Raw genomic sequence first — 57671 nt, forward strand, 5'->3', positions numbered from 1 at the left:
TTTGGAAGCTTGCTTTCATCTACTGTTACAGTAGCATCATTATTTCCTGGTGTTACTACTACATTTGTAATTGGATTTCCTTCAACTACTGTTTGTGTTGGATTTGATACTGTTGTTGGAGCTATTGGTGTAATTACAGCTGCAGGTCTTGAATTTGCATCCTTAGGATTTGATCCCTTATTGTTTTCTTCAACATCTGTTACTCCGTCATTGTCATCATCTGGATCTGTTACATCTGGATCTCCATCTTTATCAGTATCTCTTTGAACAGTGATTTCAACAATCTTAGTTACTTTTGAACCATCTGGGTTTGTAACAACTACAGGAATGTCAAACTTTCTTGTTTCCTCAGTTGGACCCCAGTCATTTACATTCGGTGTTCCACTAATTGTCTTTGTTGTTGGATCATAAGTAACTCCGTTTGGAAGCTTGCTTTCATCTACTGTTACAGTAGCATCATTATTTCCTGGTGTTACTACTACATTTGTAATTGGATTTCCTTCAACTACTGTTTGTGTTGGATTTGATACTGTTGTTGGAGCTATTGGTGTAATTACAGCTGCAGGTCTTGAATTTGCATCCTTAGGATTTGATCCCTTATTGTTTTCTTCTACATCTGTATATCCATCATTGTCATCATCTGGATCTGTTACATCTGGGTCTCCATCTCTGTCTGTATCTCTTTGAACAGTGATTTCAACAATCTTAGTTACTTTTGAACCATCTGGGTTTGTAACAACTACAGGAATGTCAAACTTTCTTGTTTCTTCATTTGGACCCCAGTCATTTACATTCGGTGTTCCACTAATTGTCTTTGTTGTTGGATCATAAGTAACTCCATTTGGAAGCTTGCTTTCATCTACTGTTATAGTAGCATCATTATTTCCTGGTGTTACTACTACATTTGTAATTGGATTTCCTTCAATTACTGTTTGTGTTGGATTTGATACTGTTGTTGGAGCTATTGGTGTAATTACAGCTGCAGGTATTGAATTTGCATCCTTAGGATTTGAATCCTTTGCTCTTTCATCAATATCTGTGTATCCATCATTATCATCATCTGGATCTGTTACATCTGGATCTCCATCTCTGTCTGTATCTCTCTCTACTCTGATTTCAACAATCTTAGTTACTTTTGAACCATCTGGATTTGTAACAACTACAGGAATCTCGAAGTTTTTAAATTCTTCTCTAAGTCCCCAGTCATTTACAACTGGTGTTCCACTAATTGTCTTTGTTGTTGGATCGTAAGTAACTCCGTTTGGAAGCTTGCTTTCATCTACTGTTATTGTAGCATCATTATTTCCTGGTGTTACTACTACATTTGTAATTGGATTTCCTTCAATTACTGTTTGTGTTTGATTTGACACTGTTGTTGGAGCTATTGGTGTAATTACAGCTGCAGGTCTTGAATTTGCATCTTTCGGATTTGATCCCTTATTGTTTTCTTCAACATCTGTTACTCCATCATTATCATCATCTGGATCTGTTACATCTGGATCTCCATCTCTGTCTGTATCTCTTTGAACCGTTATCTTAAATGTCTTTGTTGTTGTTTTTCCAGTAGCATCCTTAGCTTCAACAGTTACTGTGAACTCTCTTGTTTCCTCAGTTGGGCCCCAATCAGTTACGCTTGGTGTTCCACTAATCTTTCCATTGTTATATGTTACACCGTTAGGAAGATCCTTAACTGTTACTGTTGCATTTGGTGTATCTGTTGTTACTTCAATTTCATCAATAGGATTACCTTCTACTACAGTCTGATCTGCAATTGGATTGATTACTATAGAAGGAACTGAATTTGCATCCTTAGGATTTGATCCCTTATTGTTTTCTTCTACATCTGTATATCCGTCATTATCATCATCTGTATCTGTTACATCTGGATCTCCATCACCATCAGTATCTCTCAGTACTGTTATTATTACCTTCTTAGTTACCTTAGAACCATTAGAGTTTGTTACTGTTACTGGTATTTCAAACTTTCTTGATTCTTCATTTGGACCCCAATTTGTAATATTTGGGCTACCAGAGATTATTGCAGTTCCTGGATCAGAATCGTCTATAGTAAGTCCAAATGGCACCTTTGTTCTATCAATTTTCGCATTTGAGTCAATATTATCTGGATATATATTTACTCTCTTTATTGGCTTTTTGTCAACAACAGTTTGCTCCTGATTTTCTATTGACATAGACTCTATTAAACCAATATAAGTAGCTGGAATTGAGCCAGCATTTTTAGGGTCTGAGCCCCTTGCATTTTCATCATCATCTGAATATCCATCGCCATCATCATCTGAATCTGTTACGTCTGGATTTCCATCTTTATCTGTATCTCTTTGAACCGTTATCTTAAATGTCTTTGTAGTTGTATTATCTAAAGGATCCTTAGCTTCAACAGTTACTGTGAACTCTCTTGTTTCCTCAGTTGGACCCCAATCAGTTACAGAAGGTGTTCCACTAATCTTTCCATTGTTATAAGTAACTCCATTTGGAAGACCAGAAACTGTTACTGTAGCTGTTGGATCGTCAGTAGTTACAGTAATTTCAGAAATTGCATTACCCTCAACTACTGTTTGATCAGCAATTTCATTGATTTCAGGAGCCTTAACATCTTTCCAAACTGCATAAACTTCTTTAGCAGAAGTAATATTTGTTAGGATATTTGCATCAGCTTCTGTTGCATCTGCAGTTGCAGCCCAACCCATGAATTGATATCCATCTCTTGTAGGTTCTTCTGGCTGTGTTGCAGTACCAGCTACTGCATTAACAACTTTATCTGTATTTGTTCCGTCAGCCCATTTACCACCATTTGTGTCAAATGTAACCTTAATAGCACCAACGTTAACTTTTTCGCTTGAAACCATTGGATTATTTCCGTCTGGTGAATAAGCAACTAAAATAACCTTATCGCCATCCTGGAAAGTTCCAGCAGGTACATTAACCTTAAACTTCCCTTCTTTTAAGTCAGAGAAAGGAATTGTTGTCTGAGCCTTAACTGGCTGTGCTGTATAATCTGTATCATCCGCAACATATTTATATGCCTTTACTATAACATTACCTGCATTTTGATTTGTAGCTTCTAGCTTCTTTGTAGTATCTGCAGGATTATCATATATAGTCTTAGGTACTGTTCCCTCAATTATCTCAGCCTTATTTGCCTCTATATCTGTTGTTGTCACATTTGGCTTTACAACTAGATAAGACTTTGGATCTAGGATGTCTGTCTTATCTGTTAGAAATTCTTGACCATCAGGAACTCCATCACCATCGGTATCAACATTAAACTTATCTGATTCAATTTCATCCTCTAGGAAGTCATATAGACCGTCCTTATCAGTATCTAGTACCTCTAGGAATGCATTAGAATATGTGTTCTGAACAATCTTATTTGGCTTTCCACCATCAGGCTTTCTGATTCCCAGAAAAGCATTTGTAGAATCTACAAAGTCAGCTGTTAACCATGACTCAAAGTTTAGCTGCTTGTTATTCGCTTCGATGTAGTCATTAAGAGCCTTTGCAAATTCTTGATTTGAAACATTGCTCTTAAGCTTATATTCAATAGTATAAGATCTTCTTTGACCAAGTGCTCCATAAAATACCTGTGAATCTAAAGTATTTCTTACCTTAGTAACCTTATTCCAATCTCCACCTTCTATACTTAGCTCTGGAGTATCTTTAGTTGAAATAACGCCATTTCCGTTAGGGTCAACTGTAAGTTTGATAGGATTTGATGCTGTTATTTTTCCTGTAGGCGTAGATACACCAAGTCTAACATTATCAGTATCAATATACTTTAGAAGTTCTTTAGGTATAACTTCGTTTATATATAGAACCCATCCGCTATTTGCCTGAAGGAAGTTTTGATCAGGCTTAAATGAAACAGTTGATTTGATAAGCTTATTCTTTGCATCATAGCTTACTGCCTTACCTGTATGCCCACCAGAGAAATTACCATCCTTAGACTTTGTTCCATCACCTGTTAATCCATTTAGGCCTGTTCCTAAGTAGTATTCATTTCCATTTTTTGGATTACTTGGAAGTTCTGGTACATTAGCATTGTTCTTTAGTATAAATCCATTGTCATATCCTGCTTTATCAGCTTTACCGTCTGATCTAACCCAAACAGTTGTAAAGTCAATTCTCTTTGATGCCATTCCTAGACTATCTAGAGTAGCACCATTCTTAAGCTTAATAACAACATCTGTATTTGTAATAACACCAATTAGACCTGACTGTACAGTCTGGTTGTTGATTGGAACCTTCCAAAGCGCTCCATTAGCTTCTTTCTCGAATTGAACACCATTAATAGTTATAGAATCTATCTGTGAGTAGAATTCATCATCAAAGAAATTTAATAAATATCTTCCATTATAAGGACCTTTATCTGTACCACCCCATGAACCCGCAAGCTTAGCCCACTTTGTTATAGTAAGGTGTATTCCATTACTGTCTTCCTTTGTGTAATCTGTTCTAGCATAATCTAAAACACCATCAGTTTCTCCACTGATTGTGTATTTTGTTTCGTTAACGACTGATCTTGGTTGACCACCCTCAGCAATTGCTGTTATAGGTGTCAAAAACATCATAAATCCTAGTACACATGATACTAGTCCTACTGATAACTTTCTCGTTCCATAGATTGGCTTTTTCTCTTCGCCTTTTCGTTTCTTGTGATCAATTAACTGTCTTAAAATCTCAAAACGATCCATTTAACCCTCCTCAAAAAATTTTCTTTATCCCACATCTAACATCATAATATATATGAGAAAACTAAAAAAACATTCCTTTTTATTCAATACAATTATACAACCATATTTAATTAATTATACAATATTATATTGATATTTGCAAGTGCTAGTCATGTTTACTAGAATAATTCTATCTGCATAATAAGCCTTTAAATTCAACAAATGTATAGTCATAACAAAGTCCATATTTTTAAGACATTTATAAGATATATATTTCAATTTTAATACAAAAAAACTTACTTCATATTACCAAAATTTATAATAACTAAGTAAGTTTTAAAAAAATATTATTTTTTACATAAATACTAAAATTTATGTCTAACACAGTCAACCATAAAACACGAATACTCCGGATATAACCTCAATTTTATCTTAGGTATTGAAGCTCCACTCTTTATACTAAAAATCATTTCTTCAAAGTTTCTTTTATCCTCTTCCCAACTAGCAATAGTTTCTTGTTTCTCTTTTTCACTGTCATAATCTTCATCAGCAATAGCTTCTTCTATAGCCTCTTCAAAATATTTTCGATTCTTTTCTTCAAGGCTAAAAAATTTTTCCTTTTGATTTTTTAACCATAAAACATAAAAATATTCTTCCCATTCTGCAGTATAATAGTACTCAACACAATCTCCACAAAGATTTAAAAACATATCATACTCTTCAAGTGCATAATAGACATCAATAATTTGGTCTTCTGAAATATCATCTGTATTAAAATCATAATTAACATCTTGACCGGGCTTTACTTTCTCTACATAAGAAATTGCTTTTGTTTTGTTTCCAAGATACACTTCACAATAAGCTAAACATAGTAATAGACGCATTCTATCAGGATAAATTTCAAGTAAGCCTAAGAATATTTCATTTGCTTTTTCATATTCCTTAAGTTCAAATAAAGATACAGCAAAATTAAAAGAAGTTACATAACTTTCTTCAATTTCTCTTGCTGTTTTAAAATAATTATAACTAATTTTTAAATTTTTTTCATCTTTAGAAAATTCAAACTCACTAAAATAATAAAGACCAAGACCTGTATAAGTTTCCACAAATGGAGAATTTAAGTCTTTAGCTTTATTAAAATACATTAAACTATCCTTAGAAAAATCCTCCCAAAAAGCAAGATTAGTGTAGACTCTTGCTTTATCATTATCACTTAAAGAACTTTCAAACTCATTTAAAAAGTCTTGTAGAAATTCAACATAATCAAATTCCTCATCTCTAAGTTCCACACAAACAGAAGCAAGAGTGCAAACAACATCAACATTTGATGGACATTCACTTTGCTTTTCTAAAAGATAACTTTTCATTTTTTCGAGATATTCTTTTGAAGTTTCAAAATCTTTTAAAAATGGTTTATTATATCTATTTTCATATTCTGTTTTTAATTCGTGCCAGTGTGATTTGATTTTATTTAACATTTTAATTACCTTTTTGATTCAAGGTTTAAGTACAAAAATATACAACCCTAATATTTACTTCTTAACTTTTTGTGCCTCTTTTTCTGCTTCATTTAACCAATTTTTAAACTCCCAAAGAAGTGGTGGTACATCTATATTACTATCTTTTTCTATTCTTTCTCTAATATCTTTTTGATACTTAAGATACTCTGTTTTATCTAATTTACTCCAAGCATCCACTGGTCTTTTTATCCCAAGTTTTTTTTCAACTGCAACAAAAATATAATTGTCAATAGGTATATGTAAACAATTAATAACTCTATCAAAAGAATACACCTGAAGCATATATAAATACTTTATAGTCATATTAAGCCATTTCTGTGCTTGACCATAAGTAAGCTTTATTCCATGTTCCTCATATTTCTTAATAATTAAATAACATACTTTTTCATGCCATGAATTAAATTCTTCCGGACTTGTAATATTACCTTCATTAATTATTGGAATTTCTTTTTTAAAAATAACATTAACAGATTCTTTTAAATCCGATATAATATTATCCTTAGTATCTATTGGTAAAACACCAAATCTTAATGTACGACACATATCACGATATGCTCTCTTACTAGCTACCTCTATTGAAATATTTAAATCTCCAAAGTAGGAAAATTTTAAAAATTTAAGAAGTTCTTCATCTTTATCTTTATTTTTTCCATTACACATTTCAGCGTCTCCTTTTTCTATAAATATTTTTGTATAGTTAAGCTTTATAATTTTATTATCAATAAAGTAATAAATTTTAGGAAATCTAATTACATAGATTATATTAAAAATTTATAAAATTTATTTTATTATATGGTTTTTTCTATGAATTTTCGATAATACATCAAAAATTATATTTTAAAACTAACAATAAAGGATATCTATTACACTAATTTTTTATAAAACCTAACAATAAAACACTAAATATAATTGACTATTTTGCGGTAATTTTTTTAATTCTTTTTTCGTACTCACATATCATCACAACCGACCTATTATAAATCATTTTTGAAAGTTGAGAAGCCGTACCATCAAAACATATAATGTTAAAAAATTCATCTACAAATGATTCCATTAAATAATTACTTTTTACAAATATTTCCCAAGATATCTTTTTATTTTCATCTACAAATAGATTTAACCATTCTATAAAGTCATTTGTAAAAGATTTGTAAAGTTTATTATCTATATTGTTTTCTTTATAATATTTTTTTATTTCTTGCAAAAGTTTATCAAATCTTTCCACAAAATATGTACTCAAAATTTTTTGTTCACAAGATGGCACTGGCATAAAATTTCCTATCATACCAACACTATGAGATAATCTATCTAGGTCACAATTTTTGTTACAACGAAATTTGTCCTAATCTACAGTTTGTCTACCTCTCTGCTTTTTTCTTAGTTCAGGAAAAATTTTTACAACATTCTGTTTAGTAGAAATAAGTGTTTCAGCAGAATTAATTTTTTCTAATTTATTATCCCATAAAACAGAATATAAATCTTCCATAATTTTAAAAGAATATTTTTTACGCATACTTTTACAATAATCTAAATCGAGACCTTTTATATTTGCATTATAATATCGATACGTTCTTTCAATAAAAGAAATATTATTGATAGCAAAATCAATATCATTACTTAATCCAATCTTACTAGTATCAAATTTTGTACGCAAATCACAAAAAACATACCGTCCTCCAACTTTTTCTCCATATACCGAAGATTTACAGAACTTTTTTTCTCCAAAAGCAAAAGATGTAACTAACTCATTTTCATTTAAACTTGATACTTCAATAATTTTCTTTAATGATTTTCTCAACTATTTTCCCTCCACTTAAAAAATTATCTGAAACTACTATGAATATTTAAAAAATAAAAATTTATTTTTCTGTAGGATACTTTAAACAAAATTCTTCATTTATTTTTATAACTATGAGAATTAAAATTCTAAGAAAAATATAATAGTCTTGATTATTACTATATTCATCTGATTTTTGAGTTCCGTGCAAGTATTTGTTACGAAGATCTAAACCATTATCAAATACAGATTTATTAAGAAGATAATTATAATAATCCTGTTCTGGTTTTGAAAAAAGTGAAGATGAAAATTCTATCATTCCTAAACTTTTAAATTCTTTAAGTATATACTTATATTTTTTTAAATATGAAAAACTCGCTACATTGTGGTTATATAAATCTTTTAATATCTTTACCTTTTTATTATATGGTATTATTTTTTTATTATCATCAATTTTTATAATATTTTGTTCAATTAACCAGTCAATTTCAGTTTTTTGATGATTATTAAACATATCATAATATATAGTTTCTTTATTTAATAAATCATAAAAAGAATTATATTTCCCTGATAACTCAGGGATAAAATAAATTGGTGATTGATCAGAAAATAATAAATGACTTATTTTTTTGTAATTGTCTCCACGTGGATAAATGTACTTGTTATGTATCATACTTGGTATATTTTTAATAAATATATGTTCTGATGACATATGTAATAGATCTTTATCAATTTCTCCATCTTCACAAAAAAATTTAAATTGTTTTAAAATGCTATCAATTTCAGCGGCAATATTCCTACACTTTTCAAGATATGAAGCTGTTTTTGAAGATACATTAAAAATAAATCCATCAGCATTAAATTCCTGTTTTAAATAAGTGCAAAAAAACCATTTAATAATCTCCTCTAAATAAATATTGTTTTTTTCTAATTCTCTACAATATCCAATAATTTGAAGTTGAGCTAGCATTTGATTAATATTAAATGTTGTTCCAGTGATATATTCGTTTATCCCTTTAACTCCTAGAGTTCTTTCGAAAATTCCCAATTGAGATTCAATATTAACATGAGAAGATCTACACTGCAAATCTATATAACCAAATAAATGTATAAAATTATTCAACAATGTTGGATAATCCAAATTGTCTTCTATCCATTTTGAACTATATGAAAATGATAACAATCTATTATTTCCTTTTTCAAATATTATTTCTTCATCTAAACTATCAGAAAAAGAAATATTTACACCATATTCTACTCCTCCTTCACCTTTAAATAGCTCTTCCATTTGTTCTTCATATTTTCGTTTCGCCTTTAATTTTAATTTATCTGGCAAAAACAATTCATTCTTACTATTAGATTTAAGAATTAATTCTAAATAGTTAGGGTTTAAAACATTACTTGATATATAGTTATCCAATATTAACACTCTCTTTTCACTTGATAAATCAGATGGAAAGTATAATTTTTCTGTATATCTACCTTGTTTTTCTAAATAATATCTTAATAATATTTCTGCACAAAATGGATTTTCTTCCATATACATAACTATTTCCTTTGAAAAATAATTTACAATTTTATCACACTTTAAAATATAGTTTAATATATATTGATTGTTTTTAAGTATTTTTATAAATATTTCTGCAGGTATTTTTTCGTAAACTTTATATTCATTTATAATCTTCCAAAAATCATCTCTGTAATTATAATTTATAGTCTCTATTATCTTTTTCAATTTATTTATATTAATCTCTGAAAAATACTTACCAATCACACTTTTAAAACTATTTACAACTTTAATATAATCCTCTAGTTTATTCTTATCCCAATATTCAGAATAAATTTTATTTTTAAAAAATTGTTGTATATTATAAAGTTCAATTATTTCGTTAATATCTGTTCTTTTTGCTTCTAGCACAAAGTTGTTAATTAGAGTTTCTATTCTCTCCGTATCAAATCCTAGACTTAAATCTTTTACAGAATAAAATTTTACTCTTAAAATATCATTTGAATCCATAGTTATAATATGCCTTTCTTAAATTAAAATCCTTATAGTTAATATACATATGACAATTAATTTTAAATTATTTAAATTCATTATTTATTTATCATTTTTTGTTTTGTAAAAATTTTTTCTTTACGCCTCTTCTCCAACAATGCAAAAGAATCATAAAAACTCAGTTCTCCAACAAGTAACATAATTAACAACTATATACGGGAATATTGAAAAACCTATTTTCGCCTTAAAACGTATATGTCAAACCAATACAAATGTTAAGTTGCCCCAATCATCTAACAGAACAATATCTTCGAAACATTTTTATCAATTGTCATTATAACCATTCTTAATCGTATCAAAGTAACGTTTCCAATATTGCTCTCTTTCAATAATCTTCACAGAATCATACGACAAACCAAAACTCTCTAACAATGTATATGTAAAATACTTCTCAAAATACTCTGCACCATTCTGTTCATAGAGTGCAATAAGTTTTTTATTTCCACCATGCTTAGAATCTAAATAATTACCCCATCTTTGAGCCACCCCATATTCTCCTGTGGCTGAGCCAATATATAGTTTTCCAGTATGAGCATCCGTAAGACAATACACACCTGTAGTCTTTTTCAAAGCTTCATAATAAGTTGGGAGAATCCGACCATTGAAAATGTCAGATAATCTATGATACTGTAGATGCACACGGTCGTATCCTTCAAACTTCTCACCACTATAAACACAGGGAAGAACCTCTAGTACAATTCCTTCATCAAGATATATATTTAATCAAATTAAATATATATCTTGAAAAGGTGTTACCTTTTTTGTATTTGATGATGAGCCTTCCGAATAATGGAACAAATCTATCAAGCGCTTGAGCATCAGCCCAATCATTGGCTGGAGTATCTATTATCTGTGCAACCGAAATAAGTAACCATTCATCTTCTAGCATTCTTGCAAAACTAAAAACCCATTGTTCTGGATAAAAGTTTCTCTGCTTTCCATACACCCTTAATATGAACAGTCCTTGCAAATACCGTTTGCTTTATCTCCTTCAGAATGTTTTAACTATCTATCAAGAAATGGTTGTCCTCCACTTCCAGCTTGCATATTAAATTCTATTTTACTATTATTAATCTCTTCTTGTGACAAATGAAGAATGTCATTTAATAATAAATCCATGTAGACACCACCATTAATATTATTTCTTTATCACTTTTATAAATACCTTTGCTACCTTGTGTCCATACTTTTTTAAGCCTATTCTAATAACAGCAATAGCGCTTATTCCAATTATATTATTACCTTGTTTTTGATGTTTGGGACATAATCCCATTTTGTTTTTTGGATCTGTAATGATTCTTCCACACACCATACAAGTTTTTTCTTTATTGCTCATAATCATCATTCTCCACAGTTATAACATATATTTCTTGATTTTGTGTTTCATCCATACCAACGGAAAATGCACTCTTGCTTTTTTCAAGAGCTGGTTGTATTTCTTTCGAGAAATAATGCCAACAGTTCAAATTATCCTTGGTATATGGGAAGTAATCATGCATCAAATTCACAGCTGTTATCCCTTTAATTGTCACTGGCTTTGTCAAAAAATCATAAATAACGTGTTGGTATGATTGTAACACTTCTTTTGCTATATTTGATTCTCCCAAATATTCCAAAAGTTGTATTCTAACTCCAACATACTTTGTTGCTATTTGTAAGTCACTAGTAAGAAAGCTCATATATGAATTCAACGAATTTCCAAACCCTAAAAATATTCTATTAGTTCTTTTAGCAAGTGAACGTGTAGTTGTTTCAATATCAGCATAAATAGCATTCAAGGCAGTTCTAATTTTATCGTCTGCAGCTTTCAACGAAGCAATTTTTTCCTCTACTGTTTGTTTATGCTCTGCTTCCAAAATAAGTGATCTTGCATCTAAAAAAGGGACAATTATATCTCGGTCTCTATCCTTCTCTAATTGATATGTTTGAAGCTCTTGAATATCGGCTAATTTCGCATATATTTGACGCATTTGTATTTGATTTCCAATACTACGAATAGTTTCAATATTTCCAGTATTACTCATTACTTTTTTTAAAGTAATATCCTTTACACGCACACCCTCTTCATCAAGGATAACAGCTCGTAGATTACCATCAATTTGTTTTGATTCACCTACAGTATAAATACCTTTATTTAGTTTATCCTTGATATTCATAGGAAGGGAATCAAAATCTGGCAATAAAGTCACATTTCCCTTCAATATTACACCAGCTTGATGTATAGCATCGTTTATTATTCCTATACTTGCAAAAGGAATATCCTGAATGACTTCAAGGTTAGATTGTTCTCTGATTGATAATGCCATTTGTTGAACATACCCATCAAAGAAATCACTCATCAACGTTATATCACGACCATATTTATCAGCATCTGTTTTAAATATAACGAGAGGCCTTTTTACAGTTTCAACAATTTTTACATCTTCAATTGTATTATTAGTATCTGAATCCACTATAACCACCTCACTAATTACTTATTTTTATCTGTTTTCATACAAAAAGATAAATGAATACACGAAAAGCAACTTCCATAATATTTAGTTATATGCTTAAGTTCATACACGGAAACTTTATCTCATTTCAGGTTTTTACTAAAGTTATATGGAGTCTGCCCTATTCGTCTCTTACTAGTTCTTAAACACTAATATTCTTTTTATTACATACTTATATAATAACATCAGATGTTTTAATCTTAATACTCAATGTCTATAATACACTAACTCGAATAAATTTTAAATTCATAAAATTATTTTAAAAAATTACTATCCTCTTTTTACTATTAAATCTTTAAATTTCACTGTATTTACTATGATATTTAATAAATAGTAGTTTTACACATTTATTCAGCTATATATTTTTTCTCAAATATAGTTTAAGTTATATTTTTATTTTTTCAAATCCTCTACTATTTCCTTAACATATCCCTCTAAACCTTCTATATCTAGAAATTCTGGGTCTAAGTGGCAGAGGAAGTGCCAGTCTGTTGTTTCTTTTTTTCTGTATAGAATTGCTTCGCCATCTTCACTTCCTAAAAAGCTTCTATCTACTTCATAGCCATTTGTTTCTAAGAAATCTTTTATCTTATTGTATTTATTTTCTCTTTCTTCAATATAATCTTTTACTTCTTCGTTGTTAATTACATAGGCATCTATTTTTGAATATCCATCTATAATTTTTTCTTTTGTGATTGATAGATTAGAAATTTCTTTCCAAATAATTTCAACATTTTCTTCAGGGTCAAACATAAATCTGGATAGTGGTACAATATTTTCATTATAGACAATTTCCATATAATCAGGTATGTTTTTAGGATTAAAATATTCATATTCTATATTATCTTCTTTTTCTCTGGTATATCCGGGTATTTTGGATACAAATTCTTTTCCTTCTTCTAAAGAATCAAATACTACTAAATCTTTTGAATAATTATTTTGATATAATTCCAATATATACATCTATTAACCTCCGACCCCTAATAAATATTTTATTAGATATTAACTTTTTCCTTTAATTCTGATAATTTCTTTTATAACAAAATAAGTTTGGCTTACTTTATTCACTGTATGATATATATCTATCCAATGCAGTAAACACTTCTTCAAGGCTGAAATATCCAATTTTTCGTATTGCTTCTTTTCCCTCAACGAAAACAAGTATTGCTGGTGCTCCTAGAATGTTTTCTTGTGCTGCAAGTGAGATATTATTATCTATTGATATATAGCCAGTGAATACTTGCGGATGTGTTCCACTCCAAACTGTAATTTTCTCTTTAAGTGCTTTGCACGGAGCACAAGCCTGTGAACCAAACAAAAACAAACTAAACTTTTCTTGTTCTTTCAGTGTTTGATACTCTGTCAATGTTTCGATAATTCTTATTTCTTGCATAATTTCCCTCTTTTCAAAATTTTAACAATAGATTTATTTAAATCCATCCTTAGCTTAAACATCTTATCATCAAAATATACTATTTCTATTAATTAAGTTTTTCCAACAAAGCTATACTCTCCACATGGATTGAGTGAACACCAAGTATGTCAAGCAGTTACGTTCGTATGTGGGAACATATCCATGAACTTTTTAACGATAGCATAAGGTTATCGTTAAAAGGTAGTACCTAGACAAACTGAGATTTGTAGGGCTATATTAACAGACTAAGTTGATTTAAAACAGCCCTACAAATTAGAACTTACTGACATTATAACTCATCAAACAACCAGTCCTCAATGTCAACGAGCTAAATCAATCTTGTAAAACACAGTAAACATTTCATTTACGGACAAATTATCTCTTCCCTGATTTTCTTTGGTTTTAACGTTTACTAAATTGTGATGCTTTACAAGCTTTCTTAAGACCTGGTTTTTATAACCGATGCTAGTTAGGCATTATTTTTAGTCTTTTTCAAGATTTGTTGCTTAAAAAACCATAGATAACATTAATAATCATCAGTAGTGGAGCAAAAGGAGTGAAATTTGGAAAAAGATAACCAACTAATAATATGAGCACTAGCTGCAATCCATATAATAGTGCCCAACGATAAGGCATCTTTTTTTCTTCAGCTGATAACTGTCTTTGACTCGTCTTAATCACCGTTGCTGTCATGATTATCCAAGCTACATCCCAAAGGGCAAGAACGATGAGGTAAAACAGGAGAAATTCAAAATTAGCGGAATTCTGTCCAACCCCTCGAGTCGCTAAGGGAACAAAACTAGCTGCTAAAAGCCATAAACTATTGGCTCCAAATAAATGAAAGCTGACATGATCTACTAATTTGTAGAGTTCATGATAATATATCCAGACTGCCATGATTTGCAAAAAACTAGTAATGTAAATAAAAATCATGGGTAGTATGCTGCTAAGTCCTGCTACGGTCAATTCATTAGGTAACTGTAACTCCAAGGCCATAATTGTGACAATAATAGCCAATATAGCATCTGACAAGGCTTCTACTCTTTCTTTTTTCATTCTGCTCTCCTAATAACTTCTTTTTTGCTTTTTTCTAATGGTTGAGAGGTAGTTTCTAACGGCTGTGTTGAGGACTCTATGCTGCAGCCATCAATCCCACAAACTAAACCTGTATCTTCTGAATTGCTATCTAGTAGTTGAAAAGGGGTATCTATCATTTTATTGTTCTCCTTCCTCTGCTTGAATTTGTTTTAATACCTCTAACATGTATTCATAAGGCTGAGCACCTGAAATGCCATACTTATTGTTCAGAACAAAGAAAGGTGCACCTTGAACGCCTGACTTATGAGCTTCTAAGATATCGCGTTTGACTTCGTCAGCAAACGCATCTCCAGCAAGTACCTGCGCTGCCTCTTCTTGTGGTAGAGCGAACTCACTGATAACATCTAGTAACACAGAATGATCCGCAATATTGGCATGTTCTTCAAAGTAAAGATGGTACAAGGCCGTAATGAAATTTTGATGATCCTTTTTTTCTAAATACTTCTGCGACCATTTAATAAGACGGTGAGCTGAAAAGGTATTGGTTGGGATAATCCCCGCTATATCAATATGAAGCCCTTCTTCATTTCCCATGCTTTCCATGTGTGCAAACTGAGCTTTAGCTTGCTCAGTGGTCATACCGTGACTGGAAGCAAACTCTGTGAGCATGGTTTCACTTGTTTCTAAAGGCGCATTGGGATTTAGCTGGTAAGCTTTCATTGTCAAATCTTCCGGGTGTAAACCAACAGCTGCCATAGCACGCTTCATCCGACTAGCACCAATGTAACAAAATGGACAGGCAATATCTGACCAGTAACTAATTTTCATATTTCTTTCTTCCTTCCTTTCTTTCCACTACCAAGAAGCTTTTTTCAACCCAGGAATGACACCTTGGTAAGCTTGCTGGCGTAAACAAATCCGACAAAGTTTAAACTTGCGGTAGACCGAATGCGGGCGGCCGCATGCCAAACAGCGTGAGTATTCTTGAACCGGGTAGGCCTTCTTTTCCCTTTGTATCAAAGCTTTTCTTGCCAATTAAACCTCTTTCTTATCAACCAATTTACCCTTTTTAAAGACTAATAAACTCATCAGAGTAGGCTGAATACCAACTAAAGAAATGAGACGGGTCACTTGAAAAATATCTGCTTGGTAAAGCATCAAATGCTCTAGTTCAGCCGTGTCTATGAGTTCTTTTTGCCCAAGAAACGATAGACTGCATTGATTTTCTGAAACAAGAAGAGCTAGATTTTAATATAATTTTTTCTTCTTAATTTTTCTCTAGACTATCCTCATTTTTTATTCGAGAATTAATGCTTCTTGAAATTTTCTCATATGAAGAAGCTGTAAATTCGGTCAAAATTTCTTCAATTGCTATGCACTTTTCATTAATCAATTTATGAAATAATTCATCAGAGAATGCCTCTATCAAATTTTCTATCCTATTCACATAATTCATACTCTACTTACTCCTTAATTATATCTACAGATAGTTGCAAGTGGGCGAAATTTTGGACAATAAAGCTACAGTCTCGCAATGTACTGTTCTTGGAAATTGATTAAAGATTTTTAATGTTTTTAGTTCGTAGCCGTTTTCGATTAGCACTTGTACGTCTCTTTTTTGTGTTTTTGGATTGCAAGAGATGTAGACCATTGTTTTTGCACCACAGGAGATTATTTTTTCCAAGGCTTTTTGGTTTATTCCGTCTCTTGGTGGATCAACGATGATTACATCTACCATTTCTTTTCTGTTTTCAATTTCTTCTAAGACGTCTCCGGCAATAAAGGTACAATTTGTTAGTCCGTTTTCTTTTGCAGACTTGTTTGCACTTTCAACTGCTTCTTCTACGATTTCAATTCCATATACCGCTTTTGCTTTTCTTGCTACAATTTGACCTATTGTTCCCGTTCCTGAATATAGGTCAAAGACTACTTTATTTTCTATGTCTCCACAAAGTTCAATTGCTTTTGAGTATAGATTTATTGCTCCAAATACATTTGGATGGAGTTACTTTAAATTCCAAGTCAAATATTTTTTCCGTTATATATTCTTTTCCAAAAATTATATTTATTTTTTACGGAACAACTGCATCTGCTAGTTAGTCGTTTTCTGTATGCACGATTGACTTTATTTTCCATTCAAATTTCATTCCTAGAAGCATATCTACAAAACTTTTTTTGTCAAATTCACTTTGTGTTGTTGTTACGATATTAACCATTATTTCGCCAGTTGTTAGTGCATAACGAATGATTAAATGTCTTAAAAGTCCTTCATGATTTCTCTTTTTTACAAATGGAAGATTTTTTTGTCTTACAAAGTTGATAATTCCGTTTCTTATTATTTCAAAATCTCTATGTACTAGGTTACATTCCTTTGTATCTACAACTTCGTAAAATCTATTCTTCTTATGCATTCCAAGCATTACTGGGCTATCTTTATACATATCAGCAAATGTATATTCCATTTTATTTCTATATGCAGTTTTTAATGGACTTTCAAATATTTCAGGTTCTTCTGAATATAAGCCTGGAAAGGACAACGATAGCCCTCTCCAGGAGTTAGCTTTTATTCAACCCACTACAGTTGACAAAGAGCCAAAAAAAAAGCCTTGGTTTCCAAAGCTTTTTTTATGTTATAATCTCATTAAAATAACCCCCAGTTAGATTTGGAATATTTTTTATTCTGTGTCACATAAAAATAAATAAAATGAGTGGCTATAGCTAGAGCTAAAATGGTTGTTATACTCACTACTATTATAGGATTAGAAGCAAAGATTAAAGAGAGAATCAATGCAGCCAGATAGAGTGTCGCTTGTACACAGTAGTAACTTTTCGAATAGCTAAGATAGTGTTTGTTATAGGGCCCATTTGCTAGGACAGCAGCTTGAAATAGGCCAAATCCGATATAATAGAAACTGGTTGCAAAGAGACGATTAACTTCAGGATTCAGAAGAAAACTCATCGAAACAGTCATCATAATAAGTCCAATGAAAATAGGATAGTGACTGTAAACTAGAAATAGTCCCTTTTTATCAGAATTTTCATCAATAGCATGGTCGAATTGACCAAAATAAAACAAGAACAGAGAAAGCGTAATAATGAAATAGAGAACCGAATAAATCGAGAAATTCTCGATTGTAAAGAAGTCAGTTAGCTCCATAATCATCTCTCCAAACGTAATAATGACAAGAAGGGAGAAGCGCTCGATTAAATGGGGGAAATTTACCTGGTAATGCTCATCTTTACTAAGCAAGATAATTGGCATAATAAATGTTAGCAGAATACTAGCAAATAAGGTATAGACTCCAACGTAAATAGGAAGAAGAGCTGCTAGATAGACTCCTAAACTTCCTAGACCTGTTATCCATAGAAAATCTTTGATACTTTCCCGATTAACATCATCGGTTGATTTTCTAAAAAACTCAACCAAATATTGAAAAAATAAGGTAAGGGTTAATGTACCAATAGCCCAACAGAGATAATTAAAATATTGTTGCCAATCAGGTCCCATCATATTGGCTATAAAAAGTAAAAGTCCCATTTTGATAAACATGATTACTATGTTAAATAAAGAGTTCTTTCCATAGCGATTGGTATAAACGGTTTGAATCATCCAGGAATCGGTGAGAACCAAGACAGCCATGAAAAAATCAAGGAAAGAATTCCAAGTCAAAATACCGTTATGAAGATGGTCAATTAAAGTAGTTACTTTTGAAATTGCAAAAACAAAAACTAGGTCATAAAAAAGTTCTGAAAATTCTACACGTTTATGTTTAATAAGAGTTGTCATCTTAAGTCCTTTCTATTTTAGATAGTATAATTTATTATAACAGAAATGGCAATGAAATACAAGGAGATTCTTAAATAACTTAATATGGCGCGAATTGTCAACACCTTGACTTCTTTTGTCATTTACTTGTCGGTTTCTGTTTTGTAAAATAGTCTCATAAATACCTTCCATTCCTACTAAATCATTTTAAAATGCCTTAAAGCCTCCATGATAGCTTCCTCTTTTTCCGGTGTGCATTGTGGAATAACCTGTTTCTCTTTTTTGGATTTATTATAATGCTCCCTTAATTCAATACCACATTTCCTTTTAATCTGTGTAATATAGAGTGTCGAAACCTTTAAATCAAATTTTTTCTAATATATATTCCTTAATTTGTGCATAAGACGCTTTACTTTCAGCACTTGTCAAATCAAGCTCATCAAGCTTAATTTCAACATCTATATGCTTATCGACATCAAGTTTGGACAATAGTGCTACCGTCTCAACATGAACAGAATGAACGCTAAGTATGTCAGGTAGTCCTGTATGTATGTGGAAACATATCTATAAACCTTTTAACGATAGCGTAAGGTTATCGTTAAAATGTATCAGAACGATAAATTTAGATTTATCATAATCATAACCATTTTTATTACAACAACTTAGCCAAGTAATAACCATTAATTCGTAGTCTCAACTACATTTATTAATCCAAGACCATCAAAGTAATCATAAAGTTCACTATTATATTTTTTTACAATTTCACTAGCCCTTTTATTCCAAAAACTATATATACGTTGTATTTCATCAATACAACCTTTCTTATCTTTTGATGTATATATTTCTAATGGATTATCTGATATTTTGTACCCTGACATACCATGAATTTCTAAAAAAGATTCATATGTAAACTTCTGAAAATACTCATCTGTATTTTTCATAACCCCTGAATATACTTTGTTTAAATACGAATCTAGAGAATCATAGCGATTGAGTTTTGCACTCGTTCTTCCATGACACATAGGAATAACCCAAAAATTAGCTAAACAATGATACTTAGACCGATAGTCAATTAATTCTTTAGGCCACTCTTCTTTTGGACTTCGTTCTTTTTGCGATCTATTACCCAAAATCACATTCGCAAGTGAATTAAATGAATGAATAGTATCTCCCATATAATTCTCATTTTTATATGTCCCATCTTCATTTAAAATTTCTACATTATTTCCTCCTAAAATGTCTTTATATACTATTTTATAGAAACCCACACTAAAATCTGACATGTCTTCATCTGGAGCACTTTTATATAGCTGTGGGCTATATATAACATTATCTTTCAAACAAATTTTATGGACATTTTTATCACATTTGATAGGAGTAAGTAATATTTTATAAACTGTATTTTCTTTTTCTGTCACTTTATTCCCCCCATGTAAATTCTTATTATATCTTACATTTTTAATTCTTGTTGACTATATTATATTATACCATATTTCGTATACTTCATAAATCACAAAAGGCAGAACCGGAGTCCTGCCTCAAATCAACATTATTTATCTTATCACTTCAATCTCCACCTTTGCTTTAAATCGAATCGTAAACTTATCCTCGTATACCTTTATTTCCTCGATGTATCTTCTAACCAATTTATCATCATACTCTACTATCTGAGTATCTTGAGTTTTAACATATGTTGAAAGCTCATTGATTCGTTGTCTAGTGCCTTCTGTCTGAGCATGCTTTACCATGAGCATATGTTTGTTCTGTCTTAGTCTTTCCATTTCATCAGCACATTTTGAATAGTCTTTTTTAGCTTGTACCAATTCCAAGAGTTCCTTCTGCTTTTCCGCAATGGTCTTGTTTATGTCCTCGATTTCATCAGAAGTGTCTTGACTGATAACTTCTAAAATATTTTCTTCCAAAATATCTATCACATCCTTAGAACTCTCCAAGACAGCGTTCATGGCATCTATAACAGCCTGTTGAAGTTCTTCCTCCGGCACTGTCGGCGCTGTGCAACCCGATGGTCCATTTTCCACTCTTGTGCAGCATCGCCATACTATTGATTTTTTACCCCTGTTATTCCATGCAATTCTCCTGTAAATATCTCCACATTTCATGCAGGTGCAAATACTGGATAGTGCATATTTGCTGGAATATATCCTACGTTTTTGCCCATCTCTACCACTTGTCATATGTGCTCTTCTTAACATTTCTTCTTGAACCTGTGTAAAAATATCTCTCGGTATAATTGCTTCCTGACTATCCTTTACATAATACTGTGGAACTGTTCCATCATTTTTTATCCTAGTTTTTTCTATGAAATCTGTTGTTATTGTCTTCTGTAAAAGCGCATCACCAATGTACTTTTCGTTTCTAAGTATCCCTCGAATTGTGCTTATATGCCATTTATATCTTTTTCCACCGGTTTTAATCTTATCATGTTCTAGCCCCATAGCTATATCCCTAAAACTTGCACCCTCTAGGTACTCTCTGAAAATTCGTTTTACAATCTTCGCCTCACTTTCATTAACGATAAGCTTTCCACCCTCATCCTTTGTATAACCAAGGAAATGCTCATGATTGACCTGTACCTTTCCTTGTTGGTATCTAAACTGTAGTCCTAACTTTATATTCTGCGAAAGAGAGGCTGACTCTTGTTGTGCAAGAGAAGCCATGATAGTAAGGAGCAGTTCGCCAGATGCTTCTAGGGTATTGATGTTTTCTTTTTCAAATATGATGGCGATATTATTTTCCTTTAGCTTTCTAACATATTTCAGGCAGTCAATGGTATTTCTGGCAAACCTGCTGATGGACTTGGTAATGATCATGTCGACTTTCCCTTCCATACAATCATCAATCATCTCTATGAATCCTTCTCTTTTTTTAATGTTAGTTCCGGAAATTCCATCGTCAGTATATATCCCGGCAAGTTCCCATTCTTTATTCCTTCCAATATATTCTGTGTAATGGTTCACCTGCATTTCATAACTTCCGGCCTGTTCATCGCTGTCAGTACTAACTCGGCAGTACGCTGCGACTCTTAATTTAGGCTTATTTTCTTGCCTTGTTATTCGATTACCAGCTCGTATTCTAGCAGGTATCAATGTTACGTTCTCATTCATTTTCTACCTCCACAATTTGACCATATGCATACTCTGCCTGCTTATATGGATCCTTATATTTTTCTTCTATCTTTTTAATCTTAAAAGCTCCGATTTCTTCTTTTGGGTGAGGTCTATAAATTCCTATACGATTTTGACTTCTCACATTATGTTCTCTGATTTCCTGTACCTTTGCAAAAATATCTTTATCAATAATCTGTGGATAATACACTGTCCCAAGATATACTTTATTCTTCAGAATTCTACCTACAACTGAATGAGTCTTATCAATTCCAGCTTTCTTAGCAGCCGCTATTATGGATTTACAATCAATGTATTCTTGGTAAAGAGCCTTGATTCTTTCTGCATCAACTTCATCAACTACCGCTATTCCATTTTCGATGCGGTATCCATATGGTGTATGTGTCATATCTTTACCAACCTTTCTGTTAAATTCAGCCCGCATTTTAAAGCGAAAGTTATTTCATTTCTGTTATTAACTTTAATCGTATCAATATATTCTAGAAATAAGACATCATTAAATTCTGTGATATCTTCTTTTTTAGATGCAAGTCTAAGAAGTTTCTGCGCCTCATCTAAATGGCTTAAATCTCCGTTAATGCTTTTTACAATAAGTTGTTTTTCTCTCGCCAGTCTTTCCGCTTCTAAGGTCAACCGATTATTTTCTGTGTGAAAAATCTCTGGCTCGATATAACCAGAACTCATCAGGTTTGTTAGAACTGTTGCCTGCTCCGCATTTTTTTCAATCTGCTCTTCCAATGTTAGTACCTGTTTTAGTCTTTGCTTATTATTTGTTCCCTTAAGACCCATAACAAAAGGTTTCAGAACTTGGTCATGTACAGTCTGCAGTTTACGAATCATTCTAAGAAATGCAATCTTTATATCCTCATCACGAATGTACATCATTGAACAAGCATTTTTATCTGTAATATGTCTATTACAGCACCAAGCCACATAATCTCCACTTGGTTTGTAGTGCTGTCTTCTCTTAAAGGTTGCTCCACATTCACCACAGTAGATTTTTCCTGAAAATACATATCTACTCTGGTATTTCCCAGTACCTTTTTCAATGCTTTTTTCTTTTCCTCTTTGCTTGATTACTTCTGCTGCCTTATCAAACATCTCATGACTAACAATCGGCTCGTGATGGTTTTTATAAAGGTACATATTTTCTTCACCATAATTGATATGGCGGTTATAATTATCGTCTGTATATGTCTTTTGAAATATCGCATCGCCTGTGTACTTCTCATTTTGTAAAATCCCTCTTACAGTAGTACCATGCCATTTGGCTCCCTTCTTGCTTGGAATACTTCTATTATTTAGCTCTCTAGCTATAAGATGGGTTCCCATTCCATTAATTGTCATAGTAAAAATTTCTTTAACAATATCTGCTTCCTTTGGGACAATATTCATTTTTCCATCCTTGTTTTCATAGCCATATGGTGGATAGCTGATGATAAAGGTTCCTGCCTTAAAACGGTTTTTTATAGACCACTTACTGTTTTGTGAAATTGATTTTGACTCACTTTCAGCAATGGAGCTTAAAATAGAAAGCATAAGCTCTGAACTCATATGTTCAGTATCTATATTCTCCTTCTCAAAAAATAAGAAAACCTTTAAACTTGTAAGTTTTCTTACCATTTCAAGACAGTCCGTTGTGTTTCGTGAAAACCTACTGATGGACTTTGTAATCACACGATCAATCTTTCCATCTTCACAGTCTTTTAATAAAGCAAGCAACCCCTCTCGCTTTTCTATCTTCGTTCCAGATATTCCTTCATCATAATAAAGACCTGCATATTCCCAGCTAGTATTTGCATTAATATAAGATTCATAATGTTCTTTTTGTATTTCTAAACTAAGTAGCTGTTCTTCGGATTTGGTTGATACTCTGGTATAGGCAGCGACACGTATTTTTCTTTCTTTCACGAAGCTTTTTGTAGCTTCAATTTTTGTTATCCTTGCCATTGTCTCACCTCCTTATTTTATCAGTACTATATATCACTCTACTTGCTGTAATTATCAAGTCATATATCCATCAAATCCTTATAAAAAGGAGAAAATTTTTCTATGTTCAATACCTTGATTTTGTTGTACTCTTCTGTGGAAATAAGTCCTTGCTCAAGCAAAGATTGTGTTAGTTTTTGGGCTATTTCATATTCAAAATCCTTACGCATGACTTCCTTTGTCATCTTGCGGGCGGATACATCAATGGAAGAAGGTATGCTATTAGTTACATGCATTCTCCTCACCTCCAAATCTGTCATTGATATAACATTGATGACTGCAGTATTTTCGATTCTTATTTCCATAGGAAAAAAATGTCTTATCGCAATATCTACAGACGCACTCATAGCTTGCCTTTCTATCTACCTCATCCATATGGCTATTCCACCATTTGTTTCTACAGCTATCTGAGCAAAATCTTTTTTTCTTTCTTCCAACAGGCTGAGAAATTGGCTTCCGGCAAAATTCACAAACGCCCAAATCTCCCTTATCTTTTTTTGTTTCAGTGATACCATTGCGTCTGCAAAAACTTTTAATAGTATTTTTAGAAATATCCATTCTCTTGGCTATTTCTGTATAGCTTAGCCCTCCTTCTCTTAATTTTATAATTTTTGCCTTTTCATCTTGGTTCATAGTTTCTGCTCCCTTCTAAGTATCTAAGGGAGTTTTAAAGATGATTTTCCGGATAAAAATCAAAATATTTTCTCCCTGCATATCACAGGCAAAGAAAAATAGCTAATTTTTAACCTCAAATAAAAAAAAGCCTGAAGATCATTCCATTTAAGGAACAACCTTCAGGCAATTTTTCATTATTTAGTTATAAGAGTTCATTTACTCTTTTTTGTACGGCATTATAATCATATCCTGCTGCTTTAAGTCGGTTTACTCTGTCTTGTCCATTACCCCAATCACCTCTAATCACTTCTCTTGCGATAGTATCAATAGACTTTGTTTTTGATGAGCCACTTAGGATTTCATTCACTCTGTTTTGCACAGCATCATAATCATATCCTGCTGCTCTAAGTCGGTTTGCTCTGTCACTTCCATTTCCCCAATTTCCTGCTAGAACTTCGTGTGCTAAGGTATCTACACTCTTTGATTGAGTAACCTTATTTGGATATACTTCATTTCCACTTGCATCAAACACCTTATATCCCGCATTGGCATTAGCACACTTCTTTGCATTATCGAAATCTCTAAAGGCTCCTTTTTGACTCTTTGCATCAGACCATGATTTTCTAACCCTATACAAAGAAGAAGTGCTCGCTCCACCAGAAGATGAGCTATTTCCAGAAAGTTTTTTATTTACCTCACTTGCAATATATGAGAATTTACTGCCTAGATATGGCCCCGGACAATTTGTATTGGCATACCACTCATGCTTTTGAAGCACTCCATCTTTTCCACCTGTATAGGTACAGTTTCTAATACCATTTCTTCTGCAAATATCTGTAACTAAATCAATCAGTGTGGCAAGAGTCCTATCACTTACTGGCCAATTTCCGCCATTTGCTGAATTTGCCACCTCGATTGTAACTGCTCTATTATCACACCATGAACTCGATGTACACCAAGAGCGATTAGCCTCATCAACACATAAGACAATCTTATTATCATTTCCTATACCGTAGTTACAAGATGCCTGTCTTGATGTCGGTCTAAAAATCTGACCGATTGTAGCTGCACTAATCGCACCGGCTGTATGGTGAATTGCTATCTTTGTAATAGGCTGATTTCTATGTCCACTATGATTTGGACTAAGCATTGTCATATTTACTAAACTACTGTTACTCATGGTCTTTTCCTCCTCTTTCCTTATCATGTAACTGTTCTAAAACCGCTTTTAATTTATCCGGTACCGGAAGTCCGAGATGTGCAGCATTTTCAATAAGGGAAAGTCCCTCATTTGATAGATAAAAGAAAACAACTGCTGTTCTTAGCACACTTCCCGACTTAATAATCTGAACATCAATAATGTTTGCTATTCCTACGAGCATAAAAATAAGCACCTTTCTACAGATGCCCTTAAACCCGACAGAACTAGATAACTTCTTATCAGTTATCGCACACATCACTCCCGTTATGTAATCAATGACTACAAATAAAAGAAGTGCGAGTATTAGTCCATCGCACCCTCCTAAAAAATATCCTAGCCATCCTCCAACTCCAGCAAATGTAAGCTGAATCATACTCCAAAATTCTTTCATATTAATTTCCTCCTAACCACATTGTCATATCCATAGATGCAAATAAATCAACTATAATCGGTAATTCATAAGTCGGTGCCAATGTTGTATAAATTACTAGCTCATTTGTTATACCTAGTGGATATTTTTGAATACCTGCTAATTTCTTTGGCTCAAGCCTTAAAGTATCTATACGAACAAATATAGATATCTTATCAAGCTCGACATTTTGCATTTTTTCTTTTAATCTCCTACACTTAAATACACCTTCTGATTTCTCCCATTCGTTCGGCTTTATATTTAACTGTATATGAAATGCCGGCTTTTCCGATTCGATATACTGTACGATAATGTCATACATCTTTGATATATACTCTTTATTCACAACAACCTTACTTTCCGTTGTTCTTTCAAACTCCGGAGTTTCTACAGTAGGTCTTCCTTTGAATACCGGACTATCAAGTAGTGCAAATTTAGACTTTATCTTTTCATAAAATCTATCCAGCCCTTCTTTACTTAAAAACTTTTTAGCCATACAGAACACCTACACAAAAAGAGCATCAATCTCTTCATTTGTAATACTACTAATATCCACCGCTTTAAGATAACCGCTAAGATCTACTGATGTTGTACCAATCTTTTCAAACTTATCATTCAGCCAGATAAATTCATCATAGGCATCATTATCCCCTTTAGCATTTGAAACAAGATAAATAGTTGCCTTTTCACCACTAGCTGGAAGTTCTTCTACCACAGAAAACTCAATAGATTTTACATTACCAATAAGACCTTTGACTTCTTCAGTAAGCTCTGCTTTTTTTACAAAGTCTGCATAGTCCTCAAGCTCTACTACTTTCTTGGGAATAGACGCTACTTTAGCATAAGCCTCAATACCTTCCATCCCATCAATTCTATGTGGAATTTCTGATTTCTTAGCATAATCACCTGCATCTTCTAGGTTCTCTACCTTAGTTGGAACACTTGATCTAAGTGCATAGTTTTCAGCATCCAAAAGATCTGTTACATTCTTTGGAATAGCCGTCTTTACTTCATCAAGTTCTGTTTTTTTTATAAAGGTATCCTTTAGTTTCTTCCATACATATAAAAGTCCGTTGTTGTCTAAATATTTTGTTGCCATTTTTCTTCCTCCTGTTATTTAAGTAATTCTTCAAGTTCAATATTTGTAATTGAATTAAGTCCGAGTTCTTCAAGACTTCTGTTTCCAATCAGCTTTACTTCATTTATCTTTGGCTGATTGACTAAGCTATTGTAGTCAGATGAACCAGAGTCTGTGACCCTGATAATCGTTTCAAAAGATGTATCCATCGGTGCATCTCTTTTAAAGCTTGCATTAATTTCTGCCATTAAATCTCACCATCCTTTAAAATTTCATATGTGCTAATTCGTATTAAAGATGATGCTATTGCACTTCCATCAGAAAACTTTGCTCTTATTTGGATTGTCACAATTCCCTCCATAAAAAGCAGCGTGTCTTTCTGAGATAGATAAACAGATACAATATTATTTTGTATTTTCACTTCATCAATACTCTTTTCTAATATGACCTTGCCATTTTGTTTGTAGGTAATAAAAAGGACAGATGCATTTGTCAAATCCACATCTGTCCGAAATATATTGATCGGTGTTGTTCCTCGGTGCATTGGTCACCCTCCTATGCTTTTTCTTCATCTCTTGCTTTTAGTTTTAGAATTTCATCATTAAGCTCTTTTTCTCTATCTTCATAGTATTTATCTAGGTTTTCTCTAAACGCATCAACTTCAAGTGAGTTTTCACTTATCACAGCTGACCTTACATCAGCAAGTATTCCAGCAAGTATTCCTTCTACCATATAGGTTGGAATAGGTATTCTTTGCTGCATAGCTGCTATATGTGAGTTTAACTCTCCTCTAAATTTTTGATAGGCAAGAGCGTAATTAATAGTTGGTTTCTCCATGTACTTCCTCCTTATCTCTTAGTAGTAAATCCAGCTTTCGATTGATTTCTTCAAGAAGAAGTATATTTTTATCTTCTTTTACTTCCTGCTTTTTTACTACATCTTTTTTTAGTGTTCCTTCATTTATCACTACTTCATTTGTATTAATAATCAGTTCTGGCATCTTTACCTCCTATTCATAATAATTCAAATCCATTAGAATCCCGTCTTTAAATACCATGCGTCCATTTGGCCCCCAGCTTGCTACTGTCCCATTTGAGTTCATACTAAGTATCTGTACAAAATTAATTGTTGCATTAACCCCAAAGCCATCTCTCCACTGTGGATCAACGATTTTAAACCCATGAGCATAAAAATTACAGCCGAGATGAATACCATAATCACTATAGATACTTCCTGAACGTGAGAAACACAACATAGTAGTGTAACTTCCTGAATTTGTGTATTCTTGTTGGGAAAAAGCCATATATTTACCTTCACTGTCAAGATCAAAAACTAGACCTTTATGTGAACTGTTTGCACTCCATACATTTGTACCAATTTTACCTATATACTTCCCATCACGATAAAAATGGTTTCCGTTTTCGTCAAAGGAAGCTCTCTTATGACTAGAGTCAATCATACCGTTATATAGACCAATCTCTCCTGCCGTTATCTGAACATAACTGCTTGCACTATTAAACCCAAGTAAGAAACTGTTATAATTTTGTCTCATAAATGTTCCAAACTCACCTTTTTGAACCATTGAGGAAATAGAGCCTTCTACCACAGATATTTTTGAAATTGCAGTTTCTGCCTTTTCTTTAGCTGCCTGTATGTCCTTATCCTTTACTCTCACCCATTCAAATGATATAGAAGAACTGATACTCTCAGATGACGAATATTTCCATAGCATTCTCGTACCATCTTTGTATGGTGAGTGTTCTGATTCAGGATAATTACTACCAGAAAGGTTGATTATCTCTCCTGCATCAGTTGGTAAGCTAGAAACACCCCCTATAAGTTCCCTATAAGTATCCATTTTTTTAATGTAGTCAATCTTAAATCCATAATAGTCATGCCCCGAACCGTCACACCTCCAGTAGAGCAAAAACTTATCAGATGGAATGAAAACTATTTGACCTGCTATACTTGTTCCACCATACCTTGGGAGTGCATAAATCTTACCGTCAAATTCATAGAAGATTTCTACCCAGTCATAATGCTCACTTTCTGTTCTTGAGCTTGCATTAAATTTAAGCTCAAGTCCCTGCTTTTTCATAATATATCTATATGCATATCCAGTGGTTGTATCATAGAAAAAATCTCCTACATGGCTTTTTCTGACTACATCTGAATTCCAGCTATTTGTTGGAGCTCTTGAGTTATTTGGTTCATACGTTCCATAGTAGTTTCCATTCTTTTGTTCTAACCTCTGATTTACAGTTTCTACGCTTGCTTCAATTTTTCTATCTGTAGCTGAGAGCCTAGTATTAACCTCATTTATGGTGTAGTAGCTTTTAAGTTTCCTATCTGTATCAGATATTGCCTCCGTCTTTGAATCAAGGATTTGTTTTTCTACCTGTGATGTATATGAAACAGATAGTTTTTCAGCATCAATAGAGTGGCTCATGATTCTATTACCATAAATCATCCCATCAAGCGTCATACCAACAGCATATGGTCCTTCATATCCGTTATGACTTCCTCCGATACCATTCATATTAACTTGAAGCACCTTAGTAGCAGTTTTTTTATCCGGCGTATCCATATATAAATCTCTTAACCATCTGCCGGAGGAATCATATTCTGTTAGTTTATATCCACCTTCAGATATATTCATCTGAGCCTTTAGATTATCTATGGCACTCTTCACTCTTTCATTGTCAATCTTTCTTGTAACAAGGCTTTCTTCTTTTAGCTGCCTTACTACATCTACTGAACTTTGGATGTAACCTTTAGCTTGATTACTTCCTAGAACCACCTTTATTTCTCCAGGCTTTTGAAGTGGAATAGTCTGTTTCATTACTGGAAATACTCGATCCATTCCAAAAGGATAAGCTATACACCTTACTCTATCACCACATTCAATGGTTTCTGTAGGTATTCCAAACTCCGATAAGTCAACTGCAGATAAAGCTAGTTCTACCACCTCAAACTGATTATCCTTAAGCCACGCTGCTCCTTTTCTTAAAAGATTTGCAGGAACTGTTACATCATCCCATCTGATTACTCTGCATACCCAGCCAAATTCATCTTTTGCCTCTTTTGAAACAAGATAGTTTTTCCCGTCGTTTACAGATTGAATATCCGTATATTTTTTAAGAATATCCTTTTCATCTCCATCTATTTCTTTGCCAAGAGGTATAATCGCTGTAGTGATATCTTCAGCAGATAAATCTTCCGTATAATCAAGAAGATTTACCCCAAATTCAATAGACTGCTCTGTGGCTTTTCCCATTTCTTCAAGTCTTAGGTAATCAAGATATAGATGCTCTTCTTCCCTTCTTAACTTCAAATATCCACCTAGCTTATCTACCATTTTTGTCATGATGACTTCCATTGTAGTTTCATAATTAGTAAATCTATATAGAGAGTTATTTGAATCGGTTACAGTTACTCTTCCAAGCATTATCTTTTTCTTTTCATCCACCTGTTCATTATGGATTTTAAGAAATTTAGAAAGTAACTGATAGGGCGTTTGGTCATGGTATTCCATCTGAGGCTGAATGCTGTCAGCTAGATATGATAAAAGACCTACGCACTGGACTTTCTTATTTCCACGCAGGTCTTTTGTTTGTTCTCTAACTTCCCCTATAAATATTTCTTTTTCGTCTCTGTACACACTGACAATAGACTTTCTATTATAGATTTTTTCATAATAAGGATTTTCAGGCGGACATATAAAGCTAAGTGAACCTGCCGTATTTAATTCAAGATTCAGTGTAGAACTAATCAGAACTGCCTTCCCATCACTTGGATAATATATGGTATTTCCATCCATTATGATTTTATACATCTATAACCACCCCCTTTTATATGAAATATCTATGGTGCTGTTACCTGTTAAAGAAAGCACTAAATCTTTTCTTTCTCTTACTTCCGGAAATCTATTTATTCCTTTTTTGATACTGAACTTCTTTCCTTTAAAATTTAATGTCACAATATTTTCTGTTTTATTATTAAACTCAGGAACTATAGTCATATCTGAATCAAATGGAATTATCACAGTCTTGCTATTTGTAATAACAACGCCCTCAAGTTTATGAATAATCTCTCCACCATTTACCAAATCAGAAATCTTATATTTGTATGGCTCAAGCTTATAGTCTAAAGTAATAAGTGAATAGTTTTTATCAGATTTAAATTCACTCACCCACATTCTACCTTGATAGATATAGTCTTTTTCCGTATCAAGCACAATATTGGTCTTTTTCCCATGAACAGTGCTTAAAAGTTTCCCATAAACCTCTTGCCATTTTTCAGGATCTGATACAAGAAATTCAAATGAGCCTGTTCTCATATCATATAAAACCTCTCCTCCAAGGCTTTCTGTAATATCTATTTCCCCTTGTATGCTGGGTATATCAAGATATTCTAATTTTGGAAATGGTAGGTTAATAATAGGCTTGCTGGTCGGAACAAGTCCAAAGTCTTTATAACTATGAAACTCTCCAATTTTCATCCCATACACACTTACCACCCCCTTGCCTTTCTATTTTGTAATTTATAAAGTTCCATATCTATCTTTGGTGCAATGCCTCCAACCAGTTCTCCTGAATCAAGAACGATGCTTGTTTCTGCAAACTGAGGGAAGTATCTATCCATAATAGCAAGAACTCTCGTCATTACACTAAGAAGTTCTCCATTTGCTCCTGCCGTCATATTTGAAAGTGTGTCAAGTCCCATAATCACTTCAGGCCCTGCCTCCCCTCCTCCAAGAAGATGACCCCCTTTACTACCGAAGATAGTAGCACCATTTAAGAGCATAGGTTTATTCATAGCCTTCTTATACCAGTCAATTGATAGATGTGGTACAGATGGCGGGGCTAAAGAAAAATGACCCTTGATGCTAAAATGTGGTAGTTTGATGTGAGGAAGTTTTAGCCTAATACTTGAAAAGAACCCTTTAATCGCATCAACTACAGACTTTACTTTATTTTTAGCCTCCTCAATCGGAGTAACAATAGCACTCTTTATTCCATTCCAAATAGAAACTGCTGTATTTTTGATTCCATTAAATATGGAACTTACTGTGCTTGATACTGCATCAAAGACTGTGCTAATCTTATTTTTTATTCCATCTACCACAGTTGATATGACTGATTTAATAGCATTCCAAACACTTGTTACTACATTTTTTATGCTGTTAAAAATTGTAGTAATCACAGATAAAATAGCGTTTATAACTGTTGTAATGACTTCTTTTATGGCGTTCCAAACAGTTGTTATCACAGTTTTTATGGCATTCATAATGCTTGTAATAACCTGTGAGATGGTGTTTAGCACAGTGCTTACAACAGTCTTAATTGCCTCCCACACCGTCATAATAGTTTCTTTACAGTTTTCCCAAATAAACCTAAATGGCAGAGTAATCAGTTCAAAGTATCCTTTAATTAGCTCTACGATAAACATGAGTGCTACAGTCAATACATTCATAATAGTTTCCCATACCGTAGTAAAAATGCTGACTAGGCCTTCCCATATTCCCTTAAAGAAATCTGAGATGCCTTGCCATATACTCATGATGGCAGTTGACACCTTTTCCCATAAGCCTTTAAACCATTCAGTAATTGCTCCCCAATTTTTAATAATAGCTATGATAGCCACAACGGCTGCAATAATAGCTGCGATAATAGCTATGATTGGAAGAAGGGAAACATTAAGAGCTCCAAAACCTACAGCTGCACCACCTGCTGCTGTTCCTGCGGCTGCTGTTCCTGCTGCACTTGCTCCTCCTGCTACACCTACTGCAGTAGTTGCTGTAGCTGTTCCTCCAAGTAATCCAATAAGACCCCCAAGAGCAGATGTAATTGTTCCAACTGCAGTAATAACTTTTCCTATAACAACAAGTACCGGTCCTACCGTTGCCGCAATAAGTGCTATCTTTACAATAGCCTGCTGCATACCGGGAGATAGACTATTCCACTTTTCATTTAAAGACTTCATTATTTCAGCAAATTTTTCTAGCATTGGCTGAAGGACTGTCATCAGAGAATTTCCTACATCAGCACCTACAATCTTTAGACTGTTCATAGAGGTCTTAAACTTATCTATAGGGTCTAAGGTTTCATTAAAGGTAGAATCCACATTTCCTAAATTATCTTTTAGGGATGTACCTAGCTCTTCAAAGGAAAGAGAACCATTTTTACAAGCCTGATAGATTGCTGGACCTGCCTTTTTTCCAAATAGGTCAATTGCTGCATCGAGTCCTTCCGTATCTGATTTTGCATTAACCATGCTATCTTGTATATCTTTCAAAGCCTCTTTCATAGGCTTTCCGTTTGCCGTTGCATTAGAAAGTGCCTTAGATAAACCTGTCATAACCTGTGATGTGTCTGCTCCTGACATTTCAACATTTCCTAGAAAATTAGCTGCATCTGATGCTGAAAAACCAAGTTGCTGAAGTGCTGCAGAATTAGTTACCATGCTCTTTGCAAGTGTATCCATACTGATACCTGTTCTTTGTCCAACAGCATTCATAGTATCAAGTAAGGCTCCTGCATCTTCAGCTTTAAGTCCAAAGGCAGATATTACCTTCTGTGTATTATCAATAGCAGTAGATACATCTATATTATTTAGCTGTGCAAACTTAATAAACTTTCCAGATAGCTCCTCTAACTTTTGACCTGTAAGTCCAAATCTAGTGTTTACCTCTCCTATAGCTGCACCTGCTGTTTCAAAGTCTGTTGGAATGGAAGTGGCAAGGTTTTTCATGCTATCTTGCATTTCTTTTAAAGCCTTACCGGATGCTCCTGTTTTCTGAACAATGATATCCATTCCTCTGTCAACTTCATTAAAGGCAGATAAAGATGCAGCACCTATCGCTACAATAGGTGCTGTTACATGAGTTGATAGACCTTTACCAACTTCAGTGGTCTTATCTCCAACTTCTTTAATTTTATCGCCTGCTTCTTTCATAGAAGCAGATAGTGCTGATGGTACTTTTTTTGCTTCTTCCTGCAGTTCCTTTAGGTTGTTTTCTGTTTCAATAATTTCTCTTTGCAGAGCATCGTATTTGTCTTGTCCTAGTTCCCCTTTTTCCAGTTGTACTTTTGCCTGCTTATCTGCTTCTTTTAAGGCATTTAGCTTTTCGCTAGTTTCAGCAATTTCCTTTTGTAGTAACTGCTGTTTTTGAGCAAGAAGTTTAGCGTGGGAAGGATCAAGTTTTAATAGCCTATTCACATCACGAAGCTGCGACTGTGTGTTTTTAATTGTAGAGTTTACACCTTTTAAAGCTTTATCAAGACCTGTTGTATCTCCACCAATCTCAACAGTAATTCCCTTTATTCTATTGGCCACTTGACCACCTCCTTTTTGTAAAATATCAATCAAAAAGAGCAAAAGAAAGACACCAACCGCCATAATACGATTGATGCCCTCTTCGTTCATAAATAATGATCAGTCAAAATCATATGGATTGCTATAGCACATCCAATCAAGTGGATACATTACGCCACATTCAGCTTCAATTTGTGCTTGACGCTTCATCCAGCGCTTTGCATCCTTCTTACGAGTTAGCTTTTTTGTCATCACATCATTTGACATTCTAGCCCTGTAAGCTTTGTTGTTCGGATTATTCTGATTTGCATAATCATTCAGTTGTTGTTTTGTGTGAGTTTTTGAAGACACACCTTTTTGCTTAGCCATGAACATTTCTCCTTTCTCCCTGATTCCGTATAAATGATTACGCACAAGATAGCGGACACTAAGTCACCTTCTAAGCTGAATCCGAAAAGACGACGCTAATCGAATTATCCCTGCATTTAATCATGCCTCAAGGTTGGAGAATAATTTTAATGTAACACATAAAAATTATCTAGTATATTATACCATTGTTTTTAAAATTCAAAAACCCTAAAATTTATCAAACTCAGCTTGACCTGCAACTTTGCTGTATTTTACTCCATCATTTGATTTTTCAGTCCAAATATCAAGTACCATACCGATGGTTAGTAAATCAAGTTCAGAGATACTTATCCCTATTTCCACACATCTTAGTATAAATAGGGCTGTTGTCATTTCCCTGCTACTCTTTGGAAGTTTTTTTTAGACTGAACTTCCGTCTCAAGGTTTGCTCCCCAAAGTTCAAGTATTTCAGGTAGAATCTCATAAATGGAAAACATCTCAAACTGATCAAGCCAATCATCAATATTTCCAGCAATACTCCTATCTGCATGGTAAGCCATAATATAGGCTACATTTTCAAATATCTCAAGGTCATCTATTTCAAATGAACTCTCACTTGCCTTAAATGTCTTTTCTAATTTTGACAGGTCCTTGAAAATATCTCTCTTAAATTTAATTCTGTATAGTCTTGGTATTGTAGCTGACGAACGAAACTTTACATCAACCTCTCCTACTCTTACTGTTTTTTCTAGCATAAAAATCCTCCTTAATGTCCTGTAGGTTTTGGTGCTTCACCTTTAGCCTGTGGAACATACACATTCTTATACCAATTAGCATAAGTATCTGCTGATGTAGTATCTCCAGTTCTTGATTTTACAAGACCGTCCTCTCTTGGATCTGCTGTAAGTGATAGTGTTTCTGTTCCAGGTTCAATCGTATCTTCTTTAGTTTCTGATTCAATAGATGGTCTTGATGCTGAGCAGTTATATAGAACGTGTCTAATTGCATTTATATCACCATCAAATTCGAATAACAGTGCAAACTTTTCTGTTTCAGATACATTTGCCTTTTCTACAAGTACACCATTTCTATCAAGTTCTTCTTTTAGAATTTCTGTTCTAAACCACTCTGGGATAAGTGCAATCTCTAAATCCCCGCTATATCCGTTATTAGCAGTCGATCTAAAATACACAATACCATCTGCATAAAAAGGGCTAGACTCCCCTTCAGCATCAAGACTGATACTGACAGCTCCAGGAATTGCCTTTGGATTTTCGTAAGTAAATGCACCACTTGTATCTTTTTTCAGCTTTGCAGCATGAACATTTTTAAGGTTATACTTTACCTTATTTCCCATTTGTCTTTACCTCCATTTCAAAAATATATAGGACTTCATAGAGTTTTTCAGACTCTATAAAGACTTCTGATTTGTTATAAAAAATGTCGTACTCCTCTAGTACGACCTCTACCTTCTTTTCTATATCTAGATTTTTGTAATCTGTATAAACTTCAATATGAACTTCATTTGCTTTAAAATACACCCTTCCATCCGCTGAAAAGTTATCGCTTACTGGCAAGATGTAAATAAGAAAAGGTGGATTAGGTGATTCACCTTCTGCAAAGTGGTGATAAGCACTCGGAAGTCCAATTTTCTTTATAATTTCTAGTAGCTTATCCATTTGAAATCGCCTCCATTATCTCTTCTTCAAATACCTTTATAGCTTTTTCCTCAGCGTTTGCAATGTGAGGCCTAGCGGATACCCTACCTCCACCACGCTTTGCATGACCAAACTCAAGAAGATGGGTAAGCTGATATCTATTTTTAGAATGAACGACAAGTTCCAGACTGCTTGATGTTTCTCTCACAGTTTTTACCGTCCAGCTTTTAGAATACTTACCTGTACCACTTGGAGCATTGCTACTTATTTCATCACGCACGGTCTTTCCTGCATTTTGAACTGCCTTTTTTACTTTTTCAGTTGTAACATCAGCATATTTTTCAAGTCCCTTCATCACTTCAGATGAGAGACTATCTATTTTTACATTACTCATCTTTCCACTCTCCTACAGTGCAGTTTCATACTTTTCTTCTTGTAATTCATATGGTCAATCCCCTTTATTTCATAAATAGAATTATGAAAGATTACTCTAAAACCTATTGATGAAATATCAGCTACCTCTCTACTGTAGCGAATGGTAAAATCAATCTTGCTTTCATCCCATATAGCACCGCTACTTGTTTCCTCATGCGGGCTTTCACTGCTGATAGTTGCATAGCAAGAATAGTATTTACTCCACACATTTTTATGGTTTCCTATTTTATCCACTTCAATTTTGCTTTTTTCTATAGTAATGCGTTCATTTAATAGTGAAACTTTCATTAAAATCCCGCCTTTCTTGCTCCAAATAGCATAGATCTAAGCGTAATTGTTAACTCATGGTGGTCTGCTTCTTCTCTATGTTCATAAAGATAGGCAGCCCCATATAGAACTGCTACCTTGTATTCTTCAAAGTTTTCTCTGATGATTTCTTCTTCATTTTTTCTTGCAATAGCAAGGCACATCTTCTCTGCAGACTGGATAAGGGTGCTAATAAGATTATCATCTTCACTGGTATCCACCCTAAGATAGTTTTTCATTTCTTCTAGACTTACAACCATAACTAGCACCCCTTTCCATGAATTATGTTGTAGCCTTAATTGGAAGAATCTGAACAGCCTCTTTTAATACAAGCTTTCCATCGACTCTCTCCTTAGCCACAAAACCAATCATTCCATTACCTGCGAATAGTTCAGTAAGTTCTTTGAAAGAACGAGCTCCTCTATCACCAATGTTGTAATAGCTAAAGTCGCCAAATGCGATGGCATTTTCTGGTGCAAAAGCTGAAGTCTTAACTGGATAACCAAGAATTCTATCAGGCTCACCATCCTGATAAGATGGCTGCCAAATATATGCACCATTGTTATCTTTAAGCTTTCTCACCTGTGCGATTGCCTTATCGTTCATGATAAATGTAGCATTCTTTCTATATGGACGTTTTAATGCATGGATAAGGTCAATCAAATCATCAGATTTTACTGCTGTGACGTCCTTTAGATAAGTTCCTCCATTCGTTTTATTAAAAATACCAGTTGGTTTGCCAGTACCATCACCGTTTAGAAAAGCATCTTCCTCTGCGTTTGCCAGTGCTTTACCAAAAGCAGTCAAGATATGGTCTTCTAGTTTAAATGCATTATCGTATAATAGTTCTTCTGTTACTTTGATTGCGACATGAAGTTTATGTGCATCAAGAAGCACCTGTGCAAACTTAGAATCGCCAAAGTTAAGTGCTCCACCTTCTTCAATCCAGGCTGCTGCAGGATCTGACATAGCAATATTGATTTTATGCTGACCACTTGTTGTGATAGTTGTTCCAAGAGAGCGCATAATATTTTCTTCTTCAAGCGTCTCAATCAATCTGTCATCGTACTCGTCCGGAACCAAATACCCACCATCTGCATCAACACCTTCTTGAAGAACATTTTCTACTCTCTTAAAGTTCGTACGCAGAGCATTTAACATCGCATTTTTATACTCATCTCTTGCTCTACCTTTCTTTTCTTGTCTTTCTTCAACCTTCATCGGTCTATTTACAATCGCATCAGACATAGGCTTGGATAGTTCTTTATCTAGCTCTTCCATCTTCTGTAGACGCTCAATCTCTAGGCTGAAATTATGGACCTTCTTTTCCATTTCGTCATAGACCAAAGCATCTTCTTCAGAAATAAGGCCGTCCTTATCTCTCTTACTATCAAGGAATGCCTTAGCACCTTCCCAAGCTTTATTACGTTTTTCAATCATCTCTAAAATCTTACTCATTTTTCTACCTCCAATTTTTCATTAAAAAAAGACGGTCCATTAATTCGTCCGCCTTAATTCCTATATTTGTTTCTTTATTTTCTATCTTGCATTTAGTAGCTAACTTATCCATCAGTGAATTTACTACTTGTGCCTCCTGATACATCATAGAAACCTGTGGAATTTCCATGTCATTAACTTCACTTCTTTTTAAGATGTCATCTGCAAAACCAAGCTCTACCGCTTTATTAGCATCCATCCATGTTTCTGAATCCATTAGATGAGATAGTTTTGCTCTGGACAGTCCGGTCTTAATTTCATAAGCATTGATGATTGACTCTTTCACTTCATCTAGCATTGAGATTACTTTTTCCATCTCGCCCTTATTTCCAAAAGCAATAGTCATAGGATTGTGGATCATAAGCATGGATACAGGACTCATTAAAACCTTTGTTCCTGCCATTGCAATAACAGATGCAGCACTTGCTGCTATGCCATCAATCTTGACTGTGACATCACCCTTATAGTCGATTAGCATATTGTAGATTTGAGCTGCTGCTACACAGTCGCCTCCTGGAGAGTTAATCCAAACAGTAATGTTTCCATTCCCTTTATTTAACTCATCTTTGAAAATCTGTGGTGTTACATCATCATCAAACCAAGATTCTTCAGCTATCGTTCCATTAAGGAATAGGATGCGTTCTATCACTTCCTCTTCGTTTTGGTTTTTCATTACTTGATTCTTCCACTTCCAAAACTTTTTCATTAGGTTCTTCCTCCTCTCCTTCATCACCTGCAAATGCTCCTGCACGATTTAGTGGGAGCATATTTCCATTTATGAGATACAAATCACCACCATCTTCACTTGGAATACGATCTAGGTTTTCTAATTCTCTAATATCATTGGCAGACATCCATCCGTTTTGTCTTCCGATAGCATAGCCATTCATTCTTGATTGGTAATCTCCACGAAGGAGTCCATCAACATTGAATTTGACATAGTACTTTTTCTTTTCCTCCTCAGTAAAAAGCCTTCGAACAATGGATTGCTCCCATCTTGCTACCCAAGGATCAAGAGTGTACTTCACAAACTCAAGTGACTGCTGCTCGATATTAGAAAAGCTAGACTTCTCAAGGTCACCTACCATATGAGGTGGTACTCTGAAAATCCTAGCTATCTCATTGATTTGAAATTTTCTTGTTTCTAAAAACTGTGCTTCATTTGGAGAAATGGAAATCGGCGTGTACTTCATTCCTTCTTCCAAAATCGCTATCTTATGGCTGTTTCCTCCAGAAAAACCCTTAGACCAGCTTTCCCTCATAGCCTCAGGATCTTTTACTGTTCCAGGATATTCTAAAATTCCACTTGGTGTTGCCCCATTAGCAAAAAACTTAGCTCCATATTCTTCTGTTGCAATTGCCATGCCTATAGCATTTTTAGCCATTGCAATAGGTGAATAGCCAACAAGCCCATCAAAACCAAGTCCAGGAATATGAAGAACATCTGACTCATTTAACTTAACAATCCCTTGTTTTTCCGTTCCTGCATCTGAATCACTTACAAAATATTCATAGCATATTTTGCCCTTATCATCTCTATCCACTTTCATCCTATCAGGCATAAGTGGATAAAGACCTAAAACCTCACCCTTACCATTTCTGATAATCTGGGCATAGGCATTACCCCAAAGGAGTAAATGTGTCATCATAGTTTCTCTAAAAACGAAACTTGTCATTTCAGGATTTGGTTCATCGTGCAGCACCTTATATAACGGGTGCTCGATTGCTTTTTCAGTTCCTGTGTCGGTCCTAAGGTACACATGAAGTGGCAAACTTGCAACTGCTTCAGATAAAATACGAACGCAACTATATACTGCAGTCATCTGCATAGCCGAGCGTTCATTAACTCTTCTACCAGATGAAGAACCGCCCATTAAAAAGCTATATGCACTTCCATTTGTTCTATTTATAGGCTTATCACGACTTTTAAATAGTCCACTTAATATTCCCATTCAAATTCCTCCTAATTTTCTATATCAAAAAAGCACCTACTGTAATTAGTAGATGCTTATCGTTATGTTCTTTCATTATTTTATTTTAATAGCCATTCAATTACATCAATAGATTGAATCCCATCATATTCATCGTCAAGTGCTTTATCTAAAGTAATAACCATTTTTTTATAATTATTATGGATTTTTTGTAACGATTTTAATTCTCTTTCTCTTACCAATTCATTTTTCATGCTTTCAGTTACTTGAATATACATTTTTTCATTTGCACTTGTAGCAATAAAATCTACCTCTAAATTATCAATTTTTCCAATTGCCACATCAAACCCGCGTCTTAGCAATTCAAAGTAAACTATATTCTCTAAAGAATGTCCTCTGTCTCTATCTCTAAACCCAAGTAAATAATTTCTTAGTCCAATATCCACTATATAATACTTGCCAAGTGTTCTTAGATACTCTTTTCCCTTTATATCAAATCTCTTAACATCATAAAACATATATGATTCTTTTAATGCTCCTACATATGATGCAATAGTTTGCGTTGCTGGTTTCCCTTGTCGTTCACGATTTTGGATCATGTTTTCAGATACAAGCGTATTGCTTACCGAATTAAGAGATGTATTATTTCCAATATTATCTGCTAAAAATAATATGATTTTCCTAAGTAATTCTGCATCAGTAATTTGTCTTAAGCCTCTTCTTTTTTCACGTTCAAGGATATCTCTAACAACTACAGTTGAATATACCCCATCGAGTAAAGTCATCGCTTTGTCTTGTTCAAGCCCAACATCTGCTATCCCAGGCATACCACCATATCGCATATAGGCATCAAATAAGTCTCTGATTTCAACAATTTCATCATTCTCATTTACTGCTCTTTTTCTCTTTTCCCCAATTGGTGTTTTATATTCCTTTAATTTATATCCATGAAAATCTATAAATTCCTTAAATGATAATGGATACATTTTTATTTCTACATACCTACCAGATAAATATGTAGAGTATTCCGATGACAATAGATATGAATTGGACCCAGTTATATATATGTCGCAGTCAAAATCAACTCGAAATGAATTTATAGCATCTTCCCATCTTTCTATCCTTTGAAGTTCATCAAAAAATAAATAAGCCCTTTTTGTAGTTGGAATTTTTTTCTTTACATATTCATATAATTCTTTGTAATTCATCTCTTGAAACTCAAGGGATTCAAAATTTATTGCAATAATCTGATCTTGTTTAACTCCAGAATTTAAAAGATATTCCTGCATTAGTTTTAATAAACTTGATTTTCCACATCTTCTAATTCCTGTTATAACCTTTACGGGTTCTTTGTCTTTAAATGCAATCAATTGATTCAGGTATATATTTCTAGTTTTTAGCTTTTTCTCATAGTGCAACATACCATATCCCTCCTTTTTGATTACATTATACCCTAAACTTTTATTTTTATCAAGTTTGAGGTATCAATTCCCTAAACTTAATCTTATTTCAGAAAATCAAGTTCTTCTGAAATAAGGATGACTCTTCCCTATCTATATTTCAAAAACAGATGCCTACATAAATACACTCCCTCTTTCTTTCGCCTAATTATAGTATGTTTTTAGGCGATTATTTATACTTGGCACTTTCTTCTGTGCGTTATAAAAGAAAAAACAACGCACAAAAGCAAGTCTTATCTTTAGACAAATAAAATACCTCTACTATCATAAACACTTTCTGTATTTTGATTCCCACACCTAATTGCCCTATCAAGTGCCATGATTGTCGCAATCGCACCATCAATTTTTTCTGTGGATTTTTCCTTATCTGCTTTGATGTTTCCTGCAGGGTCTGTCCTAATAAATATATTATCCATATTCCATCTAAGAACAGGATGCCCACCATGAGCAATTTTTTGTTCTAGTGTTAATTTCATAAGTTCTTTCGTTGGTGGGGACATATCCTTAAAGCCTTGTCCGAATGGAACAACAGTAAATCCCATATTTTCTAAGTTCTGCACCATCTGAACAGCACCCCACCTATCAAATGCAATTTCTCTAATGTTATATCTTTCTCCTAACTTCTCGATAAAGCTTTCTATATATCCATAGTGAACTACATTTCCTTCTGTTGTCTGAATATACCCTTGCCTTTCCCATATATCATATGGAACATGGTCTCGCTTAACCCTTAACTCCAGAGTTTCTTCCGGTAACCAAAAATATGGAAGTATCACAAATTTATCTTCTTCATCTATCGGTGGAAAGACTAAAACAAAGGCTGTAATGTCTGTTGTAGAGGAAAGGTCTAAGCCTCCATAACATACTCTTCCTTCAAGTTCATCTTCATTAACTGCAAAGGAACATGAATCCCATTTTTCCATTGGCATCCACCTAATTGCTTGTTTTACCCACTGGTTAAGTCTTAACTGTCTAAAGGAATTCTCCTCACCAGGATTTTGCTTTGCAGATTCACAGGCGGCCTTTACTTTATCAATTCCAACCGTCACCCCTAAAGATGGATTTGCTTTCTTCCAAACCTTAGGATCTGTCCAATCATCTTTTTCATCTGCTCCATAAATCACAGGATAAAAGGTAGGATCTATTTTCCTACCTTCTAAAATATCCTTAGCCTTTTGATGCGTTTCATAGCAGATTGAATGCGTATCTGTTCCTGCTGTAGTGATTAAAAAGTATAAAGGCTGGGTTCTGGCATCTCCTGACCCCTTTGTCATGACATCAAAAAGTTTTCTATTTGGTTGTGTATGAAGTTCGTCAAATACTACCCCATGTATATTAAAACCATGCTTGGAGTAGGCTTCAGCTGATAGCACTTGATAAAAGCTATTTGTCGGCTGAAATACGATTCTTTTTTGCGAGGCTAGTATCTTCACTCTTTTATTTAAGGCTGGACACATCCTTACCATATCAGCGGCTACATCAAATACAATTGTTGCCTGCTGTCTATCAGCAGCACATCCATAAACCTCTGCTCTTTCCTCATTATCCCCGCAACAAAGAAGGAGAGCTACTGCTGCAGCAAGTTCACTCTTTCCCATTTTCTTTGGAATTTCAATGTATGCAGTATTAAACTGCCTATAGCCATTTGGCTTAATCACACCAAATAAATCTCTTATAATCTGTTCTTGCCAAGGGAGTAATTTAAATGGCTTACCTGACCAGGTACCTTTTGTATGGGATAGACATTCGATAAAGTTTACCGCATAATCTGCATGTTCTTTATTATAAACGGAGTCCTTCTCTTTAAATTTAGTTGTCTTATACTTTGCCAATACTATCCCTCCTTCTAAGCATAAAAAATACAGCCCCTCGGCTGCTACTACGAGAAACAGAGCCTAAGCTCTGAAACTCTCTTGTTTTTAGTTTTGATTCAATGCCCACTCTATGGCATGTCCATCATCTTCAAATCTTTTGTCACTGACTTCCCTAAGTCCAATAAAACCTTCGCATGTATGGTCATCATCTAGGAATTCATAAACTGCTGCAAAATAGCAATTTCCATCTGGGTGATAATAGTGTCCTACAAGAATCACCCTATCTCCAAAGGTTATAACCTTACCCCCATCTAGTTTCTAAATCTTCTGGTGTTGCCTGCGTTGGTATTCTGTACTCTTTAGCTAGCTCTGTCATCTTGTTCATTTTCTTTATCTCCTTTGCTTTTGGTAGTACTATATATCACTCTAAAAGCACATAATAGCAAGTCAAATTTAGAGATAAATGTAGTTTATTTTCCATAAATAATGAAATCAACATAAGCCTTTCTATCGGTTTCAAGAAAATCTACAAGTTCATAAAAGTCCATTTCAAAGGCGATTCTTTGAACAGTTATTACATCAAACATATTTGTGATTCCTGTATTTCTGATTACAAGAATTTGTTCCTTTATTTTATCGTTCATCTGAAATCCTCCTGCAGGAATCTTCACCATAAGCTACACTTAGGCTACTTCCGTTATCCCAATAAACCATAATGGAACCAATATCATCAACACCTCTTACCGTTCCTTTTGTACCTACTGGTGGTGCCTGAATATCATCCATAAAGACAAGTTCAACTCTACTTCCAATCGGATACCTTTTTCTGATGCTTTCAACTATCTCTCTACTTGGAAATCTCATCTTTATGACCTCCATTTCTAAAAGCTGATGATCCAGAAAGCTTTTCAAGAAGTATCTTTCTATCCTTCTTAAATTCATCGCCTATAAAACCAAGTCTTAAAAGAAAACATCTAAAGGCATATTTTTCATTTATAACTTCTTTGGAAGATTCGTTGATGCGTTTGGCATCCATACTCATCTTACAAAGTGCTTCAATGAATTTTGTATATGTCATTAGATGTTCGTTATCGATATTTTCAAACCAAGGAAAACTTACTTTTTCCTCATCTTCCTCTATTTCAAGGCTTCTAACTTCCAGTGCCTTTTTGATTAAATCGCCCTTATTTTCAAAGATTTTCTCTAACTTGGATAAATCCACCTTGTCCCTTGGAATCGCAACTGTAAGCCCCTGTGTGGCCACAGTCTCCCTTTGTGGAAGGTCTATCCCATAATCACCTGCTAAAATTTTTTCAAGATCTTCTAGGTTTTCATCTGCCTTTGATGTAACCGTTCCTTCTTTACTCACAGTAAATGCGCCAATCTCATATGCCGCACTTGGCATTCCCAGGTATTTGGCTTTGTAGCCGGTTAAATCTTCAATTGCCTGAACTAGCTTTTTTCTTTCTGCGCCTTTCATTTCATACTTTAATTCCATGCTTTTTACCTCCTCTAATTTGGTATGTACATATATCACTCTAAAGGCTGTAAATAGCAAGTCATTTCTGTTCTTTATTAAAAAAATGCGCAATTCCTGCTAGTACAAAACAGACATTAGGAAGTGCTACACCATTACCCCACATCTTATATTCGGCTGAATCAGTATGAGGGTTTTTAAGCCACTTTCTTATCTGTTTTTCATTTTTTGGCTTAGTAGCTTTTGTTACAACTCTTCTATATGTTTCAAAGACTTCAGACCAAAACTTTAATTCTTCACTGCTAGGATTTTCTGTTTCAAGTCCATCGCACCAACCGTCTGGAAAACCTTGAAGTCTTCCACATTCCTTTGGTGTAAGTCTTCGTACAATGTATTTTTTACCTTCCACATCATTAACAACTGGAGGATCTTTATAATCGCTTGCAACTAAAGTATTCGCTAAATTTTCTACTGCCTCAGTATGATGTGAATTTTTACTTGTTGAATAAACAATAGCAAGACCACCTTGATTAGCATCCGGTGAATTTAAACCCGTATTTATAGTCCTAGCAACATCCGTTTCATAGATATTTGCTCTATGATTCTTTGTGTTTTCTGACGTGATTCTGACATCAAATATATCCACTTTATCTTCGACTACAAAAGGTTGATTATTTCCACCAGTTCCAAGACTTGCTCCTAGTGTATTACTAATATCAATCGGACCTTTGAATCTAGAATCCTGTCCATGATTTTCGAATACTAATGGTGGATGACTACCTACGCTTGCTGTAATTGTTCCACTTTTATTTTCATGAACATCCATCCTCTGACCACCCTGGTCATTTAAGCACAGGTTTTCGACCCCATTTCTAGTGCAAGTCTTAGAATCTCCGGTAGTTCTTTTCCACGGGCATTTGCTCTTTTCAAGATGCCAAGACATGCCCTCGGACTCAAATAGTATTTTTCCGGCACTTTCTCCATTAAAATCGCAGACAAGATAGATTCGTCTTCTTCTCTGGGGGACTCCCCAGTGCTGAGCATCAAATACCCTCCATGCGAGGCTGAAATTATCTGCCATGATAAGTCCTGCATTTTGCCACCTGTTAGGTCTAGGCATATCAATTTGATATCCTTTGATTTCACAGATTTCTTTAAGTACCTTTTTAAAATCTTCTCCCTTGTTTGAGGAGAATGCCCCTGGGACATTTTCCCAAATGATGTATCTTGGTTTTGTTCCATTCGTCCTCTCCCTCATTTCTTTAATAATTCTTATTGCCTCATAAAACAAATTAGAGCGAGAACCGTTAAGTCCCGCTCTTTTCCCTGCTATGGACATATCCTGACAGGGACTACCAAAAGTTATAATATCCACCGGCTCTATTTCATAGCCTTTAATATCTGATACATCTCCTAGGTGCTTTACTTCCGGCATTCTTTTCGTGGTAACCCTGATGGGAAATGGCTCAATTTCTGATGCCCATATAGGTTTAATTCCCATTAGTTTTGCTCCAAGCAAAAAGCCTCCACTTCCATCAAAAAGACTGCCAAGAGTTAATTCCTTACTCATCAGCAGTCACCTCGCTATATAGATATTCTTTTCCATCTCTTAACACTGATACATCTTTATCAGTTCCAACCTGCTCAATATATCTTTTGACGATTACATCACAGAACTTTTCATCAAGTTCAATAGTATAACAAGAACGGTCTGTTTGCTCACAAGCAATTAATGTGCTGCCACTACCACCAAATGGATCAAGTATAAGGGTGTTACTCATACTTGAGTTAGAAATAGGATATGCGAGTAGAGCAATAGGTTTCATGGTAGGATGGTCTGCATTTTTCTTAGGCTTTTCAAATTCCCATATGGTGGTTTCTTTTCTTCCTGAATACCACTGATGTTTTCCTTTCTTCTTCCAACCATATAGACATGGTTCATGTTGCCATTGATATGGACTTCTGCCAAGAACAAGTGATGGTTTCTTCCATATGCAACAGCCTGATAGATAAAATCCTGCATCGTTAAATACTTTTCTAAAATTCAAGCCTTCCGTGTCTGCATGAAAAACATAGATAGAGGCATCATCTGCCATCACCTTTTCCATATTAGAAAAGGCATCAAGAAGGAAGTTATAGAACTTATCTGTATTCATATTGTCATTTTTTATCTTGCCTGCACTACCCTCATAGTTTACGTTGTAAGGTGGATCGGTTACTACAAGATTTGCTTTCTTTCCATCCATCAAACGCTTGTAAGTTTCTTCTTTAGTTGCATCACCACAGATAAGTCTATGCCTTCCAAGTGTCCAAATATCCCCTGCCTTAGAAAAGCATGGTTTATTTAGTTCTTCTTCAACATCAAAATCGTCATCTTCTACTTCTTTATCATCTTCAAAAATACTGGCAAGTTCACTTTCATCAAAACCTAAAAGGTCTAAATCGAAATCTGCTCCTTGTAATTCAGAAAGTTCAATCGCAAGTATATCTTCATCCCAGCCAGCGTTAAGTGATAGTTTATTGTCTGCAATAATATATGCCCGTCTTTGAGTTTCAGTTAGGTGGCTTTCCTTTACGCAGGGTACTTTCGTTAGCCCAAGTTTCCTAGCTGCTGCAAGTCTGCCATGCCCAGCTAAAATTGTATTATCTTCCGCTATGAGTATCGGAGATAAAAAACCAAACTCTTTTATGCTTGCCGCAATCTGTGCTACTTGGCTCTCTGAATGAGTACGAGCATTTCTGATATATGGAATGAGGTCACTTACATTTGCTAGATAATACTGCATTTCTTTTTCCATAAACTCCTCCCATTAAAAAAGCCCCCACTCAGCAAATTTTTCAAATCCACCAATGGAGTCTATATATTCTTTCGCAAGTCTTACAATTTCTTCATAAGGCTTACCATCAATTTCTCTATCTCCAATCGCACAGCAAAGTTTAACTTCTTCGCCCATCTCCTGCGCTTTTAGAAAAGCATAGATGTTTATAGATACATCGGCCTTTGACAAGTCTTTCCCATGAAGCCCTCCACCAGTTACGGAGTCTGCCATATCTGACCCAAGTTTTCTATTGGTGGCTCCTGTATCTACGTCAGTTCCCCCAGTCCAATCTCCCAGTGGATTTACTTCTGCATAGGGATAGGTTTCTCTAAGCTCTGATGTTTTAGCATTACTCTGACAAATAATCAGCCTTGTTTCATCTAAGATATACTTACCATCAAACGGATATTTATTATAAATTTTTCTTGATATTTTTGATAGTTCCTTCTGTTCATCTGTTAAAGGCACTCCCTTAAAGATACCATTATCACCACAGCGCACCTTGTTCTTTTGATTGTTTGTCAAATATACATCTTGAGGAACAATCACAATATCCGCCTTCACATCGCCTGCGATACGATGAATGGTTTTTTCAATTGGCTCCTGATAGAGTTTTTCTGTTGTTTCTATGATAACATGGCACACGCCGTGTCCAATTAACACTTCAACTGCAATCTTAGGGTTGTCATTTATCTTATATGCTAAATCTACTATTGCACCAGCAATTCTATCTGCTATTTTATCAGGATGCATTGGATTTACTTTTTCTATCATTTTCTACCTTCCTCCTCTCAGTAGTCTTTCCATAGGATCATTACTTTCTTCTTCAAAAATTTCTGTACAATTTTGCTTTACAATATCATAAATCTCATACCAAATTAGGTTCGCTGTCTTTTGAAACTGACTAGACATCTGTATAAATGGAGAGGCAATCACACCTCCGGTGGTTGGATGTTTTCCAAGCATTCCGTACCTACTGATTGCTTCTTCACACTGAATATACCTTGCAAATGCTTGTGAATAAGATTCAATAAGCCTTTTGTTTACAAGCTTTTCGCATTTTCTTTCCTTTAGCCACTGCCATGTTTCTTTATATATGCGGTCTGCTCCAAGTGGAATCCCACTCTTTTGCTTAGCGGATAGATACTCACTTGGCTTAGGCATATCCATGCCTTCAAGTTCTACCCCTTCCGGTAAATCTACAGATTCCAGTTCTGCATAGTATTCATCTGGTATATCATTTGCTAGTATTTTTACCATTTCCCCAGCTTGTATTTTTTCAGCTACTGGTTTTGGCTTATCTCCTGCTCTGACCCTTCTTCCTCCTCTATATGTTCCGTCTTTAGCCAAATTATCACTCCTTAAATTTTTACTTTCTTTAATACCCTGTTTGAACCTCTCTTTTTGTGTGTGAGACCCCACGCCCGTTCCCCAGTGGATAGGTTTGTAGAGATTTTACGCCCCCTACCCCTTATTTTTATTCCATCTATCACCACGACTTGCATGTATTCTCGCATGACAAGATTTGCATAAAGAAATCAAATTACTTTTATTATGATTTCCACCTTCTGATAAAGGTTTGATGTGATGTACTTCTTCTACAGGTACTAAAATTTTCTTCTTAAAACACTCCTCACAAAATGGATGCTCCTTAACGTAAGCATCTCTTACTCTTTTCCATACTCGTCCATACCTACGGCGTACAACAGGATTTCTGTCGTACTTCTCGTAGCGTTTGTTCTCCTCTTTTTGATGCTTTTCACAAAACCTTTCATCAGTTAAGTTAGGGCATCCAGGATATGAACATGGACGCTTTGGTTTTCTTGGCAATCCTTCCACCTCCTCTCATACATAAGAAAAGCCCTGAAGGATTTATCCCTCAAGGCCCTGTTTTATTTATACTTCTGACAAGTATATCATACCATATTTGATGCTATGACATCTACTGACAATCACTGCCATCAACTGCCATTAGCTGACAACTTTTAATATTAATTGGATTTTCAGGCAGTTTCAGCTTTGCTAGAGCATTTCCATGCCACCTAAATATCGTCCTTTCACTTGCAAATAGCAGGGAACATATCTCATCCCATTCTAGACCTTTAACGTATCTGTAATTAAGTACCAGCTTTTCATCAATACTTTCTAATTGTTCTATTGTTTCAAGTATCTGAAGTTTTAAGTCCATAAAAAGATTCACTTCATTAGCTATCTTTATCTCAAGAATATTTATTTTATCAAGCCATTTCTCAAATGGTGCTCTTGTATTTCTAGTAGTTTGTATATAATCTCTATCAAAAGCAATACTTGAAACACTGACTGATAACTCTCTAATTCTTTTTAGTTCCTCTAAATCAAGTTCAATAATACGATTTAGTAATCTGTGTTGCTTTAAATATTCTTTTTTATCCATTCTTACCTCCATCTGAGGTAAGTTCTCCATAGAACCTCTCTTCCTCGTTACTTTAATCTTGCTTTCACTGAATCTATCAGTGCATCTTGAATTTTCTCCTTGGATTTTAATGCTTTCATGACATCTTCATCAATTGTTCCTTTGGTTAGGATGTGATGAATAACAACCGTACTATCTTGCCCTTGACGGTAAAGTCTGGCATTGGTCTGCTGATATAACTCCAGTGACCAAGTCAGTCCAAACCATATTAGAGTAGATCCCCCAGCTTGAAGATTGAGTCCATGACCTGCACTTGCAGGATGAATTAAAGCCACAGGAATTTTACCTTCATTCCAATCCGATATATCATTAGCTGATTTAATTTCTCTGACATCAAATCTATCTTTTATTTTTTCCAAATCATGTTTAAACCAATAAGCCACAAGAACTGGTTTGCCATTTGCACCTTCGATTAAATCCTCTAAAGCATCAAGCTTTCTATCGTGTATATGGAGACTCTCCTTGTCATCGTTATAGACAGCACCATTTGACATCTGAAGAAGTTTGTTTGAAAGTGCTGCTGCATTGATAGCATCAATCTCGTTTTCTTCAAGGGATAACACCATATCTTGTTTCAAAGAATCATATAACTTTTGTTCTTTATCCGATAAAGTAACTATCACTTCGTTCATGACACACTCTGGCATCTTTAGAAAATCTTTTGACTTCATGGATATTGTAATATCAGATATTAGACTATATATCTTTTTTTCTGCTCCATCTTTAGGCTTGTAGGAAAATATCATCTGCTGATTTCTTTTATCCGGTATAAAGAAGTTCTGCCTATAGTAAGTGATATATCTTCCAAGTCTTTCTCCCATATCAAGCAGTCTAAACTCTGCCCATAAATCCATCAGACCGTTACTTGAAGGTGTTCCTGTGAGCCCTACAATTCTTTTTAATTTAGGTCTTACTTTAAGAAGTGACTTGAACCTTTTAGCTTGATAGGACTTAAAAGATGAAAGCTCATCAATGACCACCATATCAAACTTCCAAGGAATTCCACTTTTTGTAATAAGCCAGTCTACATTTTCTCTATTTATCAAATAGATATGTGCTGGTTTCCCCAAAGCATCAAGCCTTTCTTTTTCACTTCCGATAACAACAGAATAGTTTAAGTGCTTTAAATGATCCCACTTTTTTATTTCATCTGGCCAAGTAGAGTTAGCAACCCTAAGAGGTGCAATAACAAGTGTCCTTGATACATCAAAGTAATCAAGCATAAGTTCATTTATTGCACTAAGGCTTATGACACTTTTTCCAAGACCCATTTCCAATAGAACTGCTGATATTGGATTATTTATGATAAAGTCCGTTGCATACCTTTGATAATCATGAGGAAAGTATTTCATCAATCACACCACCAATCTGCTCCTTACCATCAATAACAAAGCACTTAAAACCTAACTTCCTAAAATCATCAATTCTTTTCATCTGAAGAGGCCTTGGCTTTTTTCCTTTTGCCTTTAGTTCTACAAAAGCAAACTTCCCATCTGATAAAAATACCATTCTATCCGGAAGTCCATCCATACTTGGACTTACTAGCTTAAGGCAAATACCACCAAGTCCTTTAACCCTTTTAACTAAAGCCTTTTCAATCTCTTTTTCTAGCATATTTTTAACCTCCATTCTTAAGAGGTGCAGGTAGGTGAAGGGTATTTACTATTATTGTCTATAGGACTAAAAAAATAAGTATATATATTAATATAGGTAAACACCCTGCATATCCCTGCACCCTTAGTCCTCAAACTCTGATTTCAAACGCAATCCATAGACTATGATGCCTTTTTTAGTCTTTTTCTTTTGAAAGTTTTCGATTTCTAAAACAGAATAAAAATCACCGGCACTTCTGGTAAATTCTCCCGTACGAAGACAATAGGCACGATATGCCGTATAAAGCTCCCCACTCTTTTCTGTAAAGGTAGAATCAATCTCACAGCACTCATCTAGAAAATGCTTCATCCAGTCATTATTTTCCTTATAGGCTGCAATGGCATCTTGAACTCTCTTAGGAGCATCGATATGGTACTCATCCTTGATTACCTGTTTTGCCCCTTCGATTATCCAAGAAAGAATGGCTCCACCTGCATTTTCAAATAAATACTCCGTGTAGTTCTTGATATCATTTTGCCCTTCAATCTTTGCATCAAATGGAATAACAATAAGTCTACGCCACGTTCCTTTATCCACAGCTCCTACCCTTGGCAGGTGATTGGTGTATAGAACAAGAGTGTGACTTGGTACATAGCTAAAAGGGGACTTAAACTTCTTCTCAGCAAATATCTCGTCTGTGGAACACAGCTGTTTTACATTTGATGTATTCATACGCATCCCTTCTTCAAGTTCTGCAGCAATAAGTAGTCTTTTACCCTTTGCCTCAGCTAGCTCCGGTTTAACGTTTCGTCTACAGCCAACAGTTAACATATCTGCAGACATATTCCCGCTATATGTTCCAAGAACCTTTGATACTACATTCCAAAAAGTAGACTTACCATTTCTTCCCTCGCCATATGCGATAATAAGTGCCTCTACATAAACCTTTCCTATTGATGCAAGTCCCACTATCTTTTGCACATAGGAAATAAGCTCAGTGTCATCAACAAAAAATGTATTAAGAGCATCAAGCCATATATCCTTACCTTCTTCACTTGGAGATACGGTAGTATGTTTTGTAATATAGTCTTCTGCCTTATGATCCAAACACTCTCCTGTTACAAGATTTATGGTTTCATATGGTGTGTTTAACAGAAATTCATCAGCGTCAAGCATAGACTGCTCTACCTGTACCATCGGTCTAACTTCCTTAAGCGCTGCAGATATATATTTTGTATCACGTCTTTTGATGGCATACTTACGATAAACTTCTGCCTGTTCATACTTTTCAAAAGACCTAGCCTGCTCTTTATTAAACTGAGCACTTGCTTTCTTTGGTCCCATTGCTACAATTAAGGCCCATGCGCCATTACTATTCATTTCTGTGATTGCCTTTTGGATTTCAACTTCTGCTTCTTCTAATTGTCTTGCTGTAAGTTGCTGTGCTATTCCTTGAGCATTAGGCTGGGATTCTTCCCAAAAGCTACCGTTATAGACAAGAAAATCAGTAGCTGGCGAGTAGCGAAGTTTATCTTTATATTCCCTAGCAAGCACCACTGCTTGTCCGACATCTGATAAGTCCTCCGGCTTAAGATTGAGTTCAAGATTATACTTTTCTGGTGAAATGTAGCCAACTTGATTAGATACCTTATTGCCAAATTTTCTCGCACTGTTCCAAATTTTACTTAGCTCTTCTTCAGAAAGTGGTGGATCACACCTATCTGCTTGCTTCATAAATTTCTCATAGGCTTCATTCCCATCACCAAAACGCTTGATAAGTTTTCCTGCAATATGGCTCATAGTATTATTTCGATTTCCAGACTCAATACTCTCGCCTAGATTTGCAAAGCTATCATCCAAAAGAAAGTCTAAAATAGTACTACTACCCTCATATAGTTCTACTTCTGGAGTTGATGTTCCATAAAGAAACCTCGCTGCATCTAAAGCATTATCATCAAAATATGGAAACACTGCTTGTATCTTTTCTTTATACTCAGCATATTTATCAGCATCTGTTATTTCTTCGATTGGAAAATAGACATGAAATCTTGGTCTAGCCGACTTACTTCCTTTATTTTTCATGTGGTTTCTACTGTATGAGGCATAAAAGCAGACATCAGGAAAAGCCATCGCTACATCAAAGGGTGTTACCCAGTCTTTTTCATCATCCGAATGGTCATTATCACAGTCCATTGGAATACAGTCTGATGAGATGAAGTTATCCTTGCTTCGATAATTTCCTTTAAAAGTTCCTGCAACATGGTCAAAAGAGATAGCCTGAATAAAGCTATCCCTATCTGACACCATTACAGAATTTGGATACATACAATTGCTACTGTTTCCTATGCAAGTAGCCACACTTAAACGGCATTTAAGCATTTATCTCCACCTCCATACTTGTACTATCAAAATACTTAATTACTTGCTTTCTTTTCTCAGCAATCTCAAGCTCCTTCTTCATCCCTTCAGTGATTTCACCACCAAAGACCCACACCTCTTGGCATTTACCAAGAAGTATGATGTCCATAAAAAGTGCATCCTCTCTTTGGTTAGTATCCTCATCATTCATAAATGGAAATAAAAGATGCGGTGTAACTGGAATTGCTCCATTCTTATAGGCAAGTTCTGCATAATAAATGGCTTTTTTTATATTTCTCTCCTTATCACCGCTATATGGAGCGCAGATATATGCAAGCGGTCTAAAATTAGGATTTTCAAGATGTTTTTTATATGTCTTACTCATAATCTGCCTCCTGTTCAATAAGTGGATAGATTCCGTTTTGTTTCATTAGGTCATAGATGAATAATCTGCCCTTTTGAGTCCAGTAAGTATGAGTTCTTGAATGTGTATTCCCATCAGAACCTGCAAATGTATGTGTTTTAGAACTCGTATAACCTTGTTTGGCATACTTTTGATATAGAATCCACATATCTGATTGTTTGAATTGGATACCTTCTTCACGTAAAAATCTATTTAACCACTTAGCTGATTTTCCATAATCCTTTGCAATTTGAGTAATGGATAGTAAATCTTTACAGTTAAGAACCACATCATAATAACTTACTTTAGGTTTCATTTCTAATATTTGTTGACCTTGAATAGCGACCTTGTCGGATAATCTTGAATTCTCCTTTTCCAATAACATCAGTTTCTCATTAGCAAACTGTAAAGCTCTAGCCATAATGGATTCTGGAGAGTTCCACTTTTCTTCAATAGCGATAAAGTATTGACGAAACACCTTACCTTTCTCATTTCTTTGAAGCATACACAGCTCCTTGGCCATTGAGATTGTAAGTTGATGATTCAGCGAAGGTCTACCGCCTGTACTTTCGCTCAAAATTGAGCAAAAGTCCTTTCCTTCTTCAAAACCATAATCACACATTCTTGGAAACCAATCTTTATACGCAGTCTTGACTTCTAAGGCTTCGTATAAATCTCGCCCATTCACAGTAGGACGTTCACTGCTATAGTTGACTTTGATTAGCTCTTTCATATTAGCTACCTCCTGTAAGTTTTTAAGAGCATCATTGCCCTCACATCACAGGCAAAGAAAAAGGACGAGTTTTTAACCTCGCCCTAAAAAATTTCTAATCTTTTTTATAAAATTCGCATTCATAACCATCTGCTCGAAGAATTAGTCCACTTGCCCAAGGCGGTGTTCTTCCCATCTGCTCACAAACAACTTCTAGACTCATCCTTTTATCTGCTTCAATGATGATTTCATCATGAACATGAGCTACAATCTCACAGTTTCTTAGTGTTTTCATGGCATAAACCAAAATATCTCTCGCAATGCCTTGAATAATATTTTCCACAAACTTAGGGCCATAGCTTTCTAAACGCTCCCATTTCTTTGTAGTACCTACTCCCTCATAGGTTACAGACTCTCCCCCAAATTTATTCTCACCTATTCTAGGTTTGACATAGGCAAGCTTTCTTCCTGATGGTAGTTCAATAAATAAAAACCCACTTTTATAACTGAAATTAATACCATGTGTTTCTGTGTTGATTCGTTCTTTTACGCAGGTTTTAACTGCTCTATCAACATCCCACCAAAGACTAGTCACCATAGGATTTGAACTTCTCCATGCATCAACCAGTGGCTGAAGCTCATCTTCTTCTAGTCCCATTTCAAGTGCTCCCATTGCCTTAAGTGCTCCAACAGACCCACCATAGCCGAGTGCAAGTTCTGCAATCTTTCCTTTTTGTCTAAGGTGACTATTTACACCATGCTTTTCAACCGTAACACCAAACATCTGACTAGCAGATGAACAGTAGATATCCTTACCTTCCTCAAATACTTTCATTCTCCATTTTTCACCTGCAAGCCATGCAAGGATTCTTGCTTCAATGGCTGAAAAATCTGCTACGATAAATTTGTTATTATTCTGTGGTACAAAAGCTGTTCTAATAAGCTGGGATAAGGTATCTGGGATATCCTCGTATAGAAGGTCAAGTGCGTCTTTATTTCTCCCGATTACAAGTTCTCTTGCTTCAGCTAAATCTGGCAAATGGTTTTGTGGCAAGTTTTGAAGTTGTACAAGCCTTCCTGCGAATCTTCCAGTACGATTTGCCCCGTAGAATCGAAACATTCCTCGCTCCCTGTTATCTATGCACGCAGCATTTTTCATGGCAGTATACTTCTTAACCGAGGACTTCGATAGTTGTTGCCTTAAAAGCAGGACTTCTGCAAGCTCCTTTGATGCAGTCTTTAACTCCTTTGCCACTTCTTTTTTACCTAATGACTCCATCTCTAAGCCATTTTCAGATAACCACTGTCTCATCTGTAAGACTGAATTTGGATTTTCTAAGCCTGTAATATCAGACAGCTTTTTCATCAGATTTTCCTTTACATCGGAGTCTAGTCTTATGGCAGATTCCACTAGCACAGGGTCTACAGCAATTCCTCTATCGTTAATCTCTTGGTCTAAATAAAACTCATCCCATATATCCTCAGAAACCTTAAATTTACTAAGCCTTTCCTGTATAGCCATTTCAACTTCAACATCTCTTTTGTTATATTCCTTAAACTGACTCCATTTCTCCTCATCATGAAAATAATAATTTCTTGTTCTTTCACCATTCACCTTTGTCGGATTACATGGAAGACAGAAGTATTTAATGAGGCTCTTTCCCTCACTTAACTTTTGCTTATCTAGTCCTAAAACAGCTCCCACTCCTTCAAGTGACATAGGAAGACCAAGTGTCGCAGACCAAATCATGGTACACTTCCATGAAGTAGGACTTAAAAATCTTGCTTTTGTTGTGCTTGATGGATGATGGTCTAAAAACGGATTAAGACTTATTCCTTTATCAACTAGATATCTTGATAGGCATACTCTCTCAAACTGAGCATTGAATGCCCACT

General features: G+C 34.6%; 66 protein-coding genes and 2 pseudogenes (1 of these 68 running past the window's edge). All 68 read right to left on the reverse strand.

All coding sequences use genetic code 11. The annotated features are described in order from the left end of the window. The coding region (locus tag ACLGL0_RS03965; RefSeq protein WP_411013711.1) for a putative Ig domain-containing protein at positions 1-4712 on the reverse strand (4712 nt) is incomplete at its 3' end. 344 nt (positions 4713-5056) lie between these two features. Beyond that, on the reverse strand, positions 5057-6169 hold the full coding sequence (locus ACLGL0_RS03970) for a tetratricopeptide repeat protein (protein WP_411013712.1): 1113 nt from the start codon (positions 6167-6169) through the stop codon (positions 5057-5059). A gap of 54 nt (positions 6170-6223) precedes the next feature. Then, positions 6224-6871, reverse strand: a complete 648-nt coding sequence (locus tag ACLGL0_RS03975) for a hypothetical protein (RefSeq protein WP_411013713.1) — start codon at positions 6869-6871, stop codon at positions 6224-6226. Positions 6872-7124: 253 nt separating this feature from the next. Next, positions 7125-7496, reverse strand: a complete 372-nt coding sequence (locus ACLGL0_RS03980) for a hypothetical protein (RefSeq protein ID WP_411013714.1) — start codon at positions 7494-7496, stop codon at positions 7125-7127. Positions 7497-7553: 57 nt separating this feature from the next. Continuing rightward, positions 7554-8009 (reverse strand): hypothetical protein, encoded by a 456-nt coding sequence (locus tag ACLGL0_RS03985; protein ID WP_411013715.1) that lies wholly within the window; start codon positions 8007-8009, stop codon positions 7554-7556. A 61-nt stretch (positions 8010-8070) separates the two neighbouring features. Beyond that, positions 8071-10005, reverse strand: coding sequence for a hypothetical protein (locus tag ACLGL0_RS03990; RefSeq protein WP_411013716.1), 1935 nt, complete (start codon positions 10003-10005; stop codon positions 8071-8073). Positions 10006-10311: 306 nt separating this feature from the next. Beyond that, complete coding sequence (locus ACLGL0_RS03995; protein ID WP_411013717.1) at positions 10312-10617, reverse strand: GIY-YIG nuclease family protein; 306 nt, start codon at positions 10615-10617, stop codon at positions 10312-10314. A gap of 136 nt (positions 10618-10753) precedes the next feature. Beyond that, complete coding sequence (locus ACLGL0_RS04000; RefSeq protein WP_411013718.1) at positions 10754-10993, reverse strand: hypothetical protein; 240 nt, start codon at positions 10991-10993, stop codon at positions 10754-10756. A gap of 192 nt (positions 10994-11185) precedes the next feature. After that, positions 11186-11383 carry a hypothetical protein gene (locus ACLGL0_RS04005; RefSeq protein WP_411013719.1) on the reverse strand — a complete coding sequence of 66 codons (198 nt, stop codon included), beginning with the start codon at positions 11381-11383 and terminating at the stop codon, positions 11186-11188. After that, positions 11373-12500: a hypothetical protein gene (locus tag ACLGL0_RS04010; RefSeq protein ID WP_411013720.1), complete on the reverse strand. Its 1128-nt coding sequence runs from the start codon at positions 12498-12500 to the stop codon at positions 11373-11375. Before ACLGL0_RS04010 ends, ACLGL0_RS04005 begins: the two co-directional genes overlap by 11 nt. A 432-nt stretch (positions 12501-12932) precedes the next feature. Next, positions 12933-13502, reverse strand: a complete 570-nt coding sequence (locus ACLGL0_RS04015) for a hypothetical protein (RefSeq protein ID WP_411013721.1) — start codon at positions 13500-13502, stop codon at positions 12933-12935. A 97-nt stretch (positions 13503-13599) separates the two neighbouring features. Next, entirely contained in the window at positions 13600-13932 is a 333-nt protein-coding gene (locus tag ACLGL0_RS04020) for a thioredoxin family protein (protein WP_411013722.1), read from the reverse strand. A gap of 513 nt (positions 13933-14445) precedes the next feature. Then, on the reverse strand, positions 14446-15009 hold the full coding sequence (locus ACLGL0_RS04025) for a TMEM175 family protein (RefSeq protein ID WP_411013723.1): 564 nt from the start codon (positions 15007-15009) through the stop codon (positions 14446-14448). Beyond that, the gene (locus ACLGL0_RS04030; RefSeq protein WP_411013724.1) at positions 15006-15167 is read right to left on the reverse strand and encodes a hypothetical protein; all 162 of its coding nucleotides are present in this window, start codon (positions 15165-15167) and stop codon (positions 15006-15008) included. Before ACLGL0_RS04030 ends, ACLGL0_RS04025 begins: the two co-directional genes overlap by 4 nt. Before the next feature lies 1 nt (position 15168). Further along, positions 15169-15819, reverse strand: a complete 651-nt coding sequence (locus tag ACLGL0_RS04035) for a DsbA family oxidoreductase (RefSeq protein WP_411013725.1) — start codon at positions 15817-15819, stop codon at positions 15169-15171. Between the two features lie 27 nt (positions 15820-15846). After that, positions 15847-16026, reverse strand: a complete 180-nt coding sequence (locus ACLGL0_RS04040) for a type Z 30S ribosomal protein S14 (RefSeq protein WP_138021999.1) — start codon at positions 16024-16026, stop codon at positions 15847-15849. A 232-nt stretch (positions 16027-16258) separates the two neighbouring features. Next, entirely contained in the window at positions 16259-16447 is a 189-nt protein-coding gene (locus tag ACLGL0_RS04045; protein WP_411013726.1) for a hypothetical protein, read from the reverse strand. Between the two features lie 24 nt (positions 16448-16471). Continuing rightward, positions 16472-16972: a class I SAM-dependent RNA methyltransferase gene (locus tag ACLGL0_RS04050; RefSeq protein WP_411013907.1), complete on the reverse strand. Its 501-nt coding sequence runs from the start codon at positions 16970-16972 to the stop codon at positions 16472-16474. Between the two features lie 115 nt (positions 16973-17087). After that, positions 17088-17528 carry a class I SAM-dependent RNA methyltransferase gene (locus tag ACLGL0_RS04055; protein ID WP_411013727.1) on the reverse strand — a complete coding sequence of 147 codons (441 nt, stop codon included), beginning with the start codon at positions 17526-17528 and terminating at the stop codon, positions 17088-17090. Positions 17529-17632: 104 nt separating this feature from the next. Then, positions 17633-18778, reverse strand: coding sequence for a low temperature requirement protein A (locus tag ACLGL0_RS04060; protein ID WP_411013728.1), 1146 nt, complete (start codon positions 18776-18778; stop codon positions 17633-17635). 176 nt (positions 18779-18954) lie between these two features. After that, positions 18955-19273: pseudogene (locus ACLGL0_RS04065) on the reverse strand (23S rRNA (uracil-5-)-methyltransferase RumA); the annotation flags it as partial. Positions 19274-19437: 164 nt separating this feature from the next. Continuing rightward, a complete protein-coding gene (locus ACLGL0_RS04070) occupies positions 19438-20175 on the reverse strand; it encodes a hypothetical protein (protein WP_411013729.1) in 738 nt (245 codons plus the stop codon). 135 nt (positions 20176-20310) lie between these two features. Further along, positions 20311-21882: a recombinase family protein gene (locus ACLGL0_RS04075; RefSeq protein WP_411013730.1), complete on the reverse strand. Its 1572-nt coding sequence runs from the start codon at positions 21880-21882 to the stop codon at positions 20311-20313. Next, the gene (locus ACLGL0_RS04080) at positions 21875-22327 is read right to left on the reverse strand and encodes a recombinase family protein (protein WP_411013731.1); all 453 of its coding nucleotides are present in this window, start codon (positions 22325-22327) and stop codon (positions 21875-21877) included. Before ACLGL0_RS04080 ends, ACLGL0_RS04075 begins: the two co-directional genes overlap by 8 nt. After that, on the reverse strand, positions 22288-23853 hold the full coding sequence (locus tag ACLGL0_RS04085; protein WP_411013732.1) for a recombinase family protein: 1566 nt from the start codon (positions 23851-23853) through the stop codon (positions 22288-22290). Before ACLGL0_RS04085 ends, ACLGL0_RS04080 begins: the two co-directional genes overlap by 40 nt. A 59-nt stretch (positions 23854-23912) precedes the next feature. Then, positions 23913-24128 carry an SHOCT domain-containing protein gene (locus ACLGL0_RS04090; protein ID WP_411013733.1) on the reverse strand — a complete coding sequence of 72 codons (216 nt, stop codon included), beginning with the start codon at positions 24126-24128 and terminating at the stop codon, positions 23913-23915. After that, positions 24115-24525, reverse strand: a complete 411-nt coding sequence (locus ACLGL0_RS04095) for a helix-turn-helix domain-containing protein (RefSeq protein WP_411013734.1) — start codon at positions 24523-24525, stop codon at positions 24115-24117. The genes ACLGL0_RS04090 and ACLGL0_RS04095 overlap by 14 nt, the downstream gene beginning before the upstream one ends. Before the next feature lie 184 nt (positions 24526-24709). After that, a complete protein-coding gene (locus ACLGL0_RS07155; protein WP_427189556.1) occupies positions 24710-24886 on the reverse strand; it encodes a hypothetical protein in 177 nt (58 codons plus the stop codon). After that, positions 24860-25687 (reverse strand): annotated as a pseudogene (locus ACLGL0_RS04100) (N-acetylmuramoyl-L-alanine amidase); the annotation flags it as partial. The pseudogene ACLGL0_RS04100 and the gene ACLGL0_RS07155, both read right to left, overlap by 27 nt. After that, positions 25680-26099, reverse strand: coding sequence for a phage holin family protein (locus ACLGL0_RS04105; RefSeq protein ID WP_371475328.1), 420 nt, complete (start codon positions 26097-26099; stop codon positions 25680-25682). The gene ACLGL0_RS04105 and the pseudogene ACLGL0_RS04100, both read right to left, overlap by 8 nt. A gap of 1 nt (position 26100) precedes the next feature. After that, entirely contained in the window at positions 26101-26613 is a 513-nt protein-coding gene (locus ACLGL0_RS04110; RefSeq protein ID WP_411013736.1) for a hypothetical protein, read from the reverse strand. A gap of 9 nt (positions 26614-26622) precedes the next feature. Continuing rightward, a complete protein-coding gene (locus tag ACLGL0_RS04115; protein ID WP_411013737.1) occupies positions 26623-27216 on the reverse strand; it encodes a hypothetical protein in 594 nt (197 codons plus the stop codon). 14 nt (positions 27217-27230) lie between these two features. Continuing rightward, positions 27231-27443, reverse strand: a complete 213-nt coding sequence (locus ACLGL0_RS04120; RefSeq protein ID WP_006268695.1) for a hypothetical protein — start codon at positions 27441-27443, stop codon at positions 27231-27233. Then, positions 27443-27739, reverse strand: coding sequence for a hypothetical protein (locus ACLGL0_RS04125; RefSeq protein WP_411013738.1), 297 nt, complete (start codon positions 27737-27739; stop codon positions 27443-27445). The genes ACLGL0_RS04120 and ACLGL0_RS04125 overlap by 1 nt, the downstream gene beginning before the upstream one ends. An 11-nt stretch (positions 27740-27750) precedes the next feature. After that, a complete protein-coding gene (locus ACLGL0_RS04130) occupies positions 27751-28032 on the reverse strand; it encodes a toxin (protein WP_411013739.1) in 282 nt (93 codons plus the stop codon). Beyond that, the gene (locus ACLGL0_RS04135) at positions 28013-28195 is read right to left on the reverse strand and encodes a hypothetical protein (protein ID WP_411013740.1); all 183 of its coding nucleotides are present in this window, start codon (positions 28193-28195) and stop codon (positions 28013-28015) included. Before ACLGL0_RS04135 ends, ACLGL0_RS04130 begins: the two co-directional genes overlap by 20 nt. A 9-nt stretch (positions 28196-28204) precedes the next feature. After that, a complete protein-coding gene (locus ACLGL0_RS04140) occupies positions 28205-30856 on the reverse strand; it encodes a phage tail spike protein (RefSeq protein ID WP_411013741.1) in 2652 nt (883 codons plus the stop codon). Positions 30857-31030: 174 nt separating this feature from the next. After that, on the reverse strand, positions 31031-31696 hold the full coding sequence (locus tag ACLGL0_RS04145) for a hypothetical protein (protein ID WP_411013908.1): 666 nt from the start codon (positions 31694-31696) through the stop codon (positions 31031-31033). Between the two features lie 11 nt (positions 31697-31707). Beyond that, complete coding sequence (locus tag ACLGL0_RS04150) at positions 31708-34623, reverse strand: phage tail tape measure protein (protein WP_411013742.1); 2916 nt, start codon at positions 34621-34623, stop codon at positions 31708-31710. 9 nt (positions 34624-34632) lie between these two features. Further along, complete coding sequence (locus ACLGL0_RS04155; protein WP_411013743.1) at positions 34633-34881, reverse strand: hypothetical protein; 249 nt, start codon at positions 34879-34881, stop codon at positions 34633-34635. Positions 34882-35088: 207 nt separating this feature from the next. Beyond that, entirely contained in the window at positions 35089-35253 is a 165-nt protein-coding gene (locus ACLGL0_RS04160) for a hypothetical protein (protein WP_411013744.1), read from the reverse strand. Beyond that, entirely contained in the window at positions 35250-35615 is a 366-nt protein-coding gene (locus ACLGL0_RS04165; protein ID WP_411013745.1) for a hypothetical protein, read from the reverse strand. Before ACLGL0_RS04165 ends, ACLGL0_RS04160 begins: the two co-directional genes overlap by 4 nt. An 11-nt stretch (positions 35616-35626) precedes the next feature. Continuing rightward, positions 35627-36217, reverse strand: a complete 591-nt coding sequence (locus ACLGL0_RS04170) for a major tail protein (RefSeq protein WP_371475350.1) — start codon at positions 36215-36217, stop codon at positions 35627-35629. Beyond that, on the reverse strand, positions 36207-36539 hold the full coding sequence (locus ACLGL0_RS04175) for a hypothetical protein (protein WP_411013746.1): 333 nt from the start codon (positions 36537-36539) through the stop codon (positions 36207-36209). The genes ACLGL0_RS04170 and ACLGL0_RS04175 overlap by 11 nt, the downstream gene beginning before the upstream one ends. After that, positions 36532-36912 carry an HK97-gp10 family putative phage morphogenesis protein gene (locus ACLGL0_RS04180; protein WP_411013747.1) on the reverse strand — a complete coding sequence of 127 codons (381 nt, stop codon included), beginning with the start codon at positions 36910-36912 and terminating at the stop codon, positions 36532-36534. The genes ACLGL0_RS04175 and ACLGL0_RS04180 overlap by 8 nt, the downstream gene beginning before the upstream one ends. After that, positions 36909-37241 carry a phage head closure protein gene (locus tag ACLGL0_RS04185; protein ID WP_411013748.1) on the reverse strand — a complete coding sequence of 111 codons (333 nt, stop codon included), beginning with the start codon at positions 37239-37241 and terminating at the stop codon, positions 36909-36911. Before ACLGL0_RS04185 ends, ACLGL0_RS04180 begins: the two co-directional genes overlap by 4 nt. Beyond that, positions 37241-37519: a head-tail connector protein gene (locus tag ACLGL0_RS04190; RefSeq protein WP_411013749.1), complete on the reverse strand. Its 279-nt coding sequence runs from the start codon at positions 37517-37519 to the stop codon at positions 37241-37243. The genes ACLGL0_RS04185 and ACLGL0_RS04190 overlap by 1 nt, the downstream gene beginning before the upstream one ends. Positions 37520-37541: 22 nt before the next feature. After that, on the reverse strand, positions 37542-38717 hold the full coding sequence (locus ACLGL0_RS04195) for a phage major capsid protein (RefSeq protein ID WP_411013750.1): 1176 nt from the start codon (positions 38715-38717) through the stop codon (positions 37542-37544). A gap of 4 nt (positions 38718-38721) precedes the next feature. Further along, the gene (locus ACLGL0_RS04200) at positions 38722-39462 is read right to left on the reverse strand and encodes a head maturation protease, ClpP-related (protein WP_411013751.1); all 741 of its coding nucleotides are present in this window, start codon (positions 39460-39462) and stop codon (positions 38722-38724) included. Next, positions 39380-40708, reverse strand: coding sequence for a phage portal protein (locus ACLGL0_RS04205; protein WP_411013752.1), 1329 nt, complete (start codon positions 40706-40708; stop codon positions 39380-39382). Before ACLGL0_RS04205 ends, ACLGL0_RS04200 begins: the two co-directional genes overlap by 83 nt. An 80-nt stretch (positions 40709-40788) precedes the next feature. Then, on the reverse strand, positions 40789-42108 hold the full coding sequence (locus ACLGL0_RS04210) for an ATP-binding protein (RefSeq protein ID WP_337978144.1): 1320 nt from the start codon (positions 42106-42108) through the stop codon (positions 40789-40791). Positions 42109-42386: 278 nt separating this feature from the next. Continuing rightward, positions 42387-43979 carry a terminase large subunit gene (locus ACLGL0_RS04215; RefSeq protein WP_411013753.1) on the reverse strand — a complete coding sequence of 531 codons (1593 nt, stop codon included), beginning with the start codon at positions 43977-43979 and terminating at the stop codon, positions 42387-42389. A gap of 87 nt (positions 43980-44066) precedes the next feature. Beyond that, positions 44067-44240: an Nmad4 family putative nucleotide modification protein gene (locus ACLGL0_RS04220; protein WP_411013754.1), complete on the reverse strand. Its 174-nt coding sequence runs from the start codon at positions 44238-44240 to the stop codon at positions 44067-44069. A 191-nt stretch (positions 44241-44431) separates the two neighbouring features. Next, positions 44432-44605: a DUF5049 domain-containing protein gene (locus ACLGL0_RS04225; RefSeq protein ID WP_411013755.1), complete on the reverse strand. Its 174-nt coding sequence runs from the start codon at positions 44603-44605 to the stop codon at positions 44432-44434. Next, positions 44595-44825, reverse strand: coding sequence for a DUF4314 domain-containing protein (locus ACLGL0_RS04230; protein ID WP_411013756.1), 231 nt, complete (start codon positions 44823-44825; stop codon positions 44595-44597). The genes ACLGL0_RS04225 and ACLGL0_RS04230 overlap by 11 nt, the downstream gene beginning before the upstream one ends. Next, positions 44809-45459, reverse strand: coding sequence for a virulence protein (locus tag ACLGL0_RS04235; RefSeq protein ID WP_411013757.1), 651 nt, complete (start codon positions 45457-45459; stop codon positions 44809-44811). Before ACLGL0_RS04235 ends, ACLGL0_RS04230 begins: the two co-directional genes overlap by 17 nt. A 61-nt stretch (positions 45460-45520) precedes the next feature. Continuing rightward, positions 45521-47008, reverse strand: a complete 1488-nt coding sequence (locus tag ACLGL0_RS04240) for a DNA cytosine methyltransferase (RefSeq protein WP_411013758.1) — start codon at positions 47006-47008, stop codon at positions 45521-45523. Continuing rightward, entirely contained in the window at positions 47001-48236 is a 1236-nt protein-coding gene (locus ACLGL0_RS04245; protein WP_411013759.1) for a site-specific DNA-methyltransferase, read from the reverse strand. The genes ACLGL0_RS04240 and ACLGL0_RS04245 overlap by 8 nt, the downstream gene beginning before the upstream one ends. Positions 48237-48248: 12 nt before the next feature. Then, a complete protein-coding gene (locus ACLGL0_RS04250; protein ID WP_411013760.1) occupies positions 48249-49031 on the reverse strand; it encodes an S-adenosylmethionine synthetase N-terminal domain-containing protein in 783 nt (260 codons plus the stop codon). 3 nt (positions 49032-49034) lie between these two features. After that, the gene (locus tag ACLGL0_RS04255) at positions 49035-49607 is read right to left on the reverse strand and encodes a P27 family phage terminase small subunit (protein ID WP_006268655.1); all 573 of its coding nucleotides are present in this window, start codon (positions 49605-49607) and stop codon (positions 49035-49037) included. Positions 49608-49721: 114 nt separating this feature from the next. Further along, the gene (locus ACLGL0_RS04260) at positions 49722-50087 is read right to left on the reverse strand and encodes an HNH endonuclease (RefSeq protein ID WP_411013761.1); all 366 of its coding nucleotides are present in this window, start codon (positions 50085-50087) and stop codon (positions 49722-49724) included. 112 nt (positions 50088-50199) lie between these two features. Continuing rightward, positions 50200-50682 (reverse strand): DUF1492 domain-containing protein, encoded by a 483-nt coding sequence (locus ACLGL0_RS04265; protein WP_411013762.1) that lies wholly within the window; start codon positions 50680-50682, stop codon positions 50200-50202. A gap of 35 nt (positions 50683-50717) precedes the next feature. Then, the gene (locus ACLGL0_RS04270; protein ID WP_411013763.1) at positions 50718-52061 is read right to left on the reverse strand and encodes an SNF2-related protein; all 1344 of its coding nucleotides are present in this window, start codon (positions 52059-52061) and stop codon (positions 50718-50720) included. Continuing rightward, positions 52042-52323: a VRR-NUC domain-containing protein gene (locus tag ACLGL0_RS04275; protein ID WP_411013764.1), complete on the reverse strand. Its 282-nt coding sequence runs from the start codon at positions 52321-52323 to the stop codon at positions 52042-52044. The genes ACLGL0_RS04270 and ACLGL0_RS04275 overlap by 20 nt, the downstream gene beginning before the upstream one ends. A 123-nt stretch (positions 52324-52446) precedes the next feature. Next, positions 52447-54681 carry a phage/plasmid primase, P4 family gene (locus ACLGL0_RS04280; protein WP_411013765.1) on the reverse strand — a complete coding sequence of 745 codons (2235 nt, stop codon included), beginning with the start codon at positions 54679-54681 and terminating at the stop codon, positions 52447-52449. Beyond that, positions 54674-55045, reverse strand: a complete 372-nt coding sequence (locus tag ACLGL0_RS04285) for a DUF7768 domain-containing protein (protein WP_411013766.1) — start codon at positions 55043-55045, stop codon at positions 54674-54676. Before ACLGL0_RS04285 ends, ACLGL0_RS04280 begins: the two co-directional genes overlap by 8 nt. Then, positions 55038-55796, reverse strand: coding sequence for a phage antirepressor KilAC domain-containing protein (locus tag ACLGL0_RS04290; protein WP_411013767.1), 759 nt, complete (start codon positions 55794-55796; stop codon positions 55038-55040). Before ACLGL0_RS04290 ends, ACLGL0_RS04285 begins: the two co-directional genes overlap by 8 nt. 94 nt (positions 55797-55890) lie before the next feature. Further along, on the reverse strand, positions 55891-57671 hold the 3' portion of the coding sequence (locus ACLGL0_RS04295) for a DNA polymerase (protein WP_411013768.1). 208 nt of this gene lie beyond the right edge of the window; 1781 of the gene's 1989 nt are visible here — the last part of the coding sequence; its start codon lies off the right edge, out of view — the gene reads right to left on this strand; its stop codon occupies positions 55891-55893.

This window comes from Parvimonas pharyngis (assembly GCF_046569675.1).
GTDB lineage: Bacteria > Bacillota > Clostridia > Tissierellales > Peptoniphilaceae > Parvimonas.

Bases quoted from the DNA above. Each gene is read 5' to 3' on its own strand.
- ACLGL0_RS04275 (WP_411013764.1), bottom strand. From the start codon at position 52,323: ATGCTAGAAAAAGAGATTGAAAAGGCTTTAGTTAAAAGGGTTAAAGGA.
- ACLGL0_RS04090 (WP_411013733.1), bottom strand. From the start codon at position 24,128: ATGCATGTAACTAATAGCATACCTTCTTCCATTGATGTATCCGCCCGC.
- ACLGL0_RS04245 (WP_411013759.1), bottom strand. From the start codon at position 48,236: ATGGAAAAAGAAATGCAGTATTATCTAGCAAATGTAAGTGACCTCATT.
- ACLGL0_RS04035 (WP_411013725.1), bottom strand. From the start codon at position 15,819: ATGAAAATTAGTTACTGGTCAGATATTGCCTGTCCATTTTGTTACATT.
- ACLGL0_RS04105 (WP_371475328.1), bottom strand. From the start codon at position 26,099: ATGAAAGAATTTTGGAGTATGATTCAGCTTACATTTGCTGGAGTTGGA.
- ACLGL0_RS04290 (WP_411013767.1), bottom strand. From the start codon at position 55,796: ATGAAAGAGCTAATCAAAGTCAACTATAGCAGTGAACGTCCTACTGTG.
- ACLGL0_RS04015 (WP_411013721.1), bottom strand. From the start codon at position 13,502: ATGTATATATTGGAATTATATCAAAATAATTATTCAAAAGATTTAGTA.
- ACLGL0_RS04205 (WP_411013752.1), bottom strand. From the start codon at position 40,708: ATGGGAATATTAAGTGGACTATTTAAAAGTCGTGATAAGCCTATAAAT.
- ACLGL0_RS04060 (WP_411013728.1), bottom strand. From the start codon at position 18,778: ATGACAACTCTTATTAAACATAAACGTGTAGAATTTTCAGAACTTTTT.
- ACLGL0_RS04125 (WP_411013738.1), bottom strand. From the start codon at position 27,739: ATGCACCGAGGAACAACACCGATCAATATATTTCGGACAGATGTGGAT.
- ACLGL0_RS04285 (WP_411013766.1), bottom strand. From the start codon at position 55,045: ATGAGTAAGACATATAAAAAACATCTTGAAAATCCTAATTTTAGACCG.
- ACLGL0_RS04175 (WP_411013746.1), bottom strand. From the start codon at position 36,539: ATGGATAAGCTACTAGAAATTATAAAGAAAATTGGACTTCCGAGTGCT.
- ACLGL0_RS04110 (WP_411013736.1), bottom strand. From the start codon at position 26,613: ATGGCTAAAAAGTTTTTAAGTAAAGAAGGGCTGGATAGATTTTATGAA.
- ACLGL0_RS04150 (WP_411013742.1), bottom strand. From the start codon at position 34,623: ATGAACGAAGAGGGCATCAATCGTATTATGGCGGTTGGTGTCTTTCTT.
- ACLGL0_RS04075 (WP_411013730.1), bottom strand. From the start codon at position 21,882: ATGAATGAGAACGTAACATTGATACCTGCTAGAATACGAGCTGGTAAT.
- ACLGL0_RS04165 (WP_411013745.1), bottom strand. From the start codon at position 35,615: ATGCTAGAAAAAACAGTAAGAGTAGGAGAGGTTGATGTAAAGTTTCGT.
- ACLGL0_RS04045 (WP_411013726.1), bottom strand. From the start codon at position 16,447: ATGAATTATGTGAATAGGATAGAAAATTTGATAGAGGCATTCTCTGAT.
- ACLGL0_RS03990 (WP_411013716.1), bottom strand. From the start codon at position 10,005: ATGGATTCAAATGATATTTTAAGAGTAAAATTTTATTCTGTAAAAGAT.
- ACLGL0_RS04155 (WP_411013743.1), bottom strand. From the start codon at position 34,881: ATGGCTAAGCAAAAAGGTGTGTCTTCAAAAACTCACACAAAACAACAA.
- ACLGL0_RS04195 (WP_411013750.1), bottom strand. From the start codon at position 38,717: ATGAGTAAGATTTTAGAGATGATTGAAAAACGTAATAAAGCTTGGGAA.
- ACLGL0_RS04020 (WP_411013722.1), bottom strand. From the start codon at position 13,932: ATGCAAGAAATAAGAATTATCGAAACATTGACAGAGTATCAAACACTG.
- ACLGL0_RS04030 (WP_411013724.1), bottom strand. From the start codon at position 15,167: ATGATAGATACCCCTTTTCAACTACTAGATAGCAATTCAGAAGATACA.
- ACLGL0_RS04265 (WP_411013762.1), bottom strand. From the start codon at position 50,682: ATGGAGGTAAGAATGGATAAAAAAGAATATTTAAAGCAACACAGATTA.
- ACLGL0_RS03970 (WP_411013712.1), bottom strand. From the start codon at position 6,169: ATGTTAAATAAAATCAAATCACACTGGCACGAATTAAAAACAGAATAT.
- ACLGL0_RS04025 (WP_411013723.1), bottom strand. From the start codon at position 15,009: ATGAAAAAAGAAAGAGTAGAAGCCTTGTCAGATGCTATATTGGCTATT.
- ACLGL0_RS04250 (WP_411013760.1), bottom strand. From the start codon at position 49,031: ATGATAGAAAAAGTAAATCCAATGCATCCTGATAAAATAGCAGATAGA.
- ACLGL0_RS04210 (WP_337978144.1), bottom strand. From the start codon at position 42,108: ATGTTGCACTATGAGAAAAAGCTAAAAACTAGAAATATATACCTGAAT.
- ACLGL0_RS04180 (WP_411013747.1), bottom strand. From the start codon at position 36,912: ATGAGTAATGTAAAAATAGATAGTCTCTCATCTGAAGTGATGAAGGGA.
- ACLGL0_RS04080 (WP_411013731.1), bottom strand. From the start codon at position 22,327: ATGCGGGCTGAATTTAACAGAAAGGTTGGTAAAGATATGACACATACA.
- ACLGL0_RS04115 (WP_411013737.1), bottom strand. From the start codon at position 27,216: ATGGCAACAAAATATTTAGACAACAACGGACTTTTATATGTATGGAAG.
- ACLGL0_RS04120 (WP_006268695.1), bottom strand. From the start codon at position 27,443: ATGGCAGAAATTAATGCAAGCTTTAAAAGAGATGCACCGATGGATACA.
- ACLGL0_RS04280 (WP_411013765.1), bottom strand. From the start codon at position 54,681: ATGCTTAAATGCCGTTTAAGTGTGGCTACTTGCATAGGAAACAGTAGC.
- ACLGL0_RS03975 (WP_411013713.1), bottom strand. From the start codon at position 6,871: ATGTGTAATGGAAAAAATAAAGATAAAGATGAAGAACTTCTTAAATTT.
- ACLGL0_RS04190 (WP_411013749.1), bottom strand. From the start codon at position 37,519: ATGGTTGTAAGTCTAGAAGAAATGAAAAACTATCTTAGGGTGGATACC.
- ACLGL0_RS03980 (WP_411013714.1), bottom strand. From the start codon at position 7,496: ATGATAGGAAATTTTATGCCAGTGCCATCTTGTGAACAAAAAATTTTG.
- ACLGL0_RS04085 (WP_411013732.1), bottom strand. From the start codon at position 23,853: ATGGCAAGGATAACAAAAATTGAAGCTACAAAAAGCTTCGTGAAAGAA.
- ACLGL0_RS04095 (WP_411013734.1), bottom strand. From the start codon at position 24,525: ATGAACCAAGATGAAAAGGCAAAAATTATAAAATTAAGAGAAGGAGGG.
- ACLGL0_RS04170 (WP_371475350.1), bottom strand. From the start codon at position 36,217: ATGGGAAATAAGGTAAAGTATAACCTTAAAAATGTTCATGCTGCAAAG.
- ACLGL0_RS04225 (WP_411013755.1), bottom strand. From the start codon at position 44,605: ATGAACGATAAAATAAAGGAACAAATTCTTGTAATCAGAAATACAGGA.
- ACLGL0_RS04135 (WP_411013740.1), bottom strand. From the start codon at position 28,195: ATGCCAGAACTGATTATTAATACAAATGAAGTAGTGATAAATGAAGGA.
- ACLGL0_RS04145 (WP_411013908.1), bottom strand. From the start codon at position 31,696: ATGAAAATTGGAGAGTTTCATAGTTATAAAGACTTTGGACTTGTTCCG.
- ACLGL0_RS04185 (WP_411013748.1), bottom strand. From the start codon at position 37,241: ATGAAAGTTTCACTATTAAATGAACGCATTACTATAGAAAAAAGCAAA.
- ACLGL0_RS04200 (WP_411013751.1), bottom strand. From the start codon at position 39,462: ATGAAAAAGTTTTGGAAGTGGAAGAATCAAGTAATGAAAAACCAAAAC.
- ACLGL0_RS04130 (WP_411013739.1), bottom strand. From the start codon at position 28,032: ATGGAGAAACCAACTATTAATTACGCTCTTGCCTATCAAAAATTTAGA.
- ACLGL0_RS04235 (WP_411013757.1), bottom strand. From the start codon at position 45,459: ATGGAATTAAAGTATGAAATGAAAGGCGCAGAAAGAAAAAAGCTAGTT.
- ACLGL0_RS04160 (WP_411013744.1), bottom strand. From the start codon at position 35,253: ATGACAACAGCCCTATTTATACTAAGATGTGTGGAAATAGGGATAAGT.
- ACLGL0_RS04270 (WP_411013763.1), bottom strand. From the start codon at position 52,061: ATGAAATACTTTCCTCATGATTATCAAAGGTATGCAACGGACTTTATC.
- ACLGL0_RS04230 (WP_411013756.1), bottom strand. From the start codon at position 44,825: ATGAGATTTCCAAGTAGAGAGATAGTTGAAAGCATCAGAAAAAGGTAT.
- ACLGL0_RS04005 (WP_411013719.1), bottom strand. From the start codon at position 11,383: ATGAGCAATAAAGAAAAAACTTGTATGGTGTGTGGAAGAATCATTACA.
- ACLGL0_RS04240 (WP_411013758.1), bottom strand. From the start codon at position 47,008: ATGAGTAAGGAATTAACTCTTGGCAGTCTTTTTGATGGAAGTGGAGGC.